Source organism: Polaromonas sp. (genome assembly GCF_036676035.1).
In the GTDB taxonomy this organism is placed as follows: Bacteria; Pseudomonadota; Gammaproteobacteria; order Burkholderiales; family Burkholderiaceae_C; genus Polaromonas.
In genome coordinates, this window is record NZ_JAKFDR010000016.1 from 1 (window position 1) to 52198 (window position 52198).

At 61.5% G+C, this 52198-nt stretch carries 42 protein-coding genes and 2 tRNA genes; 35 read left to right on the forward strand and 9 right to left on the reverse strand.

The annotated features are described in order from the left end of the window. Positions 1-5: 5 nt before the first annotated feature. On the reverse strand, positions 6-980 hold the full coding sequence (locus V6M61_RS03970) for an NADPH:quinone oxidoreductase family protein (protein WP_332775268.1): 975 nt from the start codon (positions 978-980) through the stop codon (positions 6-8). 141 nt (positions 981-1121) lie between these two features. On the opposite strand from V6M61_RS03970, the gene surE reads away from it, so the two are divergent. From surE to V6M61_RS03985, 3 genes are all read left to right on the forward strand, one after another. Continuing rightward, positions 1122-1910 (forward strand): 5'/3'-nucleotidase SurE, encoded by a 789-nt coding sequence (gene surE / locus V6M61_RS03975; RefSeq protein ID WP_332775269.1) that lies wholly within the window; start codon positions 1122-1124, stop codon positions 1908-1910. A gap of 10 nt (positions 1911-1920) precedes the next feature. Beyond that, positions 1921-2778: a protein-L-isoaspartate(D-aspartate) O-methyltransferase gene (locus V6M61_RS03980; protein WP_332775270.1), complete on the forward strand. Its 858-nt coding sequence runs from the start codon at positions 1921-1923 to the stop codon at positions 2776-2778. 126 nt (positions 2779-2904) lie between these two features. Continuing rightward, positions 2905-3741 (forward strand): peptidoglycan DD-metalloendopeptidase family protein, encoded by an 837-nt coding sequence (locus V6M61_RS03985; RefSeq protein ID WP_332775305.1) that lies wholly within the window; start codon positions 2905-2907, stop codon positions 3739-3741. 110 nt (positions 3742-3851) lie between these two features. Here the strand turns inward: V6M61_RS03985 and V6M61_RS03990 are convergent, their stop codons facing one another. After that, positions 3852-4622 (reverse strand): 3-hydroxybutyrate dehydrogenase, encoded by a 771-nt coding sequence (locus tag V6M61_RS03990; protein ID WP_332775271.1) that lies wholly within the window; start codon positions 4620-4622, stop codon positions 3852-3854. Positions 4623-4732: 110 nt separating this feature from the next. Here V6M61_RS03990 and V6M61_RS03995 point away from each other — a divergent pair, with 110 nt between their 5' ends. The 5 genes from V6M61_RS03995 (at position 4733) to rimO (ending at position 10539) form a co-directional block, all read left to right on the forward strand. After that, the gene (locus V6M61_RS03995) at positions 4733-5812 is read left to right on the forward strand and encodes an alpha/beta fold hydrolase (protein WP_332775272.1); all 1080 of its coding nucleotides are present in this window, start codon (positions 4733-4735) and stop codon (positions 5810-5812) included. Positions 5813-5851: 39 nt separating this feature from the next. Then, a complete protein-coding gene (locus V6M61_RS04000) occupies positions 5852-8116 on the forward strand; it encodes a RelA/SpoT family protein (RefSeq protein WP_332775273.1) in 2265 nt (754 codons plus the stop codon). A 106-nt stretch (positions 8117-8222) separates the two neighbouring features. Beyond that, positions 8223-8299 (forward strand) — tRNA-Val (locus V6M61_RS04005). 250 nt (positions 8300-8549) lie between these two features. Then, entirely contained in the window at positions 8550-9050 is a 501-nt protein-coding gene (phaR, locus tag V6M61_RS04010; RefSeq protein WP_332775306.1) for a polyhydroxyalkanoate synthesis repressor PhaR, read from the forward strand. 79 nt (positions 9051-9129) lie between these two features. Then, positions 9130-10539 carry a 30S ribosomal protein S12 methylthiotransferase RimO gene (gene rimO / locus V6M61_RS04015; protein ID WP_332775274.1) on the forward strand — a complete coding sequence of 470 codons (1410 nt, stop codon included), beginning with the start codon at positions 9130-9132 and terminating at the stop codon, positions 10537-10539. A 102-nt stretch (positions 10540-10641) separates the two neighbouring features. Here rimO and V6M61_RS04020 read toward each other — a convergent pair. Further along, positions 10642-10726 (reverse strand) — tRNA-Leu (locus V6M61_RS04020). Positions 10727-10787: 61 nt separating this feature from the next. Here V6M61_RS04020 and rnr point away from each other — a divergent pair. Then, on the forward strand, positions 10788-13091 hold the full coding sequence (rnr, locus tag V6M61_RS04025; RefSeq protein WP_442957725.1) for a ribonuclease R: 2304 nt from the start codon (positions 10788-10790) through the stop codon (positions 13089-13091). A 52-nt stretch (positions 13092-13143) separates the two neighbouring features. Beyond that, the gene (locus V6M61_RS04030) at positions 13144-13713 is read left to right on the forward strand and encodes a YggT family protein (RefSeq protein ID WP_332775275.1); all 570 of its coding nucleotides are present in this window, start codon (positions 13144-13146) and stop codon (positions 13711-13713) included. Positions 13714-13723: 10 nt separating this feature from the next. Here V6M61_RS04030 and V6M61_RS04035 read toward each other — a convergent pair whose 3' ends face one another. The 3 genes from V6M61_RS04035 to V6M61_RS04045 form a co-directional block, all read right to left on the reverse strand. Next, the gene (locus tag V6M61_RS04035) at positions 13724-15289 is read right to left on the reverse strand and encodes an NAD(P)H-hydrate dehydratase (RefSeq protein ID WP_332775276.1); all 1566 of its coding nucleotides are present in this window, start codon (positions 15287-15289) and stop codon (positions 13724-13726) included. A gap of 85 nt (positions 15290-15374) precedes the next feature. Beyond that, positions 15375-16637 carry a D-amino acid dehydrogenase gene (locus V6M61_RS04040; protein WP_332775277.1) on the reverse strand — a complete coding sequence of 421 codons (1263 nt, stop codon included), beginning with the start codon at positions 16635-16637 and terminating at the stop codon, positions 15375-15377. A gap of 111 nt (positions 16638-16748) precedes the next feature. Then, positions 16749-18110: an amidase gene (locus V6M61_RS04045; RefSeq protein ID WP_332775278.1), complete on the reverse strand. Its 1362-nt coding sequence runs from the start codon at positions 18108-18110 to the stop codon at positions 16749-16751. Between the two features lie 164 nt (positions 18111-18274). Here V6M61_RS04045 and rpsB point away from each other — a divergent pair, with 164 nt between their 5' ends. The 23 genes from rpsB (at position 18275) to V6M61_RS04160 (ending at position 43499) form a co-directional block, all read left to right on the forward strand. Then, a complete protein-coding gene (rpsB, locus tag V6M61_RS04050) occupies positions 18275-19024 on the forward strand; it encodes a 30S ribosomal protein S2 (protein ID WP_332775279.1) in 750 nt (249 codons plus the stop codon). A gap of 129 nt (positions 19025-19153) precedes the next feature. Further along, positions 19154-20068: a translation elongation factor Ts gene (gene tsf, locus V6M61_RS04055; protein ID WP_332775280.1), complete on the forward strand. Its 915-nt coding sequence runs from the start codon at positions 19154-19156 to the stop codon at positions 20066-20068. Between the two features lie 65 nt (positions 20069-20133). Then, positions 20134-20844 carry a UMP kinase gene (gene pyrH / locus V6M61_RS04060; protein WP_332775281.1) on the forward strand — a complete coding sequence of 237 codons (711 nt, stop codon included), beginning with the start codon at positions 20134-20136 and terminating at the stop codon, positions 20842-20844. Between the two features lie 61 nt (positions 20845-20905). Next, the gene (gene frr, locus V6M61_RS04065) at positions 20906-21466 is read left to right on the forward strand and encodes a ribosome recycling factor (protein WP_332775282.1); all 561 of its coding nucleotides are present in this window, start codon (positions 20906-20908) and stop codon (positions 21464-21466) included. Positions 21467-21780: 314 nt separating this feature from the next. Beyond that, positions 21781-22509 (forward strand): polyprenyl diphosphate synthase, encoded by a 729-nt coding sequence (gene uppS, locus V6M61_RS04070; protein ID WP_332775283.1) that lies wholly within the window; start codon positions 21781-21783, stop codon positions 22507-22509. Further along, entirely contained in the window at positions 22509-23384 is an 876-nt protein-coding gene (locus tag V6M61_RS04075) for a phosphatidate cytidylyltransferase (RefSeq protein WP_332775284.1), read from the forward strand. The genes uppS and V6M61_RS04075 overlap by 1 nt, the downstream gene beginning before the upstream one ends. 12 nt (positions 23385-23396) lie before the next feature. Then, positions 23397-24575, forward strand: a complete 1179-nt coding sequence (ispC, locus tag V6M61_RS04080; RefSeq protein ID WP_332775285.1) for a 1-deoxy-D-xylulose-5-phosphate reductoisomerase — start codon at positions 23397-23399, stop codon at positions 24573-24575. Between the two features lies 1 nt (position 24576). Next, positions 24577-25968 carry an RIP metalloprotease RseP gene (gene rseP, locus V6M61_RS04085; protein WP_332775286.1) on the forward strand — a complete coding sequence of 464 codons (1392 nt, stop codon included), beginning with the start codon at positions 24577-24579 and terminating at the stop codon, positions 25966-25968. A 25-nt stretch (positions 25969-25993) separates the two neighbouring features. Continuing rightward, on the forward strand, positions 25994-28297 hold the full coding sequence (gene bamA, locus V6M61_RS04090; RefSeq protein ID WP_332775287.1) for an outer membrane protein assembly factor BamA: 2304 nt from the start codon (positions 25994-25996) through the stop codon (positions 28295-28297). Further along, on the forward strand, positions 28297-28803 hold the full coding sequence (locus V6M61_RS04095; RefSeq protein ID WP_332775288.1) for an OmpH family outer membrane protein: 507 nt from the start codon (positions 28297-28299) through the stop codon (positions 28801-28803). Before bamA ends, V6M61_RS04095 begins: the two co-directional genes overlap by 1 nt. A gap of 42 nt (positions 28804-28845) precedes the next feature. Further along, a complete protein-coding gene (gene lpxD, locus V6M61_RS04100; RefSeq protein ID WP_332775289.1) occupies positions 28846-29901 on the forward strand; it encodes a UDP-3-O-(3-hydroxymyristoyl)glucosamine N-acyltransferase in 1056 nt (351 codons plus the stop codon). Beyond that, complete coding sequence (gene fabZ, locus V6M61_RS04105) at positions 29898-30338, forward strand: 3-hydroxyacyl-ACP dehydratase FabZ (RefSeq protein ID WP_332775290.1); 441 nt, start codon at positions 29898-29900, stop codon at positions 30336-30338. Before lpxD ends, fabZ begins: the two co-directional genes overlap by 4 nt. Before the next feature lie 20 nt (positions 30339-30358). Beyond that, entirely contained in the window at positions 30359-31153 is a 795-nt protein-coding gene (lpxA, locus tag V6M61_RS04110; protein WP_442957726.1) for an acyl-ACP--UDP-N-acetylglucosamine O-acyltransferase, read from the forward strand. Positions 31154-31172: 19 nt separating this feature from the next. Continuing rightward, complete coding sequence (gene lpxB, locus V6M61_RS04115; protein ID WP_332775309.1) at positions 31173-32303, forward strand: lipid-A-disaccharide synthase; 1131 nt, start codon at positions 31173-31175, stop codon at positions 32301-32303. Further along, positions 32275-32892, forward strand: a complete 618-nt coding sequence (gene rnhB / locus V6M61_RS04120) for a ribonuclease HII (protein WP_332775291.1) — start codon at positions 32275-32277, stop codon at positions 32890-32892. Before lpxB ends, rnhB begins: the two co-directional genes overlap by 29 nt. Further along, entirely contained in the window at positions 32889-33674 is a 786-nt protein-coding gene (locus tag V6M61_RS04125; RefSeq protein WP_332775292.1) for a TrmH family RNA methyltransferase, read from the forward strand. The genes rnhB and V6M61_RS04125 overlap by 4 nt, the downstream gene beginning before the upstream one ends. A gap of 273 nt (positions 33675-33947) precedes the next feature. Beyond that, positions 33948-35123 (forward strand): glutamine-hydrolyzing carbamoyl-phosphate synthase small subunit, encoded by a 1176-nt coding sequence (gene carA / locus V6M61_RS04130; RefSeq protein ID WP_332775293.1) that lies wholly within the window; start codon positions 33948-33950, stop codon positions 35121-35123. Further along, on the forward strand, positions 35123-38368 hold the full coding sequence (gene carB, locus V6M61_RS04135; RefSeq protein WP_332775294.1) for a carbamoyl-phosphate synthase large subunit: 3246 nt from the start codon (positions 35123-35125) through the stop codon (positions 38366-38368). Before carA ends, carB begins: the two co-directional genes overlap by 1 nt. A 279-nt stretch (positions 38369-38647) precedes the next feature. Beyond that, positions 38648-39124 carry a transcription elongation factor GreA gene (greA, locus tag V6M61_RS04140; RefSeq protein WP_332775295.1) on the forward strand — a complete coding sequence of 159 codons (477 nt, stop codon included), beginning with the start codon at positions 38648-38650 and terminating at the stop codon, positions 39122-39124. 136 nt (positions 39125-39260) lie between these two features. Continuing rightward, the gene (locus V6M61_RS04145) at positions 39261-39677 is read left to right on the forward strand and encodes a DUF4149 domain-containing protein (protein ID WP_332775296.1); all 417 of its coding nucleotides are present in this window, start codon (positions 39261-39263) and stop codon (positions 39675-39677) included. 446 nt (positions 39678-40123) lie between these two features. Next, the gene (locus V6M61_RS04150; protein WP_332775297.1) at positions 40124-42376 is read left to right on the forward strand and encodes an alpha,alpha-trehalose-phosphate synthase (UDP-forming); all 2253 of its coding nucleotides are present in this window, start codon (positions 40124-40126) and stop codon (positions 42374-42376) included. After that, a complete protein-coding gene (gene otsB, locus V6M61_RS04155; RefSeq protein ID WP_332775298.1) occupies positions 42373-43134 on the forward strand; it encodes a trehalose-phosphatase in 762 nt (253 codons plus the stop codon). Before V6M61_RS04150 ends, otsB begins: the two co-directional genes overlap by 4 nt. Before the next feature lie 53 nt (positions 43135-43187). Beyond that, on the forward strand, positions 43188-43499 hold the full coding sequence (locus V6M61_RS04160; protein WP_332775299.1) for a DUF4158 domain-containing protein: 312 nt from the start codon (positions 43188-43190) through the stop codon (positions 43497-43499). Between the two features lie 393 nt (positions 43500-43892). Here the strand turns inward: V6M61_RS04160 and folD are convergent, their stop codons facing one another. The 3 genes from folD to V6M61_RS04175 form a co-directional block, all read right to left on the reverse strand. Then, positions 43893-44750: a bifunctional methylenetetrahydrofolate dehydrogenase/methenyltetrahydrofolate cyclohydrolase FolD gene (folD, locus tag V6M61_RS04165; RefSeq protein ID WP_332775300.1), complete on the reverse strand. Its 858-nt coding sequence runs from the start codon at positions 44748-44750 to the stop codon at positions 43893-43895. A gap of 124 nt (positions 44751-44874) precedes the next feature. After that, positions 44875-45501: a response regulator transcription factor gene (locus V6M61_RS04170; RefSeq protein WP_332775301.1), complete on the reverse strand. Its 627-nt coding sequence runs from the start codon at positions 45499-45501 to the stop codon at positions 44875-44877. Positions 45502-45547: 46 nt separating this feature from the next. Then, on the reverse strand, positions 45548-48118 hold the full coding sequence (locus V6M61_RS04175) for a PAS domain S-box protein (RefSeq protein WP_332775302.1): 2571 nt from the start codon (positions 48116-48118) through the stop codon (positions 45548-45550). Positions 48119-48410: 292 nt separating this feature from the next. Here V6M61_RS04175 and aceE point away from each other — a divergent pair, with 292 nt between their 5' ends. Both aceE and V6M61_RS04185 read left to right on the forward strand, forming a co-directional pair. Then, positions 48411-51137, forward strand: a complete 2727-nt coding sequence (gene aceE / locus V6M61_RS04180) for a pyruvate dehydrogenase (acetyl-transferring), homodimeric type (RefSeq protein ID WP_332775303.1) — start codon at positions 48411-48413, stop codon at positions 51135-51137. 47 nt (positions 51138-51184) lie between these two features. Beyond that, on the forward strand, positions 51185-52198 hold a 1014-nt coding region (locus V6M61_RS04185), incomplete at its 3' end, for a biotin/lipoyl-containing protein (protein ID WP_332775304.1).

A 52198-nucleotide genomic window follows, 5' to 3' on the forward strand; every position in this document is an offset into this window, starting at 1 on the left:
TTGGCCTAGTTCACCATCACCAGCTTGCCCTTCACGCCCCGTGAACCCATGTGCGCGTAAGCCGCCTTGAGGTCTGCCATGGGCATGGTGCGGTCTATCACCGGCTTGATCTTGCCCTGGGCGTACCAGCTGGCCAGTTCGGCCATCATCGCGGCATTGGCCTGGGGCTCGCGTTTGGCGAAATCGCCCCAGAACACGCCGACGACCGACGCGCCCTTGAGCAGCATGAGGTTCAATGGCAGGGCGGGGATGGGCCCCGAGGCAAAGCCCACCACCAGGTAGCGGCCGCGCCAGGCAATCGAGCGGAAGGCCGGCTCGGCGAAGTCGCCGCCGACCGGGTCGTAAATCACGTCAGGCCCCTTGCCGTCGGTAAGGGTCTTGATCGCGTCGCGCAGGTTTTGGGTGCTGTAGTTGATGGTGGCATCCGCCCCAATGGAGGTGCACAGCGCGCATTTTTCGTCGGTCGATGCGGCGGCAATCACGCGGGCGCCGGCTGCCTTGGCAATCTGGATGGCGGCCGTGCCCACGCCCCCTGCGGCGCCCAGCACCAGCACGGTTTCCCCGGCTTTAAGTTGCGCCCGGTCTACCAGCGCGTGGTAGGAGGTGGCGTAAATCATGATGAAGGCGGCAGCGTCAACATGGGAAAAGCCTGCCGGCAAGGGCATGCACAAGGCCGCTGGGGCAATGGTGTGGGTGCCGAAGCCGCCGGTGCCCGACAGGCAGGCCACGTTTTGACCGACCTGCAGGTGCTTGACGCCTTCGCCGACCGCCTGCACCACGCCGGCGTATTCAGAGCCGGGTACAAAGGGCAGCGGTGGCTTGATCTGGTATTTGTTCTGGACAATCAGCAAGTCCGGAAAGTTCAGGCTGGCGGCCTTGATCTCGATGAGGACTTCACCGGCTTTGGGCTGGGGGGTGGGCAATGTCGTCCAGGTCAGGGCGTCAACGCCGGTGGGGTTTTCACAAAGCCAGGCTTGCATGGAGTGTCTCCGTAGGTATCGGCGGTCAGGGTCGTCGGTTGAGCAGAAAGCTGCTTGAGCCTGCATCATAGGCAAATTCAATCTGTTAATGGGGCTCCAAAGCCGCCGGCTTGTCACGGCGGTGACCGTAAAATCATCCGCATGAAAATACTCATCTGCAACGACGACGGCTACCAGGCTTGCGGCATCATTGCCCTTTACGAAGCGCTCAAGACCATCGCCGATGTCGAGGTGATTGCACCCGAGCAAAACAACAGCGCCAAATCCAATGCCTTGACGCTGCATTCACCCATGTATGTCCAGACGGCGGCCAACGGCTTTCGCTACATCAATGGCACGCCAGCCGACTGTGTGCACATTGCGCTCACCGGTCTGCTCGGCTACCGGCCCGACCTGGTGATCTCGGGCATCAACAACGGCGCCAACATGGGCGACGACACCATTTACTCCGGCACGGTCGGTGCGGCCATGGAGGGCTATCTGTTCGGCATTCCGTCGATTGCGTTCTCGCAGACTGAAAAAGGCTGGGCTTATATCGAGGTGGCGGCCAAGCGTGCGCGTGAACTGGTGCAGCACCTGATGCCCTCGCTGGAAGTGCTGGCCGAAGGTGCAGCGCCTGCTGCGGCACCCTGGCTGCTTAATGTGAATATTCCCAATTTGCCCGACGATCAGATTCAGGGGGTCAAAGTGGTGCGCCTGGGCCGCCGTCATGCGGCTGAGCGGGTCATCACCCAGACCAGCCCGCGCGGTGAAACCATGTACTGGATTGGCGGTGCAGGTCCGGCGAAGGATGAAGGCGAGGGCACGGATTTTCATGCCACCAACCAGAATTTTGTCTCCATCACGCCGCTGCAGGTTGATTTGACCGACCACGAAAGCTTGCCTTACTGGGCCCAGACGGCCGCCGGCCTGACTTCAGGCGCTGCCTGACACCTGTTGCATGAAGCCCCTCACGAAACCACCCCTCAAGCTGGTTGAAAAAGCGAAAGCGCCTGCCGCGCCAGCCAGCCGCCCCGCGTTTCCGGTTCGCTTGAAGCCTGATGCCGGTGCTCCTTCTGCTATTAAAAATATAGCTTCTACCTCAATAAAATCAAGCGCTGCAGGCCAATTTGATTTAAAAAAACCAGCTCAGACCTCATTGCCCAGTGGCGTGGGACTGGACTCCCACGCGGTGCGCACACGCATGGTGCACAAGCTGGCCCGGCAAGGGGTGTCCGACGCGCAGGTGCTGGCGGCCATGGGGCAGGTGGAGCGGCACCGGTTTGTGGACACGGCGCTGGTGAACCAGGCTTATGAAGACACCAGCCTGCCGATCGGGCTGGGCCAGACCATTTCCAAGCCCAATGTGGTGGCCCGCATGCTGGAGCTGCTGCGTCACGGCAAAACCGGCAGGCTCGGCCGGGTGCTGGAAATCGGGACCGGTTGCGGCTACCAGGCCGCGGTACTCAGCCAGCTGGCGACCGAGGTCTACAGCATTGAAAGGTTGCGTGGCCTGCACGACAGGGCGCGCGAAAACCTCAGAGCCTTGCGCCTGCCCAATGTGCATTTGCTGTTTGGCGACGGCATGCTGGGGTATGCCAAAGGCGCGCCTTATGCGGGCATCATTGCAGCGGCTGGCGGCGAAGCAATTCCTGCCGCCTGGATCGATCAGTTGGCGGTGGGTGGCCGTCTGGTTGCCCCCATGCAGACGTCCAGCGGCGCACAGGCGCTGGTGGTGCTTGACAAGACCCCCCAGGGCGTGACGCAGACGCTGCTCGAGGCCGTTCATTTTGTGCCTCTAAAATCGGGAACCAGCTAACGATCACAGTGATCAAGATTGAAGACGAAAGAACCAATGAATCAAACGACAGGGTCAAACATGGTGGAGTCTCAAATCACGGCACCGGCAGCCCGCACTGCCAGAACAGCATTTAACAAACTGGCCATGCCCTGCCTGCTGGCCGCCACCGTCCTGCTGGCCGTAGGCTGCACTTCACGCTCGCTCAATCGCGCGCCTGTGGAAGACCGCGGTACCGGCATATCGCGCAGCCTGCCCGGCGCGGTGGACTCCGGCGTTGCCAAGCAGCTGCCGGGCTTTGAAAATGCTGGCAAACCAGGCTACTACACCGTCAAGCCCGGCGACACCATGATCCGCATTGGCCTTGACCACGGCCAGAACTGGCGTGACATCGTGCGCTGGAACAACCTTGAAAATCCCAACGTGATTGAAGTGGGTCAGGTTCTGCGCGTCGTGCCGCCTGCCGCTGAAAGTCCGTTGGTCGTGGCAAGGCCTGTCAGCGCAGGCGCAGCCGATACCGGCACAGCCCTGCCTGCGCAGCAGGCGGCCAGCGCCGCCCGGCCCGCTACCGCGCCTGCCGGCGCCAGCCCTTCCTCGAACGGCAGCGAGGAAGAGCTCACCTGGTCCTGGCCTGCACAAGGCACGCTGCTCGCGGGCTTTGATGAGGCCAAGAACAAGGGCTTTGACATTGCAGGCAAGGCGGGTGATGCGATCGTGGCCTCCGCAGACGGGCGCGTGGTCTACGCAGGCGCCGGCCTGCGGGGCTATGGCAACCTGATCATTCTCAAACACAACAACACCTACCTGACGGCCTACGCCCATAACCAGACCCTGCTGGTCAAGGAAGACCAGTCGGTCAAGAAAGGCCAGAAGATTGCCGAAATGGGTAGCAGCGACAGCGAAGGCGGGCGCGTGAAGCTGCACTTCGAAATCCGTCGCCAGGGCAAGCCGGTCGATCCGGCCAAGTTTTTGCCGGCCCGCTAAGCCAGTCTCCACTCAAGAAAAAAAGAGTCTGGTTTTTCCAGACTCTTTTTTTGCTATCAAATAAATAGCTACCAACGAACATCTATCCCGGGCCAGGGGCCAAAATGGCTTTACTGTGCGGCCCAGCCGCCATCCATGTTCCAGGCCACGCCACGCACATTGTTGCCAGCGGGCGAGCAGAAGAACACGGCCAGCTCGCCCAGCTCCGCAGGGGTGGTGAACTGCATGGACGGCTCCTTTTCACCGAGCAGCTGTCGGGTGGCCGCCTCGTTGGAAATGCCGCCGCCGGCTACTTTGGCGTCGATCTGCTTTTGCACCAGCGGCGTGAGCACCCAGCCGGGGCAGATGGCGTTGCAGGTGACGCCGGTGGTGGCGTTTTCCAGCGCGGTGACCTTGGTCAGGCCGACGAGGCCGTGTTTGGCGGCAACGTAGGCTGATTTTTCGGCGGAGCCCACCAGGCCGTGAACCGACGCGAGATTGATGATGCGGCCCCAGTTGGCCGCCTGCATGGCCGGCAGGGCGAGGCGGGTCGCGTGAAAGGCGCTGGAGAGGTTGATGGCGAGGATGGCATCCCACTTGTCAACGGGAAAGTTTTCTATTTTGGCCACGTGCTGGATGCCGGCGTTGTTGACCAGGATGTCGACCCGGCCAAACTGGGCGGCGGCGAACTTCATCATGTCTTCGATCTCGGCGGGCCGGCTCATGTCGGCGCCGTGGTAGGCCACTTTGACGCCGAGCGCCGCGATCTCGGCCTTGGGACCCTGCACATCGCCAAATCCGTTGAGGACAATGTTGGCGCCCTGTGCGGCGAGTGACCTGGCGATACCCAGGCCGATACCACTGGTGGAGCCGGTGACGAGGGCAGTTTTACCTTTGAGCATGATTGTTTCTCCGGATGATTTACGATGCCATGAAGCGCTGTCAAAGCGGTGCATGGATTGCCCGCTTTGCCTTGTGCAATTATCAAGCCTCTGAACCGATCGCCTGCACCATGACTTCACCTACGCTGAACTACGTAAGCTGCCCTGACGCGTCGGGGGGGCACCGCATGGCCTACTGGCAGTGGGGCGACCCGTCGGGCTCGCATGTGGTGGTGTGCGTGCACGGCTTGTCGCGCCAGGGCCGGGATTTTGATGTGCTGGCGCGCGCGCTGTGCGAGCAGGGCGCCGACACCCCGGGCGGGCTTCGCGTGGTGTGCCCTGATGTGGTGGGGCGAGGGGAGAGTGACTGGCTGAAAGACCCGATGGGCTACCAGCTGCCCACTTATGCGGCTGACATGCTGGCGCTGCTGGCCCAACTGCATGCGCAGGCGCCTGTCAAAGTTCTGGACTGGGTGGGCACCAGCATGGGCGGCCTGATTGGCATGGTGCTGGCCGGGCAGCCCGGCTTGCCACTGCCGAGTGCCGCCGGGCCGTCCCAAGGCGCGAGCGCCCCCTTGGGGCTGACGTCCGCGGCTCCAAGCCTGCCTGCGCAGGCTTGGACGGACGGAAGAGCCGCTGCGTCTCGCAGCGGCACGTCCAGCGCAGCACACGAAGTGGCAAGCGTGGGGGCTTCAATTCTTCCGGTGCGCAAGCTGGTGCTCAACGATGTCGGGCCGGTCATTCAATGGAAGGCGATCCAGCGCATCGGGACTTATCTGGGGCAGACCGGGCGGTTCCGTTCGCTGCAGGAAGCAGCGGATGCGATGTGGGCGATTTCAACCGGGTTCGGGCCGCACACGCCCGAGCAATGGCTGGCCTTGTCGCGGCCCATGGTCAAACCGGTGGACGGTGCGGCCAGCGGCGATCTTCGTCTCCATTACGACCCAGCGATTGCCGTACCGTTTCGCGGCGCGACCGAAGCGTCCACGCAGCAGGGCGAGGCCATGCTGTGGCAGCTTTATGACGGCATCCGGGCGCAGACCTTGATCACGCGGGGCGCCCAGTCTGATTTGCTCAGCCCCCAGACGGCGCTGGCCATGACGCAGCGGGGTCCGCACGCCCGGCTGGTAACCTTTGAAGGTGTGGGCCACGCCCCCACCCTGATGGCTGCGGAGCAGGTGGCAACGCTGACCGACTTCCTGCTCCACTGAACTTTGTTGAACATCTGACTGAAAACTGACTGATTACGCATGAAAAGTACCCTGGCCGGCGCAGAAGGCTCGCCAACCGCTCCCGGCATCAATGCCACCATCGTGGCGGCCACCGCAGCCAGCCTGCCGGACCAGCCGCATGCGTTGGCCCGCGCCCGTGCGTTTGCCGAGCCGCTGATTGCCAGCGAAACACTGGACACCGGTGAGAACATACTGGCGCATGCCGATGCCGTGGCCGCCATTCTCAAATCGATTGGCGGCTCCGAGGCCATGCAGGCGGCCACTTATTTGGTGCACGCCTGCCAGCACCTGAACAAGCCCCAGGAAGTGATCGCCAAGGCCTTTGGCGCCAACTTTGCGGCACTGGCCATTGAAACCACCAAGCTGGTCAACGTGCAGCGGCAGGCCCGTGCGGCCAACGCCAAGGCGCAGCTGATTGAGGACCCGGCGGCCCAGACCGAGAACGTGCGCAAGATGCTGCTGGCGTTCTCGCGTGATCTGCGGGTGGTGATGCTGCGGCTGGCGTCACGCCTGCAAACCCTGCGGCACTATGCCAGCAGCAAGCAGCCGGCGTCGCTGGCTTTGGCGCATGAATCGCTGCATGTGTTTGCGCCGCTGGCCAACCGGCTGGGGATCTGGCCGATCAAGTGGGAAATGGAAGACCTGGCCTTCCGCTTTCTGGAGCCCGACACCTACAGGCAGACGGCGCGCCTGCTGGATGAAAAGCGGGTTGAACGCGAGGGCTTCATGGAGGGTTTGCGCTCCCAGCTGGAACGTGATTTGAACCAGAACGGCATTGCAGCGCTGGTGCAGGGCCGGCCCAAGCACATCTACAGCATCGTCAAGAAGATGCGCGGCAAGTCGCTGGACTTTGCGCAGGTGTTTGACATTCGCGCGCTGCGCGTCATTGCGGCGGATGTCAACGGCTGCTACGCCGCACTGGGCTTTGTGCATGCCCATTTCACGCCGGTGGAAGGGGAGTTTGATGACTACATCGCCAAGCCCAAGACCAACGGTTACCAGTCGCTGCACACCGTGGTGCGCGATGAAGCGGGGCGCGCGGTGGAAATCCAGATACGCACGCAGGCCATGCACGACCATGCCGAGCATGGCGTGGCGGCGCACTGGGCCTACAAGGAGGCCGGGGCCAAAGGCTACAGCGGCGTCTCGGCCAGCAGCGAGTACGACGCCAAAATTGCCGTACTGCGCCAGTTGCTCGCGTGGGAGCGGGATTTGTCCGTGCCGTTTGCGACCAAGGCGCGGGAGGGCAATCAGGGCCTGTTCGAAGACCGCATTTATGTGCTGACGCCGGAGGCGGCCATTGTGGAGTTGCCGCAGGGGGCCACGGCCATCGACTTTGCCTACAGTGTTCACACCAACCTCGGTCACCGCTGCCGCGGCGCGCGGATTGATGGCGCCATGGTGCCGTTGAACACGCCGCTGCAAAACGGGCAGACCGTGGAGGTGATCGCCGCCAAAGAGGGCGGGCCTTCACGGGACTGGTTGAATCCGGAGCTGGGGTTTTTGTCCAGTCACCGCGCCAAGTCCAAGGTGCGCGCCTGGTTCAATGCGCTGGCGATGGAGCAAACCGTGGCGCGGGGGCGCGAGGCCGTTGAAAAGCTGCTGCAGCGCGAAGGTAAAACCGCCATGAAGCTGGACGACCTGGCGGTTCAGCTCGGGTTCAAGACGGCCGAGGACCTGTTTGAAGTGGTGGGCAAGGACGAGCTGTCCCTGCGCACGATTGAAACCATGCTCAAGCCGCCCGAACCGGCGTTGTCGCAAGACAATTACGTGCTGGCGAAAAAAACGCGGCAGCAGGACAAGGCCAGTGACCGCGGCCGCAAAAGCGGCGTGCTGGTGGTGGGCATCGACTCCTTGCTGACCCAGCTGGCCAAGTGCTGCAAACCGGCGCCACCCGATGCCATTTTGGGCTTTGTGACCAAGGGCAAGGGCGTGAGCATTCACCGCAGTGACTGCAGCAACTTTCGCAACATGGCCAGCGGCAGCCCGGACCGCGTGATCGAGGTGCAATGGAGCGAGGCCAAGAGCAGCAGTGGCTCGGTGTACCCGGTGGATGTGGCCGTGGAAGCCGCCGACCGCCAGGGTTTGCTGCGTGATATTTCAGAGGTGTTTGCCAAGGAAAAAATGAACGTGATTGGCGTGCAAACCCAGTCGGTCAAGGACAACCGGGGTGGCACGGCCTGGATGACGTTTACCGTGGAGGTGGCGGAGTCGGGCCGGCTTAACCAGGTGCTGGGGGTGGTGGCTGAAGTGGCCGGTGTGCGCTCGGCGCGCAGGCGCTGATGGGCCGGTCTTCGAGTGAAAAGTTTGCGAGAAATGTGCGCAAAAATTTGGCCCAGGGCAAAACCCCGGTTTTGCCCTGCTACAATAATGGAATCGAACAGTCCTTAGGCGCGTAGCTCAGCTGGTTAGAGCACCACCTTGACATGGTGGGGGTCGTTGGTTCGAGTCCAATCGCGCCTACCAATTTCCCTTCGGCAGTCCCATTTTCCTGTCACCGTGTAGCAGCACAGGGTGGTCACACAGGGTAAACCAAGGGGATTGCAGTCACCCAGACTTCCTAGAATGTACCGACCCCCTGTGCATTAGCACCGGCAGTTATTCAGAGGAGTCAGCAACAGTGCAACAAAGAAAATCACGCAGCCCCAAAGCTGCTTCCAAGCCGTCAGACAGTTCATCTGCGGGCAGCGCCAAAAGCACCGGCGGCAAGGCGACGATGCCGCGCGTGATCAAAAAATACCCGAACCGGCGCCTGTACGACACCGATACGTCCACCTACATCACACTGGCCGAAGTCAAGCAGCTGGTGATGGACAGCGCGCATTTTGTCGTGCTGGATGCCAAAACCAACGAAGACCTGACACGCAGCATCCTGCTGCAAATCATTCTGGAAGAAGAGACCGGCGGTGCGCCGATGTTTACCGAGGCCGTGCTGGCCAACATCATCCGCTTCTATGGCAATGCCATGCAAAGCTTCATGGGCTCCTACCTGGAGAAAAACGTCCAGTCATTCATGGACCTGCAAGCCAAAATGAGCGAGCAGTCCAAAGGCATGACGCCCGAGATGTGGGCGCAGTTCCTCAATGCCCAGTCGCCCATGATGCAGGGCATGATGGGCAATTACGTGGAGCAGTCCAAAACCGTGTTCACGCAATTGCAGGAGCAGATGCAAAAGCAGAGCGAGCAGATGCTGTCGGCCTTTGGCCTGAAGCGGTAAGGCCCGGCTTGGGTGCCCGGTTCAGGCCTTGTCAAAGGGTTTTTCGCACGGGCAGGCCTGCTCTGAGACAATAGAGGCCATGAGCGAAGCCCTTTCCATCACCCCATCTTCCACCCTGAAACCAGCCCCGCGCGTCGGTTTTGTCAGCCTGGGCTGTCCCAAAGCCCTCACCGATTCAGAGTTGATCCTCACGCAACTGAGCGCCGAAGGCTATCAAACCTCCAAAACCTTCGAGGGCGCCGATCTGGTGATCGTCAACACCTGCGGCTTTATTGACGATGCCGTCAAGGAAAGCCTGGACACCATTGGCGAAGCCCTGGCCGAAAACGGCAAGGTGATCGTCACCGGGTGCCTGGGGGCCAAGGCCGGCGAGGGTGGCGGCAATCTGGTCCGACAAATGCACCCCAGCGTGCTGGCCGTGACGGGCCCACACGCCACCCAGGAGGTGATGGATGCGGTGCATCTGAACTTGCCCAAGCCGCACGATCCGTTTCTGGATCTGGTTCCGAACTCGTTTGGCGTTGCCGGCATCAAGCTCACGCCCAAGCACTATGCTTACCTGAAGATCAGCGAGGGCTGCAATCACCGCTGCACCTTCTGCATCATCCCGTCCATGCGGGGCGATCTGGTCTCGCGCCCCATCGGCGATGTGCTCAATGAAGCGCGGGCCCTGTTTGAGGGCGGCGTCAAGGAATTGCTGGTGATCAGCCAGGACACCTCGGCCTATGGCGTGGACGTGAAGTACCGCACCGGTTTTTGGGACGGCAAGCCCGTCAAGACCCGCATGCTGGAGCTGGTGCAGGCGCTCGGCGAGATTGCCGAACCCTACGGGGCTTGGGTGCGTTTGCACTATGTGTACCCCTACCCCAGCGTGGATGAGGTCCTGCCCCTGATGGCCACCGGCAAGGTGCTGCCTTACCTGGACGTGCCGCTGCAGCACAGCCACCCGGACGTGCTCAGGCGCATGAAGCGCCCGGCCAGCGGCGAGAAAAATCTGGAGCGCATTGCCCGCTGGCGCGAGATGTGTCCCGAAATCGTGATTCGAAGCACCTTCATTGCCGGGTTTCCAGGCGAGACTGAGGAAGAGTTCGAGCATCTGCTCGACTTCATGCGCGAGGCAAAGATTGATCGTGCCGGCTGTTTTGCCTACAGCCCGGTGGAAGGGGCCACAGCCAACACGCTTGCGGGCATGCTGGCGCAGGAGGTTCGCGAAGAGCGTCGTGCCCGCTTCATGGCGGTCGCGGAAGCGGTGTCCAGTGCCAAGCTGCAGCAGCGCATCGGCGCGACCATGCAGGTGCTGGTGGATTCAGCGCCTGCGCTGGGCCGCAAAGGCGGCACCGGCCGCTCTTATGCCGATGCCCCGGAGATTGATGGTGTGGTCAAACTGCTGCCGCCCGAGAAAATCAGCAAGACGCTGAAGGTCGGTGAATTTACCAAGGCGCGCATTGTCGGCACGCAAGGTCATGATCTTGTCGCCTTGCCGGTATAAAACCTTGTCATGGCAGGCCATCACGCCCCAAAAGGGCGGGCCACAAAGCAAAAAGGCCACTGAATTGGCAGTGGCCTTTACTTCACATAAACTGATTTATATTGGTGCCCAGGAGAGGACTCGAACCTCCACGATGTTACTCGCTAGTACCTGAAACTAGTGCGTCTACCAATTCCGCCACCTGGGCATTTCAGGGAAAGAGAGATTGTATCAAAACAAATAGCCAAATTTCAAATTCGACCTCCGGATTGCTTGCAGAATTTGAAGGAACCATCTCCGGCCACCGTGATGGCCATGGATTTGTACTGCGCGATGACGGTGAAGCAGACATTTATTTGCCCCCGAACGAGATGCGTGCGGTGCTGCATAAAGACCGCGTCAAGGCGCGCATCGTGCGGTACGACCGCAAGAGCCGGCCCGAGGGCCGCGTCACTGAAATCATCGAGCGCTCTTCCAATCCCATCATTGGCCGGCTGCTGCATGAAAGCGGTGTCTGGCTGGTCGCCCCCGAAGACAAACGCTATGGCCAGGATGTGCTGATTCCCAAAGGCGCCACCGGTACGGCCAAAACCGGCCAGGTCGTGGTGGTGGAACTCACCGAGCCGCCCGCCCTGTTTGGCCAGCCCGTGGGCCGTGTCAAGGAAGTGCTGGGCGAGATTGACGACCCGGGCATGGAAATCGAAATTGCGGTGCGCAAATACGGTGTGCCGCATGAATTCAGCGATGACGCGCTGGCGCTGGCCCGCTCCTTGCCTGATGCCGTGCGTCCGGCCGACAAAAAATACCGTGTTGACCTGACCGATGTGGCGCTGGTCACCATCGATGGCGAGGATGCACGCGACTTTGATGACGCCGTGTACTGCGAGCCGGCCAAAGTGGGCCGCGGCAAGGGCTGGCGCCTGCTGGTGGCCATTGCCGACGTGAGTCACTATGTGGAGACCGGCAGCGCCATTGACATCGACGCCTACGATCGCGCCACCAGCGTGTACTTTCCGCGCCGCGTGATTCCCATGCTGCCCGAGAAGCTGTCCAACGGGCTGTGTTCCCTGAACCCGAATGTCGAGCGCCTGTGCATGGTCTGCGACATGCTGGTCAATGCCAAAGGCGCGATTCACGCCTACCAGTTTTACCCGGCCGTCATGTTCAGCCACGCGCGCTTGACCTATACCGAGGTGGCTGCCGTTTTGGCCAACACGCGCGGCCCCGAGGCGGCACAGCGCAAGGCGCTGGTGCCGCACCTGCTCAATTTGCATGATGTGTACCAGGCCTTGCTCAAGGAGCGGGGCGAGCGCGGCGCGGTGGACTTTGAAACCACCGAGACGCAAATCGTCTGCGACGAGGTGGGGCGCATTGAGAAGATCGTGCCGCGCACGCGCAACAGCGCGCACCGCCTGATTGAAGAGGCCATGCTGGCTGCCAATGTCTGCTCGGCCGACTTCATCTCGCAAAACAAGTACACCGGGCTGTTCCGGGTGCACGAAGGCCCGACGCCCGAGAAAAAGGAAGTGCTGCGCAACTACCTCAAGGCGATGGGCATCGGCATGAGCATCAGCGAGGACCCGTCCCCCGGCGAGTTTCAGCAGATTGCCCTGGCCACCAAGGACCGGCCCGACGCGCAGCAGATTCATTCCATGCTGCTGCGCTCCATGCAGCAGGCCATCTACACGCCCATGAACAGTGGCCACTTTGGTCTGGCTTATGAGTCCTACACGCACTTCACCAGCCCGATCCGGCGTTACCCCGATCTGCTGGTGCACCGCGTGATCAAGGCCATTCTGGGCAAGACCAAGTACCAGCTGCCGGCCTTGCCCACACCGGGGGAAGCCCATGCCAAGCTGTCCAAGCGGCTGGCGAGCAAAGCCAGGGAGCCGGCGCAAAAGCCCAAGAAAGTCACGGCCGATCAGCTGGCCTGGCAGGCCGCCGGCCTGCACTGCAGTGCCAACGAGCGCCGCGCCGATGAAGCCAGTCGCGACGTCGAGGCCTGGCTCAAGTGCAAATACATGCGTGAGCATCTGGGCGAAGAGTTTGGCGGTGTCATCACGGCCGCCACCGGCTTTGGCATCTTTGTGACGCTCGACGCCATGTATGTCGAAGGGCTGGTGCACATCACCGAGCTCGGTGGCGAGTATTTCCGCTTTGACGAAGCACGGCAGGAGCTGCGTGGCGAGCGCACCGGGATTCGCTATGCGATCGGCACCCGGGTGCGGGTGCAGGTCAGCCGGGTCGACCTCGATGGCCGCAAGATCGACTTCCGCCTGGTGCGCGAGGGTGAAGAGTTGCTCAGTCGCGCCATGAAAGACAAGGCCGGCGGGCATGCCCTTGATCTGTCGCCCGAGGAGCGGGCTGTGCCCCGAAACGGCAGTGACAAACGCAACGGCAAGGGTAATGGCAAGGGGAGCGGCAAGCGCACGGCGCAGCGCACCGACGGCTCCGGTGGGCATGGCCACGGTACGGACCGGGCACCGAAGTCGCCGATTCAGGCCTTGAAAGCCGCGGTTAAAAAGTCTGTCGGCAGCGCCGGGCGCAAGCAGGGCAAAAAGCCCCGCCGCTGACGTCTGTTTTTACAATCAGGCTTCAAACCCATGTTGACCCAATGCTGACCCCATGCTGATTCAAATCCTGCGTTTTCTGCTCGAAACCCTGTTTTTCCTGCTGATCGGGGCGGCGCTGTTGCGTGCCTACATGAACTGGGTGCGCGTCAACATGAGCGCGCAACCCGGCCATTTCGTCATGGCCTTGACCGACTGGCTGGTCAAGCCCCTGCGGCGCACCCTGCCCAAACCGCTGGCGCAGTCGCGGCTGGATTGGGCCAGTGTGCTGGCCGCCGTACTGTCGGCGCTGGCCTATGCCTTGTTGTGGGGCGTGCTTTTCGGCGTCTTGCTGGGCGCCGGTTATGACTGGTCCAGCCTGGGGCCGGCTTCCTGGCTGGCACTGCTGGGCTTCGCCCTGAAGATGCTGGTCCGCGTCGCGCTGCAAACCACCATGCTGGTGGTGCTGGGTTATGTGCTGGTGTCGTGGCTGCAACCCGGCTCGCCGGTGCACAGCCTGCTGGCCAGGCTGTCGGAGCCGCTGCTGGGCCCGTTGCGGCGCATCGTGCCCGTGGTGGGCGGTGTTGACCTGTCGGCGCTGGTCCTGCTGCTGCTGCTGCAGGTCGGATTGATCGTTCTGGCGTAGCGCCGGGCCGTCAGTTGGCGAAAGTCGCCAGTGCGCTGGCTGTCAAGGGCGGGTGATGTTCATGTCCGGGCCAATCATCGGCCCGTTTCCCATGGGTAAACACGGCGCTGCAAGCCGCGTCGAAGGCGTTTTCACCGCTGGCCAAGAGTGCCCCCATCATGCCTGCCAGCACATCGCCCGTGCCCGCCGTGGCCAGGCGTGCATTGCCGGTCGGGTTGATGGCGGGGACCCGAGCCGGTGCGGCGATGACCGTGCCCGACCCCTTGAGCGCCACCACGCACTGAAACTGCTCGGCCAGTTGCTGCGCCGCCGTGAGCCGGCTGGCTTGCACCTGGGCGCTGGTGCTGCCCAGCAGCCGGGCTGCTTCCAGCGGATGCGGCGTCAAAATGGTGCTGTAGCCCCGGCGCTTGCGGGCCTTGAGCTGGGTTTGCAACTGCGTGTCCGCGGCAATTGCATTGAGTGCATCAGCATCGAGCACCGCCCGTGTGGCGCTGGATAAAACCCTGGCCAGGACGGTTTTGACCGAGGCCCCACCACCGCAGCCGCACACCACGACCTGTTGTTTGAGGTCGAGCACGTCGGGGCTGCGAAACATCAACTCCGGCTGCTGCGTGTCCAGCGTCAAAGCCGGCTGGCCCAACAGGGCGACGAACACCCGGCCCGCACCGGCATGCAGCGCGGCACGGGCTGCCAGCAGCGCTGCGCCGGCCATGCTCGCGGTGGCGGTGGATTCACCGCCCACAACCGCCACGTCGCCAAAGCTGCCTTTGTGGCTGGCGTGAGGCGCGTGAACCCGTGCGGGTGGCAGAGCGCGGTCGGCGCCCAGCAGCAGGGCGCCGGGCGGCACGCTTTGCGGTGCGGGTACGCCGAGATCGTCAAACCAGACTTGCCCCGCCAGGTCGCGGCCATGGGCGGTGAACAGGCCCGGCTTGAGGGTCAAGAGACTCAAGGTAAAACGGCTTCTGGCTCTTGTCGAATGTACATCAGTAGCTATCAAATTTGTAGCTGATTGGGGTTCGCTCTGGGGGATGCCGGAAAACCCGGTGTCGGCATCCAGGCCGGTGGGCACATCTACCGCCAGCACCGGTTGGCCGCTGCGGTGCATCAGCTGCAGCCACTGCGCTATCAAGCCGGCGTTGACCGGCGCCGGTGCCGCCAGGCTTGCGGCCTTGGCGCCAATGCCGAGCAGGGCATCAATGCAAAAGTCAAAATCCTGCGGCGGCTCGGTGGCGATCGTCACACCAGCGGCCAGTGCGCGCTTCATGGCCGCTTGCGCATCGCCGGGCCGTTTTTTCGGGTCGTGGTGCGGGCCCGTCCAGGTGACGACCACCGCCTTGCCCCATTGGCGCAGATGCAGGGCGGCTTCGAAGCCATCGCCGCCATTGTTGCCGGGCCCGCAGGCGATCCAGATGCGCCGGGCGTGGGGTGCCAAAGCCAGCGTCAAACGTGCCACGGCCAGGCCGGCGCGCTGCATCAGGGCATGCGGCGGCAGGCCGGCCGCTGCCTGCTGCTCGATCTGGCGGGTCGCGGCCACACTGTAAAGCGGCCGACTGAGTGCGCTGGTGATGGCTTGCATGGGGTGATTGTGCGGTTTTTTGGCTGGTTTGGGGGCCGTAAAAAAGCCCGGCATGCCGGGCTTTTTAGAGGAGGGATGCTGAGATTCATCGGGCCAGGCGGCTCACATCCAGCCCGTCCATGTCAATGTCGGCGGCGCGGCCCTGCATCGCATCGGCCAGGGCCCGCGCGCTGCCGCAGCTAAGTGCCCAGCCGCTAGAGCCGTGGCCCAGGTTCAGCCACAAGCCGGCAATGCCGCTGGCGCCGATGATGGGCGGGCCGTCAGGCAGCATGGGGCGGGCGCCTTTCCACTCCTGCACGCTGGCGCCGGTGCTGGCGAGTTGCGCTGCGCCCGGAAACCAGTCGTGCAGCACTTTGTAGAGCGTCTGGATGGAGGATGCGCGCTTGGCGGCAAGTGAGCCGCCAATCTCGGCGCTGCCGGCCACGCGAACGCGGTTGCCCAGGCGCGAGATGGCGACCTTGTAGCGCTCGTCCATCAGGGCGCTGCGGGGCGCATTGAGCGGCTCCCGGATGGGTGCGCTGATCGAGTAGCCGTACACCGCGGCCATGGGAATCTTCAGTCCCAGCGGCCTGAGCAACCGGGCCGAGGCCAGGCCGGCGCACATGACCAGGGCGTCAAAGTGGCGGGGCGCGGTTTCGCCTGCTATCAAAATACTAGCTGTCTGCGCACGTTCCACCTGGGCTACCGTCGTATTGAACTCAAACTTGACACCCAGTCGCTGGGCTTCGTTCTTGAGCAGCAGGGCAAACTGGCGGCAGTTGGCAACCTCATCGTTGGGCAAATGCACCGCCCCCATGAAGGGCGTGTCCGGGTTGAGGGCCGGCTCGATCTTGCGGGTCTCGTCGGCATTGATTTCCCTGAACGCAACGCCGGCGTCGCGCAGCACCTGCAGACCGGGCTGCACCAGCCGGCTGTCTTTTTCAGAGCGCAGCAGCACCATGTAGCCCGGGCTGCGGTCGTAGTCGAGCTGCAGCGTCTCGGTGATCTGGTGCAGGCGCTCGCGGCTGTAAAAGGCCAGGCGCTGCATTCTGGCGCGGTTGGCCAGGTAGGTCTCGAGTTTGCAGGCGCGAAACCATTTCCACATCCAGGCCAGGTCACCCGCCGACAGCGGCAGTCCAAGCTTGACCGGCGCGTGGCGGCTCAAGAGATGGCTGATGACCTTGCCGGGCATGCCCGGCGCGGCCCAGGGGGTGACGTAACCGGGCGCCACCACGCCCGCGTTGGCGAAACTGGTTTCTTCTGCCGCAGCGCCGCGGCGCTCGAAGACGGTGACCTCGTGACCGTCTACCGCCAGCTCGTAAGCCGTGGTGATGCCGATGATGCCGGCGCCAATGACCGCGATTTTCATAAGGCGGCACCCGATGCGCCTGCGTCAAGGGGCAGGCGGACAATTGAAATGATCATGAATGTTTTTAGTCAAACAGGCCGCTGACCGGCGTTGGTATTGCGCCAGCAGCTATTATTTTAATAGTGAATTTTTCAATGCAGCCTCAACCTGAAACGCCAGGTCCAGCAACCCGTCATCGTGCAGGGCGGCGTGCCATAGCATCAGGCCGACGGGCAATTGATCGGGCGCATGGCAGGGCAGCGAAATCGCGCAGCCATCGAGCATGTTGACCACCGAGGTGTTGCGCAGCAACAGCGCATTGACGCGGAAGAACTCCGCGTCATCCGTCGCCACGCTGGCAATCGGTGGCGCCACGATGGGCACGGTGGGCGAAACCACGGCATCAAAGCCTTGCAGCCGCTGCTCCATGCGGGCGATCCAGTGCCGCCGTGCCGCCAGCAAATCAATGTAGTCGGCCGCGCTCATGCTGGCGCCACGCAAGATGCGCTGGGCCACGCGAGGGTCGTACTCGGCCTCGCGCTGCGTGATCAGCGGGCGGTGCCAGGCATAGCTTTCTGCCGCTGAAAACCCGCCGGTGGCCTGCATGGCGGCCAGGTCCTGGAGCTCGTCCAGCGCAATGTCCTCGATCTGCGCGCCGGCGTCCCGCAGCCTTCTCAGGCTGCTTTCGAAGGCGCGGGCCACGGTGCTGCTGAGTCCGTCCTGCATCTGGGTGCGCGCCACGGCCAGGCGGCAGGCTGACAGCGGCTTGCGGGCCAGGTGCACGCTGCGCGCGGCCAGTACTTCATGGGCGGTTATTGCATCGCGTACCGAGCGGGTCAGGGCGCACACCGTGTCCAGCGTGGTGGACAGCGGTATGGCGCCTGCCGTGGGCACCAGCCTGGCCGTGTTCTTGAAGCCCACAAGGCCGCACAGTGCCGCCGGAATGCGGATCGAGCCGCCGGTGTCGGAGCCCAGGCCCAGCCAGGCGGCGCCGGTGGCCACTGACACCGCTGCGCCAGAAGAGGAGCCGCCGGGAATGCGTGCTGTCCCGGGGTCAGCCGGGTTGGCCGGCGTGCCGTAGTGCGGGTTGGTGCCCACGCCGGAAAAGGCAAACTCCACCATGTTGGTGCGGCCGGCCAGCACGGCGCCGGCGCTTCGCAGCCGGGCCACGGCGGGGCAGTCCGCCTGCGCGGCCGGTGCCCTGGACAGGACCCGGGAGCCGGCGGCGGTGGTTTGCCCGGCAACGTCAAACAGGTCCTTGATGGACACCGGCAAACCAGCCAAAACCCCTGAGTGGCCATTGATGCCGGATGGGGCTCCGTTTGGAGCGGTTTTGCCCGGTAAAGGCGGGTTTTCTGGCGAGTTCTGGATAAAAGCGTGGCGGCAGGCATCGCTTTGGCGGATGGCCGCCGCGCGTTCCAGCACCTCGCCAACGCTGGTCTGGCCGGTCTGCAAGGCCTGGCGAACAGCGTGGAAGTCGTCAAAGTTGCTCATGGGCGGGTTTTCAGGAGGATGGCGGGTGCTATAATCGACAGGCTTTGTGAATGACAGCCCTGTTGTTGGCAAGGCAAATCGCAAATCAGCCATTCAAGGTGTCGCCCGGAAATAGTTTCGGGAGATAAGCGCTGATTTTAGACACAACCTTTGGAGTTATTGATATGTCGACAAGCATGCGTGAAATGCTGGAAGCCGGTGTCCACTTTGGTCACCAGACGCGCTTCTGGAATCCCAAGATGGCCCCCTATATCTTCGGCCATCGCAACCGTATTCACATCATCAACCTGGAAAAATCGCTTCCGATGTTCCAGGATGCGATCAAGTTCGCCAAGCAGCTGTCCGCCAACCGCGGCACCATCCTGATGGTCGGCACCAAGCGCCAGGCCCGCGAAATTGTCGCGACCGAAGCCAAGCGCGCCGGCGTGCCCTATGTTGACCAGCGCTGGCTGGGCGGCATGCTGACCAACTTCAAGACGGTCAAGACCTCCATCAAGCGCCTCAAGGACATGAAGGCCCAGCAGGAAGCCGGTCTTGAGTCCATCAGCAAAAAAGAACAGCTGACCTTCAAACGCGAAATCGAAAAGCTTGAAAAAGACATCGGCGGCATTCAGGACATGGCTGCTTTGCCAGACGCCATTTTTGTGATCGACGTGGGCTTCCACAAGATCGCCGTGGCCGAAGCCAAAAAACTGGGCATCCCCCTGATTGGCGTGGTTGACTCCAACCACTCCCCCATCGGTATCGATTACGTCATTCCCGGCAACGACGACTCGTCCAAGGCCGTGGCCCTGTATGCCCGCGGAATTGCCGACGCAATTCTGGAAGGCCGCGCCAATGCCGTCAGTGACGTCGTCAAGGCGGTCTCGGCTGAGAGTTCAGACGAATTTGTGGAAGTGAAAAACGGCGCTTAAAGCTTGTCGGCCTTGCGCCAGACGCGGAAAAGGGGCTCGCGTAGCCCCTTTTTTACAACCCGAAGCAGCTTTCAGCTTCATTGCTGAATGCATTGAATCGAAGTCAACACGACAAACGGAGAATTGAAAATGGCAATTACTGCAAGCATGGTCGCCGAACTGCGCGCCAAAACCGATGCCCCCATGATGGAGTGCAAAAAAGCACTGACCGAAGCCGAGGGCAATTTCGAAAAAGCCGAAGAAATCCTGCGCGTCAAGCTGGGCAACAAGGCCGGCAAGGCCGCTTCGCGCATCACGGCTGAAGGCGTGGTGGCTGTGCACCGCGAAGGCGATGTGGGCGCGCTGGTTGAAATCAACTGCGAAACCGACTTCGTCACGAAAAACGACAGCTTCCTGGCTTTGTGCAAGGCTGTGGCCGAAGGCATTGTCAAAAACAACCCGGCTGATGTGGAGGCCATCGGCGCCATGCCTTACACGCTCGACGGCTTTGGCCCCACGATCGAAGATGTGCGCAAAGGCCTGATTGGAAAAATCGGCGAAAACATGAGCGTGCGCCGCTTCAAGCGCTTCACCGGCAGCAAGCTGGCGTCTTACCTGCATGGCACCCGTATTGGCGTGGTCGTGGAGTTCGAAGGTGACGAGGCCGCCGCCAAAGACGTGGCCATGCATGTGGCTGCCATGAAGCCCGTGTCGCTGTCCAGCGCCGACGTGCCGGCCGAGCTGGTTGCCAAAGAGCGTTCTGTCGCTGCGGCCAAGGCTGCCGAAGATGCGGCCAAGGCGCAAGCTGAAGGCAAGCCGGTGCAGTCCGCGGAAATTGTGGCCAAGCGCATTGAGGGCGGTGTTCAGAAGTACCTCAAGGAAGTCAGCCTGTTCAACCAGACCTTCGTCAAGAACGACAAGCAGACGGTGGAGCAGATGCTCAAAGCCACCGCCACCACGGTCAAGTCGTTCACCCTGTACGTGGTGGGCGAGGGCATTGAGAAAAAGGTCGACGACTTCGCTGCGGAAGTCGCTGCCCAGGTGGCTGCTGCCAAGGCAGCCTGATCGCTGCGCCTGCACTGCCGGAAGGCCGCTAAACTAAGACCAACCCAATCACAGAAAGCTTCCACATGCCAGCCTACAAGCGGATCTTGTTAAAACTGTCAGGTGAGGCCTTGATGGGGGATGATGCCTTTGGCATCAACCGTGCCACCATCGTGCGCATGGTTGAGGAGATCGCCGACGTCACCCGCATGGGTGTGGAGGTGGCCGTGGTGATTGGCGGCGGCAACATCTTTCGCGGTGTGGCCGGCGGCTCCGTCGGCATGGACCGCGCGACGGCCGACTACATGGGCATGCTGGCGACGGTGATGAATGCACTGGCGCTGGGCGACACCATGGACAAGGCGGGGCTGACCCCGCGTGTCATGTCGGCCATCGGTATCGAGCGCGTGGTGGAGCCCTATGTCCGGCCCAAGGCGCTGCAGTACCTGGAGGAAGGCAAAGTGGTGATCTTTGCGGCCGGCACGGGCAACCCGTTTTTCACGACGGATACCGCGGCGGCCCTGCGGGGTGCTGAAATCGGTGCTGAAATTGTTCTCAAGGCGACCAAGGTAGACGGTGTGTACACTGCTGATCCGAAAAAGGACCCGACGGCCACCCGCTACACCAACATCACCTTTGATGAGGCGATGAACAAAAATCTCGAAGTCATGGATGCCACCGCATTTGCGCTGTGCCGTGACCAGAAATTGCCCATCAAGATATTTGGCATTTTCAAACACGGCGCACTCAAGCGTGTGGTGCAGGGCGAAGACGAGGGGACCCTGGTTCACGTTTGAACCAGGCCATGATTCGCGCTTTCTTGCACTTTTTTGCACATAAAAACCCGGAGATTCGACCATGAGCATTGTTGAGATCAAGCAGCTTGCAGAACAAAAAATGCAGCAGTCCGTGGATTCGTTCAAAAACAGCCTGACGAAAATCCGCACCGGCCGCGCCAATCCCGGGTTGCTCGACACCGTGCAGGTTGACTACTATGGCTCCATGGTGCCCATCAGCCAGGTGGCCAATGTGTCCCTGCTGGATGCGCGCACCATCAGCGTCTCGCCCTGGGAGAAGGGCATGGGCGCCAAAATCGAAAAAGCCATTCGCGATTCCGACCTCGGGCTCAACCCCGCGGCGCAGGGTGATCTGATCCGCGTCCCCATGCCGGCGATGACCGAAGAGCGCCGCAAGGAACTCACCAAGGTGGTCCGGGCCGAAGGCGAGCACGCCAAGGTGGCCATTCGCAACCTGCGCCGGGACGCCAATGACGGCGTCAAGAAGCTGGTCAAGGAGAAGCTGGCTTCTGAAGATGACGAGCGTCGCTCGCAGGACGACATCCAGAAATTCACCGACCGGTTCATTGCTGAAGTTGACAAGCTGGTCGCTGGCAAGGAACAGGACATCATGGCGGTGTAAGAAGTGCCCCCACGCTTGCCACTTCGTGAGCCTTCGGCGTTGCGCTGCCCCTTTCACCACGAAGAGGGGCTGTGCTTGCTTGGGGCGGCCCGGCGCGGCGCACTGCGGCCCTCACGTTTGCCACTTCGTGTGCCTTCGGCGATGCGCTGCCCCTTTCACCACGAAGAGGGGCTGTGCTTGCTTGGGGCGGCTCTGCGCTGCGCACGGGCCTCTCCGCTTGCCGCTTCGCGTACTGGGCTGCGGACGTCAGCCCCTCGGGGGCTAATTTTCCTTGGGGCGGCCCGGCGGCGCTCAAAACATCTTTGACCTACACCATGAGCCAGGCCCCTCACCATATCGCCATCGTGATGGACGGCAATGGCCGCTGGGCGAGCAAGCGGTTTTTACCGCGTGTGGCCGGTCACAAGCAAGGCGTTGCGTCCCTGAGTCGCTGCGTCAAGGCCTGTCTTGAGCGCGGCATTGCGGTGCTGACCGTGTTTGCCTTTTCCTCCGAAAACTGGAACCGCCCTGCCGAAGAGGTCTCCGGCCTGATGGAGTTGCTGGCCCTTTCCCTGTCCAAGGAAGTGCCCAGCCTCAAAGCCAACGGGGTGCGCCTGCATTTTGTGGGCGACCGGCAGCGGCTGTCGGAGAAGGTGCAGGCCGGGCTGGCGCAGGCCGAGCTGGCCACGGCGGACAACCAGCGCCTGGTCCTCAACGTCTGTTTCAACTACGGGGGGCGTTGGGATATTGCCCAAGCCGCACAGAAACTGGCGGCAAGTGGGCAGCCCATCACGGAGCTGTCGCTGGACCGGGCCATGGCGCTGGCCCATGTGCCCGATCCCGATCTGCTGATCCGCACGGGTGGCGAGCTGCGCATCAGCAACTTCTTGCTGTGGCAGGCGGCTTACTCGGAGCTTCATTTTTCCGACAAGCTCTGGCCGGAGTTTGACGAGGCGGCGCTGGATGAGGCCATTGCCGTCTATCGCACCCGTGAGCGCCGCTTTGGCCAAACCACTGCGCAAGTTGCCGGTGACGGCAAATCTCAAAACGTGAAGGCCGCCTGATGCTCAAGCAACGCGTTTTGACGGCCATCGTGCTGCTGGCCATTTTGTTGCCGGCCCTTTTTTACAACACGCCGATTCCTTTTACTGCGGTCGCACTGATCCTGATCGCGGCGGGCGCATGGGAGTGGGGGCGTTTGAACGCTTATGGACAAGCCGCCTCGCTGCTGCTCGCAGGTGTCTGTGTTGCCCTGTGTGCACTGTCCTGGTATGGCGGACTGCTTGAAAAGCCGCTGCCCATGCTGTGGGCGGTCGCCGGGGCGGCCTGGGTTCTGGCGGGCGCCTGGCTGTTGCGCGCAGGCGTGAAGGGCTGGCCCGGCATTCCCAAAGCGGTTCGCCTGACAGGTGGCGTGCTGGCGCTCTGGCTGGCCTGGCTGGCCGTTGCCCAGGCCCGGGTGATGGGCATCAACTTCCTGTTGTCGGTGCTGCTGCTCGTCTGGGTGGCCGATATTTTTGCCTACTTTGCGGGCAAGGCTTTGGGTGGGCGTTTCAGCAAAGGGAAGCTGGCCCCTTCCATCAGTCCCGGCAAGAGCTGGGAAGGCGTCTGGGGCGGCATGGTGGGTGTGCTGGCGCTGTCGATAAGCTGGGTCGCCTGGGATGCTGCTTCTGCCGGTACCGTCAGCGCCGGGACTGGCATTCTGAATGGGCAGAGTCTTTACGCCCGTTTGCTGGCGCAGCATGGCATGCTGGTGATGCTGATTGCGGTGCTCTTTCTGGCGGCGATGAGCGTGGTGGGTGATCTGGTGGAGTCGCTGATCAAACGCAGCGTCGGGGTGAAGGATTCAAGCGGCCTGCTGCCCGGTCATGGCGGCGTTCTTGACCGCGTGGATGCCTTGCTGCCTGTCCTGCCGCTGGCGCTGATGTTGGCAACGGTTTAGTTTTTATCTTTTATGAAACAGCGCGTCACTGTCCTCGGTTCAACCGGCTCCATCGGCGTCAATACGCTGGATGTGATGGCCCGCCATCCCGATCGTTTCGAGGTGTTTGCGCTCAGCGCCGCCACGCAGGTCGATACCCTGCTGGCGCAATGCGTCAGGTTCCAGCCACGTTATGCGGTCATGGTGAGCGAATCGCATGCCCGCCTTCTGGCGGAAAAAATCAAGGCAAATCAATTGGCCGTCGAGGTGCTGTGGGCACCGGATGCTCTTGAAATGATAGCGTCTCACGAGCAGGTCGATACCGTGATGGCCGCCATTGTGGGCGCGGCGGGTCTGGCCCCCTGCATGGCTGCAGCCAGAACGGGCAAGCGGCTTTTGCTGGCCAACAAGGAGGCACTGGTCGTCGGGGGCGATGTCTTCATGCAGGCCGTGCAGCAGGGCGGCGCGCAATTGCTGCCGATTGACAGCGAGCACTCCGCCGTTTTCCAGTCCTTGCCTGAAGACCCGGCCACGTGGGCGCAACGTGTCGAGAAGATCATCCTGACAGCGTCGGGCGGACCGTTTCGCACCCGGGACCTGGCCAGCTTGCGGCAGGTCACGCCGGACGAAGCCTGCGCCCATCCGAACTGGGTCATGGGCCGGAAAATTTCGGTCGATTCGGCCACCATGATGAACAAGGCGCTGGAGGTCATCGAGGCGAAATACCTGTTTGGCCTGGCACCGGGCCAGATTGAGGTGGTCATCCATCCCCAGAGCATCATTCACTCCATGGTGCAGTACCGTGATGCCTCGGTGGTGGCGCAACTGGGCACGCCCGACATGCGCGTTCCCATTGCCTACGGTCTGGCCTGGCCTGACCGAATCGCCTCCGGGGCCAAGGCGCTGGATTTCAGGGCGCTGGCGACCATGACCTTTGAAGTCCCTGATTACCAGCGCTTTCCCGGCTTGGCGCTGGCCTGGGAGGTGCTGGGCGCCCCCATGGGCACGACTGCCGTGCTCAATGCAGCCAACGAGGTGGCGGTGGCGGCCTTTCTTGAAAAACGGATACGGTTTGATCAGATTCATGATGTAAACCGTGCAACTTTGGACACGGTTACGGCCTCAGAAGTAGGTGGTATTGGTGATTTGCTCGCGCTGGATGCCCAGGCAAGGGATGCAGCCGGCCGAATCACCCGACATCTGGATGCCTGACATGTTGACACTGCTTGCTTTCGTCGTTGCCCTGGGGCTGTTGATCGCCGTTCACGAATACGGCCACTACCGGGTGGCCGTGGCCTGTGGCATCAAGGTGCTCAAGTTTTCCATCGGATTCGGAAAACCCGTCTATAGCTGGCGGCTTAAAAACCGTCCGACTGAATTCGTCATCGGCATGCTGCCACTGGGCGGCTACGTCAAGATGCTGGACGAGAGGGAAGCGCCGGTGGAGCCGTCAGAGCGTCATCTGGCGTTTAACAACCAGTCCCTGAAATCACGTGCAGCGGTGGTGGCGGCAGGGCCGGCGGCCAATCTGCTGCTGGCCATCGTCCTGTATGCGATCGTCAACTGGAGCGGTTTGGAGGAGCCCAAGGCCATTTTGGCCAGCCCGGTTCCAGGCTCGGTGGCCGAACAGGCCGGGCTGCGCGGGCAGGAACTGGTGCAGCAGGCTGGCTTTGACGGCGAAGACCTGCAGCCTGTTCGCTCGTTTGAAGATTTGCGCTGGAAACTGACCCAGGGAGCGCTGGATGGCCGTGACCTTCATCTGGTGGTGAGTAAAGCAGACGCCAGGACCGGTGCAACGGATGGCGCTACGCGAACCGTGCTGCTTGAGCTTGGCAAGCTGGACGCTGTAGAGGCCGATGCGCAGCTGTTTCGCAAGGTCGGTATTCTCGGGCCGTGGACCCAGCCCGTGATGGGCAACATTGTGGCCGGAAGCCCGGCGGAAAAAGCGGGCTTGCGCAGCGGAGACATCGTGCAACGGGTTGGCCGGCTCGATATCGTGGACGGGCAGCAGTTGCGTGAAGTGATTCGCAGCTCTGCCGGTTCGTCAAGTGCTTCGCTGGCAGCAACAGCCCAGACCTGGCAAGTGCTGCGGGCCGGACAGTCCCTGACCCTGCAGGTCACGCCAGAGCTCAGGCAGGAGGGCGCTTTGTCTGTGGGCAAGATAGGCGCTTATGTGGGCGCGCCTCCCCAACTCGTCACGGTGCGTTACGGCCCGCTCGATGGCTTGTGGCAGGGCGCGGTGCGCACCTGGGAGGTTTCCCTGCTGACGCTCAAGATGATGGGGAAAATGGCGCTGGGGCAGGCTTCGCTCAAAAACCTCAGCGGCCCCCTGACGATTGCAGAGTACGCGGGGAAATCAGCCAGCATGGGCTGGACGACCTATCTGCTGTTTCTGGCCCTGATCAGTGTCAGTCTCGGGGTGCTCAATTTACTGCCTTTGCCGGTCTTGGACGGGGGGCACCTGATGTATTATCTTTGGGAGGCAGTCACGGGCCGGAGCGTGTCTGAGGCCTGGATGGACAAACTGCAGCGCGGTGGTGTTGCAATCTTGCTGGCCATGATGGCTATTGCCCTGTTTAACGATATCAGCCGGCTTTTGGGCTAACACCTTACCCCCCCCCCTACATTTCATGCAAAAACAATTGAATCGATTCAAGGTCCGTACCCTATCTGTGATAACTGCCAGTTTTTTGATAGCCAATACGGCCTGGGCGGTGGAGCCTTTCACGGTGCGCGATATCCGGGTTGAAGGTTTACAGCGCGTCGAGCCCGGAACCATTTTTGCCTCTCTGCCTTTTCGGGTCGGTGAAACTTATAACGATGACAAGGGCTCAAGCGCCATCCGGGCATTGTTTGGCTTGGGGCTGTTCAAGGATGTGCGCCTTGAAGTCAGCGGCGATGTGCTGGTTGTGATTGTTGAAGAGCGCCCGACGGTTGCCGACGTGGATTTTGTCGGTACCAAGGAGTTTGAAAAGGATGTGCTGAAAAAAGCGCTGCGCGACATAGGACTGACGGAAGGACGGCCGTTTGACAAGGCGCTGGCCGACAAGGCCGAGCAGGAGCTCAAGCGCCAGTACATCAACCGCAGCCTCTATGGCGCGGAGGTCGTGACCACGGCAACGCCGATTGAGCGCAATCGCGTGAACCTGACCTTCAGTGTGGTGGAAGGCGATGTCGCCAAAATCAAGGAGATACGGGTAGTCGGCAACAAGGCATTCAGCGAATCGACCTTGCGTGACCAGTTTGATCTGGACACCGGTGGCTGGATGAGCTGGTACACCAAGTCTGACCGTTATTCGCGCGCCAAGCTGAACGCGGATATTGAAACCCTGCGTTCGTACTATCTGTCCCGCGGTTACCTGGAGTTCAAGGTCGATTCGACGCAGGTTGCCATTTCTCCGGACAAGCAGGATATTACGGTCACCATCAATGTCACGGAAGGTGAGCGTTTTGTCGTCTCCGGTGTCAAGCTGGAAGGCAACTATCTTGATCGGGAAGAGGAGTTCAAATCGCTCGTCACCATCAAGCCGGGAGAGGCCTACAACGCCGACAAGGTTGCCGAAACCACCAAGGCTTTTACGGATTATTTTGGGACTTTCGGATTCGCCTTTGCCAGGGTCAATGTCCGGCCGGAGATTGACCGGGTCAATAACCGGGTGGCTTTTGTCCTGCAGGCGGACCCTTCCCGTCGGGCTTATGTCCGGCGCATCAACCTGGCCGGCAACAATCGCACGCGCGATGAGGTGATTCGCCGTGAGTTCAGGCAGTTTGAGTCTTCCTGGTATGACGGAGACAAAATCCGTTTATCCCGTGATCGGGTAGACCGCTTGGGCTTCTTTACCGAGGTGGATGTTGACACCCAGGAGGTCGCCGGGGCCAATGATCAGGTCGACCTGAATGTCAACGTGGTTGAAAAACCCACCGGCAACCTGCAGTTGGGCGCTGGTTTTTCCAGCGGCGACAAGTTTTCCCTGATGGCCGGTATCAAACAGGAAAACGTTTTTGGCTCGGGCCATTATCTCGGTGTCGACGTCAATACCAGCAAATCAAATCGCCAGGTGGTCTTGAGCACGGTGGACCCTTATTTCACGGCGGACGGTATTTCCCGCACGATCGATGTGTACGAGCGGACCAACAAACCCCAGACCGGCCAGGGCGGCGACTACAGCCTGAAAACCAGAGGCGCCAGCATCCGTTTTGGCGTGCCATTTACCGAGATGGATACCGTTTACTTCGGCACCGGTGTGGAGTCCCTGAAGATTGTGCCGGGCACCAACTTGCCGGCAAGCTACCTGTCCTACGCCAACCAGTTTGGCTATAAAAGCACGTCAGTGCCATTGACGTTGGGCTGGACCCGGGATAACCGGGACAGCGCACTGGTGCCTACCACCGGGCTTTACCAGCGTGTCTACGGTGACTGGGGTGTCGGCGGCGATGCCAAATTCGTGCGTGCCAATTATCAAATCCAATATTACATTCCACTCAGCAAGCAATACACAATCGCCCTGAATGGCGAGTTCGGCTGGGGCAAGGGCATGGGCGGACGGCCGTTTCCCCTGTTCAAGAACTCATACTCAGGGGGCTTGGGCTCTGTGCGCGGTTTCGAGCAGGGTTCGCTAGGTCCCAAGGATGGCACTGATGCCATCGGGGGGCCTAAAAAGCTGACCTTGAATGCGGAATTCATTGTCCCATTTCCAGGCGTGGGCAATGACAAGACCCTGCGGATGTTTGGCTTTTTTGATGCAGGCAATGTGTTTGCGGAAAAATCGCCCTACCGCTTCAGTGGCCCGGATGGCCTGCGCGCCTCGGCCGGGGTGGGCTTTAGCTGGGTTTCACCGATGGGTCCGTTGCGGCTTGCTTTTGCAAAACCTGTGCGAAAATTCCCGGGCGATAAAACGCAGATACTGCAATTCCAAATCGGTACATCTTTCTAATGAAGAAACTCTCACGTCAATTCTTATTGGGCTCCCTGGTGGCCCTGGCAGGTTTTGCCGCCACCGCGCAGGAGTTCAAGGTGGGTGTCGTCAATCTGGACAGGATTTTCCGCGAGGCCAATACCGCCAAGGCTGCCCAGACCAAGCTGGAGCAGGAATTCAGCAAGCGCGAAAAAGAAATCACCGATCTGGCCAACCAGCTGAAAACGCTGTCTGACAAGTTTGAGCGTGAAGCGCCTACCTTGTCTGAAGGCCAGCGCAATGCGCGCCAAAAGCAGTTGCTGGATCAGGATCGTGAATTTCAGCGCAAGCGCCGTGAGTTCCAGGAGGACCTGAACGCACGCAAGAACGAGGAATTGCAGCTGGTCATTGAGCGTGCCAATAAAGTGGTCAAGGCACTTGCCGAATCCGAAAAATACGACCTGATTCTGCAAGAGTCGGTGTATGTGAACCCCAGGCATGACATCACGGACAAAGTCATCAAATCGCTGAACGCTTCCAAGTAACCGGCGTACGTAACCAACAACACATCCAAGGGTAGGCACAGTGTGACGCTCAGGCTCGCAGCCATCGTTGAATCACTGGCTGGCGAGTTTGAGGCCCGGCTTGTGGGTGACCCTGATATCCTGATTGAGCGCCTGTCGCCGATCGAGTCGGCACGCCCCCAGGACCTGGCCTTCCTGAGCCATGCCAAATACCTGAACAAACTGGCACAGTCCGCTGCGGCTTGCGTGATCGTGGCGCCTGCTGTTCAAGAGGTCGCCATCAAGCGGGGCGCCTGCATCGTGGTGGATGACCCCTATTACTATTTTGCCCGCGTGACGCAGCTCTGGAAGCAGCACCATGCCCCGGTGGCCGTGCCGCAGGTTCATCCTGCGGCCCTGATTGACCCGACCGCCCAAGTGGCCAAGGATGCGTCCATTGCCGCATTTGCCTGCATTGGCGCCGGGGCCGTCATTGGTTCCGGGGCCCGGGTTGCCGAGCATTGTGTGATTGGCCCCAACGCGGCTGTCGGTGCGAACAGCCGCCTGTCAGCCCGGGTGACGGTGGCGGAAGGCTGCACCGTCGGCGAGCGCTGCATCATCCACCCAGGGGCGGTGATTGGTGCTGACGGGTTTGGCTTTGCTTCGCATGAAGACCGGTGGGAAAAGATTGAGCAATTGGGCGCTGTTCGTATTGGCAATGACGTGGAAATTGGCGCCAATACCTGCATTGACCGGGGGGCGCTGCAAGACACCGTCGTCGAAGATGGCGTCAAGCTCGACAACCTGATCCAGATTGGGCATAACGTTCGCATTGGCAAGCACACGGCCATGGCGGGTTGTGTTGGTGTAGCCGGCAGCACCAACATCGGCGCCCATTGCACGGTCGGTGGCGGGGCGGTGATTCTGGGGCACTTGAGCCTGGCTGATCATGTGCACATTTCGGCTGCTTCGGTGGTGACGAGGTCGATTTGGAAGCCGGGGCATTACACCGGGCTGTTTCCCATCGACGACAATGGCACGTGGGAGAAAAATGCAGCCACGCTCAAACAGCTTTACGGCCTGCGTGAAAGGCTCAAGCAGGCCGAAAAAATTCTCGGAAAAATTCAAGAAAAATCATGATGGACATTCACCAGATTCTCAAACAGTTGCCGCACCGCTACCCCTTTTTGCTGGTAGACCGCGTGCTGGCGGTTGACAAGGGCAAAAGCATCCGGGCCCTGAAAAACGTCACGATCAACGAGCCGTTTTTCACCGGGCATTTCCCGCACCGTCCTGTGATGCCAGGGGTGCTGATGCTCGAAGCCATGGCCCAGGCGGCGGCTTTGCTGGCCTTTGACACGCTGGGCGTGACGCCTGACGATAAAACGGTTTACTACTTCGCCGGCATTGATGGCGCGCGCTTCAAACGACCCGTCGAGCCCGGCGACCAGCTCATCATGGACGTGACGCTGGACCGGATGAAGGCCGGTATTTTCAAATTCAAGGGCGTGACGCGGGTAGGTGCGGACGTGGCGTGCGAGGCCGAGCTGATGTGCACCATGCGCACCATCGCTTGAGCATGACGCAAGAGTCTTCCGTGACTGGCATTCACGCCACCGCCATTGTTGATCCCGCCGCCCAGCTCGACAGCTCGGTGAGCGTGGGGCCTTACACCGTCATCGGCCCGCATGTGAAGGTGGGCGCGGGCACGACGATTGGTGCGCATTGCGTGATCGAAGGCCACACCACAATTGGCCGCGACAACCGAATTTTCCAGTTCAACTCGCTGGGCGCCATTCCGCAGGACAAGAAATATGCAGGCGAGCCCTGCGAGCTGGTGATTGGTGAGCGCAATACCATTCGCGAGTTCTGCACCTTCAACATCGGCTCGCCCGGCGACGCCGGCGTGACGCGCGTGGGCGATGACAACTGGATCATGGCCTATGTGCACCTGGCGCATGACTGCCAGGTGGGCAACCACACGATCTTTGCCAACAACACGCAGCTGGCCGGCCATGTGCATGTGGGTGACTGGGTGATCCTGGGCGGGTTTACCGTGGTGCACCAGTTTGTCCGGCTGGGGGCGCACAGCATGACAGCGATGTGCTCGCTGCTGTTTGCCGATCTGCCGCCCTTCGTGATGTGCCAGGGCCAGCCGGCGCAAGCGCGGTCCATGAATTTTGAAGGCTTGCGCCGCCGTGGTTTTTCGGCCGACCGCATCTCGGCCGTCAAGGCCATGCACAAGGCCCTGTACCGTGACGATCTGACGCTGGAGCAGGCGTGTGCTCGCATTGCCGGCCTCGGCGACAAGACACCCGAGGCTGCGCCTGACGTGCGGATGATGCTGTCCTTCCTCGAGCAGGTGTCGCCGCAGCGCGGCATTGTCCGCTGACGCCATGACCAGAGTCAGCATGGTCGCTGGCGAGGCTTCCGGCGATCTGCTGGCGGGTTTGCTGCTGGAGGGGCTGAAATCGCGCTGGCCCGGGCTGCAGGCCGGCGGCATCGGCGGCCCCCAGATGGCGCGCCACGGCTTTCAGGCCTGGTGGCCGCATGACAAGCTGGCCGTGCGCGGTTATGTCGAAGTCCTGCGCCATTACCGTGAAATCGTCGCGATCCGCGAACAGCTCAAAGCCCGGTTGCTGCAGCAGCGGCCTGATGTGTTCATCGGCGTCGATGCACCGGATTTCAACCTCGACCTCGAAGCCGCCCTCAAAGCCCAGGGCATCAAGACCGTGCACTTCGTCTGTCCCTCGATCTGGGCCTGGCGCGCCGAGCGGGTGGAGAAAATCCGGCGCAGCGTGGACCACGTGCTGTGCATTTTTCCGTTTGAGCCGGCCTTGCTGGCGCAGCACGGCATTGCCGCGACCTACGTGGGGCATCCGCTGGCCAATGTCATCCCCATGCACCCCGACAAGGCCGCCGCCAGAAAGCAGCTGGGCCTGCACGAGCAGGACGAGGTGGTCGCCATTCTCCCCGGCAGCCGGGCATCCGAAATCCAGTACCTGGCTCAACGGTTTTTTGAGGCCGCAGCCCTTGTAAAGCTTGCGCGACCAGCTATCAAATTTGTAGTGCCCGCCATGCCCGCCTTGAAGCTGCGGATTGAGCAGGCAGCCCGGGCTGCGGGTGTGCTGGCTGATCTGCAGATCGTCGAGGGCCAGTCCCATGCCGTGCTGGCGGCCTGTGATGCGACGCTGATCGCCAGCGGCACCGCCACCCTGGAAGCGGCGCTGTTCAAGCGCCCCATGGTGATTGCCTACAACATGAACTGGCTGTCGTGGCAGATCATGCGCCGCAAGAAGCTGCAGCCCTGGGTGGGTTTGCCCAACATTCTTTGCAACGGGTCTGTCGTGCCCGAGTTGCTGCAGGATGACGCAAGGCCAAAGGCCCTGGCGGATGCCGTGCTTCAATGGCTGGATGCCAAAACGTCCGCACCTGAGAAAATAGCGGCCGTTGAACAACGATTTACAGCGCTGCACGCCGAGTTGCAGCGCGATACCTCCCGATTAGCCAGTGATGCGATCCAGAAAATTCTTGAGGGCTGAACAAGTCGCCCTGTCATGGGACACGCCCGGCCTGATGGCCGGCGTGGACGAAGCCGGCCGCGGCCCGCTGGCCGGGCCGGTGGTTGCGGCCGCCGTCATCCTGGACGACCTGAATCCCATCAAGGGACTGGCGGACTCCAAAAAGCTCACAGCACTCAAGCGAGAAAAGCTTTACGACGAAATTCGCGCCAAAGCGCTGTGCTGCTCGATTGCCGAAGCCAGCGTGGAAGAAATTGACCGCCTCAACATCCTGCAGGCCACCATGCTGGCCATGAAACGGGCGGTTGAAGGCCTGCGCCTGAAACCTGCCAAAGTGCTGGTGGACGGCAACCGCATTCCTGCGCTGGACGTCCTGGCCGAAGCGATTGTCAAGGGCGATGCGCTGGTGCCGGCGATTTCTGCCGCGTCGATTCTGGCCAAGGTGCACCGCGACCGCTGGTGCGAGCAATTTCACCTCGAATACCCGCAATACGGTTTTGCCGGGCACAAAGGCTATGGAACGGCCGCCCACCTGGCGGCCCTGCAGGCGCATGGCGCCTGCCCGCAGCATCGCAAGAGCTTTGGCCCCGTGGCCGGGGTGTTGCGGTGAGTGCCGGGTTTCCCGTGCCGGTCACGCACATTTCTTCGCGTGACAATGCGCTGGTCAAGGACTTGCGCAAGCTCTCGCAGGACAACACGGCGTACCGCAAGCAGCAGCGGGTCTGGCTGGAAGGCGATCACTTGTGCCGCGCAGCCCTGGCGCGGGGCCTGAAGCCGGTTCTGGCCGTATTTTCCGAGTCATTTTGGCCTCAAGCCCCCGTAAATTGTGTGCAGGCCGCTATCAAAAACATAGTGATTTCCGATGCGCTCCTGCATGACATCAGTGGATTGGAGTCCCCGGCGCACATGGGCTTTGTGATCGATTTGCCGCCTGCCGGCGACCTGCTGCCAGCCGCAGCCTCCGTCATTCTGGATCGCGTGCAGGATGCCGGCAACGTGGGCTCCATCCTGCGCAGTGCGGCGGCCTTTGGCTTTGGCCAGATCATCGCGCTCAAGGGCACGGCGGCGCTCTGGTCGCCCAAGGTGCTGCGCGCCGGCATGGGCGCCCACTTTGCCCTGCGGCTGGTGGAGGGCGTTGAGCCGGATGCGCTGGCGGCGCTGAGCGTGCCCATCATCGTGACCAGCTCCCACCACGGCAGCCTCCTGCACCAGCAAAAACTGCCCATGCCCAGCGCCTGGGCCATGGGGCATGAAGGGCAGGGCGTGAGCGATGACCTGATGGCCAGAGCCAGCCTGAAAGTACGCATAGACCAGCCCGGTGGCGAGGAATCGCTGAATGTGGCCGCTGCTGCCGCCATTTGCCTGTATGCGAGCGCAATCGCTCAACGTTGAGTCAAACACCCGTCGTGCATCGCGGATCACAAGTAGCGAAAAGGGCGGAGCAATTTTCCGACGGGCCGCCCCTAGGAAAATTAGCCCCCTCGGGGGGCAGCGCAGTACGCGAAGCGACAAGCGTGGGGGCACGCTATAATCAAGGGCTTTTCAAAAACAGCTTCGCCCGAGCACACATCAAGCCAAAACCCTCACAAAAGCAGCAATCCGAAGTCTTTTAGAAGACTTTTTTTGTGCACGCTTGGGCGAACCGTAACCAACCCGGAGAACCCAGTGCTTTTGTCTCTACAGGGAAATACCCCTCACGCCATCCTGGCGCTCGCAGACGGCACGGTCTTTATTGGCGATTCGATCGGAGCCGCAGGCTCTACGATTGGCGAGGTGGTGTTCAACACCGCCATGACCGGCTATCAGGAAATCCTGACAGACCCCAGCTACTGCCAGCAGATCGTGACGCTCACGTACCCGCACATCGGCAACTACGGCGTCAATGCCGAAGACGTCGAAGCCGATAAAGTCCATGCCGCCGGCCTCATCATCAAGGACCTGCCGCTGCTGGCTTCCAATTTCCGCTCAGCCGTGAGCTTGTCCGATTACCTGGTCAAGGCCAATACGGTCGCGATTGCCGGCATCGACACGCGTCAGCTGACCCGTCACCTGCGGACCCAGGGCGCGCAAAACGGCTGCATTCTGGCGCTGGCTGCAGGCGTTGCCGTGACGCAGGCCGCGATCGACGAGGCGCTGGCAGCCGCGCGTTCCGCCCCCAGCATGACCGGTCTGGATCTGGCCAAGGTGGTGAGCGCCCAATCGCCGTATGCGTGGAGCGAGACCGAGTGGAAGCTCGGCTCCGGTTACGGCGCGCAGAGCGCCCCCAAATTTCACGTTGTCGCCTACGACTTCGGCGTCAAGAAAAACATCCTGCGCATGATTGCCGAGCGCGGCTGCCGCATCACAGTGGTGCCGGCGCAGACACCGGCCGCAGATGTCCTCAAGCTCAAGCCGGATGGCGTCTTTCTGGCCAACGGCCCGGGCGATCCGGAGCCCTGCGATTACGCTATTCGCGCGACGCGTGAACTGATTGAGACCGGCGTCCCCACGTTCGGCATCTGCCTGGGCCACCAGATCATGGCGCTGGCCAGCGGGGCCAAGACCTTCAAGATGAAGTTCGGTCACCACGGTGCCAACCATCCGGTCAAAGACCTCGACAACGGCCGCGTCAGCATCACCAGCCAGAACCACGGTTTTGCGGTGGACGAGAAGACCCTGCCCGCCAATCTGCGCGCGACGCACATCAGCCTGTTCGACGGCACGCTGCAGGGCCTGGCCCGCACCGACAAGCCGGCGTTCTGCTTCCAGGGGCATCCGGAAGCCTCGCCGGGCCCGCACGACATTTCGTATTTGTTTGACCGTTTCACCGCCCTCATGGAACAGCACGGAGGGAAAAAATAATGCCCAAGCGCACAGATATAAAAAGCGTTCTCATCATCGGCGCCGGCCCCATCATCATCGGCCAGGCCTGCGAGTTCGACTACTCCGGCGTGCAGGCCTGCAAGGCGCTGCGCGAGGAGGGCTACAAGGTCATCCTGATCAACAGCAACCCCGCGACGATCATGACCGACCCGGCCACGGCCGACGTGACCTACATCGAGCCCATCACCTGGCAGACGGTCGAGAAGATCATCGCCAAGGAAAGGCCCGATGCGATTTTGCCCACCATGGGCGGCCAGACTGCGCTGAACTGCGCGCTGGACCTCTGGCACCACGGCGTGCTCGACAAGTACAAGGTCGAGCTGATTGGCGCCACGCCCGAGGCCATCGACAAGGCCGAGGACCGCCTCAAGTTCAAGGACGCGATGACCAAGATCGGCCTGGGCTCGGCGCGTTCGGGCATCGCCCATTCGCTGGAAGAAGCTTGGGGCGTGCAAAAGACCGTGGGCTTTCCGGTCGTGATCCGCCCCAGCTTCACGCTGGGCGGCACGGGCGGCGGCATTGCCTACAACCCCGAAGAGTTTGAAACCATCTGCAAGCGCGGCCTCGAGGCTTCGCCGACCAGCGAGCTGCTGATTGAAGAATCCCTGCTCGGCTGGAAAGAGTACGAGATGGAAGTGGTGCGCGACAAGGCCGACAACTGCATCATCATCTGCTCGATCGAGAACCTGGACCCGATGGGTGTGCACACCGGGGACTCCATCACCGTGGCGCCGGCCCAGACGCTGACCGACAAGGAGTACCAGATCCTGCGCAACGCCAGTCTGGCCGTGTTGCGCGAGATCGGTGTGGACACCGGCGGCTCCAACGTCCAGTTCTCGATCAACCCGAAAGACGGCCGCATGGTGGTGATCGAGATGAACCCGCGGGTGTCGCGCTCATCCGCGCTGGCGTCCAAGGCCACGGGTTTCCCTATCGCCAAGGTTGCCGCCAAACTGGCGGTGGGCTACACGCTCGACGAGCTGCGCAACGAGATTACCGGTGGCGCCACGCCGGCGAGCTTCGAGCCCAGCATCGATTACGTGGTCACCAAGATTCCGCGTTTCGCCTTCGAGAAATTCCCGCAGGCCGATTCACGCCTGACTACGCAGATGAAGTCGGTCGGTGAAGTGATGGCCATGGGCCGCACCTTCCAGGAATCGTTCCAGAAAGCCCTGCGTGGCCTGGAGGTCGGCGTGGATGGCATGAACGAAAAAACCCAGGACCGTGAAGTGCTCGAGAAGGAGCTGGGCGAGCCCGGCCCCGAGCGCATCTGGTACGTGGGCGATGCGTTTGCGCAAGGCATGAGCGTCGACGAAGTATTTGCGCTGACCAAGATCGACCCGTGGTTCCTGGTGCAGATCGAGCAGATCGTCAAAATCGAGCTGGAGCTTGAAACCACATCGCTGGACGCCATCGATGCGGCGACGCTGCGCAAGCTCAAGCAAAAAGGCTTTTCCGACCGCCGCCTGGCACGCCAGCTCAAGACGACGGATACCGCCATTCGCGAGAAGCGCCGTGCACTGGGTGTGCGCCCGGTTTACAAGCGCGTCGATACCTGCGCGGCCGAGTTCTCAACCAACACGGCCTACATGTACTCGACCTACGAAGCCGAGGGCAGCGAATGCGAAGCCGCACCCACGACCAACAAAAAGATCATGGTGCTGGGCGGTGGCCCGAACCGCATCGGCCAGGGCATCGAGTTCGACTACTGCTGCGTGCATGCCGCACTGGCCCTGCGCGAAGACGGCTACGAGACCATCATGGTCAACTGCAACCCCGAGACCGTGTCGACCGACTACGACACCAGCGACCGCCTGTACTTCGAGCCGTTGACGCTGGAAGACGTGCTGGAGATCGTGGACAAGGAAAAGCCGCTGGGCGTGATCGTGCAGTACGGCGGCCAGACACCGCTCAAGCTCGCGCTCGACCTCGAAGCCAACGGCGTGCCCATCATCGGCACCTCGCCCGACATGATCGACGCGGCCGAAGACCGTGAGCGCTTCCAGAAACTGCTGCACGAACTCAAGCTGCGCCAGCCGCCCAATGCCACCGCCCGCACCGAGCCCGAAGCGCTCGAAAAAGCGGCTGCCCTGGGCTATCCGCTGGTCGTGCGCCCCAGCTATGTGCTGGGCGGCCGCGCCATGGAAATCGTGCACGAGCAGCGCGACCTGGAGCGCTACATGCGCGAAGCCGTCAAGGTCAGCCATGACTCGCCCGTGCTGCTGGACCGCTTTTTGAACGATGCGATTGAATGCGACGTGGATTGCCTGCGCGATGCAGGCGAAGGGGGCTCAGAAGGCCGCACCTTCATCGGCGGCGTGATGGAGCACATCGAGCAAGCCGGCGTGCACAGTGGCGACTCTGCCTGCTCGCTGCCGCCTTACAGCCTGAGTGCTGAAACCATTGCGGAGATCAAACGCCAGACCGCCGCCATGGCCAAGGCGCTCAACGTGGTCGGCCTGATGAATGTGCAGTTCGCCATACAGCATGTGGACGGCAAGGACGTGATTTACGTGCTGGAAGTCAACCCGCGCGCATCGCGCACGGTGCCCTTTGTCAGCAAGGCCACGGGCATCCAGCTGGCCAAGGTGGCGGCGCGCTGCATGGTCGGCCAGTCGCTGGCCTCGCAAGGCATCAAGGATGAAGTCACGCCGCCTTATTTCAGCGTGAAAGAAGCGGTGTTTCCCTTCGTCAAATTCCCCGGTGTGGACACCATCCTCGGCCCTGAGATGAAGTCCACCGGCGAAGTGATGGGGGTGGGCAAAACCTTTGGCGAGGCTTTTGTGAAGTCGCAACTGGGTGCAGGCACCAAGCTGCCCACTTCCGGCAAGGCGTTCCTGACCGTCAAGAACAACGACAAGCCGCGCGCCGTGGACGTGGCGCGCGAACTCGCAGCCATGGGCTTCGAGATCGTGGCGACCAAAGGCACTTCGGCCGCCATCAGTGCAGCCGGGATCGCTTGCGTCACCGTGAACAAGGTCACGGAAGGTCGCCCCCATGTGGTGGACATGATCAAGAACAACGAGATTGCGCTGGTCATCAACACCGTGGAAGAGCGCCGCAATGCAATTGCCGACTCGCGCGCCATTCGCACCTCGGCCCTGCTGGCACGCGTGACGACCTTCACCACCATCGCCGGCGCCGAAGCGGCGGTGGAGGGCATGAAACATCTGGACAGCCTGGATGTTTATTCAGTTCAGGAGTTGCATGCCCAGCTGGGCTAGGAGCCTGTCGGGCTTGGGGCGTCGAAAGCGAAAATCGGCCCCAGCGAGGACAGTTTTTGCCGGCTTTGCAGGCCCATAGCCCCGCTATGGGTCAAAACGGCGGTGAAAAATGGACCGCTGCGGCCGATTTGCAGCCGACGCTTCCCAAGCCCGACAGGCTCCTAGGGCGTGCCAACCCGGTTGGCAGGCCGCCCAATTGCATTAAACTTATTCCCGTTAAAAAACACACGCCGCCGCCAGGTGAACTGGTGGCGGCTTCGCTTTTGCAGGAGCAAAACCATGGCAACCATACCCATTACCAAGCGCGGCGCAGAAATGCTCAAGGCCGAGTTGCACCAGCTCAAGACAGTGGACCGTCCCTGGGTCATCAACTCGATTTCCGAAGCCCGTGCGCAGGGCGACTTGAGCGAAAACGCCGAGTACGACGCCGCCAAAGACCGCCAGGGCTTTATTGAAGGCCGGATTCAGGAGATTGAAGGCAAGCTGTCGGCCGCCCAGATCATCGACCCGGCGGCGCTCGATGCCGGTGGCCGGGTGGTGTTCGGCTCGACCGTGCAGCTCGAAGACGAAACCACCGGCGACAGCGTGAAATACCAGATCGTCGGCGAAGACGAGGCTGACCTCAGGCTGGGCCGGATCAACATCAGCTCGCCAATTGCCCGTGCCCTGATCGGCAAGGAAGAGGGCGACACCGCTGAAGTGCAGGCGCCCGGCGGTGTCAAGCGTTACGAGGTCGTGACTGTCAGCTACGTCTAGACATGCCCCCACGGTCGTTCACTTCGTGTAACTTCCTGCCCCCCGAGGGGGCCGTCGCTTGCTCGGGGCGGCCCTTCGCTGCGCGTGGTTCCTCTATGCGTGCCACCTTCCCGTTCGTCCTGGCCTGTTTGTGCCAATGAAGCCCCGCCTCAGCATTCTGCTGGCGGCCCTCTGGTGGGGCAGCCTCACCGGGCTGGGCTTTGTGGTGGTGCCCATGCTGTTCATGCATCTGGGCAGTCCGGCGGCCGCCGGTGCCATGGCGGCCAAGCTTTTCACGGCGCAGACCTGGCTTTCTACCGCCTGCGCCATGCTGCTCCTGCTGGTATTCAATAAAAAAGACGATCCAGCCCTTGCGCCGTATGCGCGGGCAGCTATTGTTTTTGTAGTGGCTGGCTTGCTGCTGGCGCTGCTGGTGGAGTTTGGCGTGGCGCCCCGGATCGTCAGCGCGCGTGCCGATGGCGGCCACCTCAGGCTCTGGCACGGGCTGGGCAGCGCCATGTACCTGGGGCAATGGCTGTGTGCCGGTTTTACGCTCTGGCGTTTGACCCGGTAGACAGATACGCTCATGCCCGCGGCGCGGAGCACCTTGGGTTTGACGCAAGATCAGGTCCTTCATTATCGGGCGGAATGAAAGAGGCTCGTCAGGCCGTGTTCGTTATCGCACTTACTCAGCAGTCCGCAACGAAGGCGACGCCACCCATGCTGTCATTCTGAGCAACGCGAAGAATCTTGCCAGCAGACCGAGATCCTTCGCTGCGCTCAGGATGACAAAGTATGTCGTACTACTTTCGGACTACTGAGTAAGATTGACCATGCTTGCTACTTCTTGTGAAAGTTTTCGAATGCAATCGATAAGTATTTGTCACTCCATAAACAGACTTTTAATTGCTAGTAATGATCGGGAAAATAGCGGCGCGGCTTCAATGATGAATCGATCGGGGCAGTCGGCCTGCTGTTGGCGACACTGCTTTTCCTTCTGTAAATGGAGATAAGCAATCCATGATGCGCTCTATGAGATTATCGCTACGCTTCCTGATCCCCTTGATACTCGCGCTGTCGGCACTGGCTTATCTGGTGGTGCCTCTGGTCGACAATCTGACGCTGCGCTGGTTCGTGCGCGATCTGGATATCCGCTCGGAGTTACTGGGACGGACCTTTTCCGAGCCACTTTCCGAAATGATTCAACAGAATGCGCGCGCCAAGATCAACGGACTGTTCGCGCAGGCAATTCAGGACGAACGCCTTTTTGCGCTGGCATTTTGTGATGCTTTCGGCCAGATGCGTTACAAAACAAGCACGCTGCCGGCGTCGCTGCATTGCAAACTTCCCGTCGATAGCGATGGGGAAATGCGGTCCTTGGTCCATACGCCGGACGGGCCACTGCATCTCGCCAAACGCGTGATGGAATTCAGCGGGCAGCGGCTCGGGGAGCTGATTCTGGTGCACGACATGAGTTTTGTTGACCGGCGCAGTGCAGACACGCGCAAATACGTGATCGCGCTCTTCGGTTTACTTGCCGGCGTGATCTCGCTGATCACGGTGTTCGTCGCGCATCTGAGCTGGCGCGGCTGGATCGCGGGAGTGCGCGCGATGTTGCGCGGTGACGGTATCGTACGCCCGTTTACTCAATACGGATCTGACGTGCAACCGCTGGTCGGCGATTTCCATGCCTTGCTTCGCGCACTCGGCGATGAGCAACGGCTGCGCGACGGCAGCACGCTCGACTGGACGCCCGACACCTTGCGTCAACTGCTGCATGAGAACCTGTCGGGCGACGAAATATTGGTGGTGTCCAATAGAGAACCCTACATGCATGCCGATACGCCACGTGGGGTCGAGGTGCAGCGTCCGGCCAGCGGGCTGATTACGGCGGTGGAACCGGTGATGCGCGCCTGCTCGGGAACCTGGATCGCACACGGCAGCGGTTCGGCTGACCGCCGCACGGTGAATCGAATGGATCACGTGGCCGTGCCGCCCAATGATCCGACCTATACGCTGCGCCGCATCTGGCTTACGAAGGAAGAGGAAAAGGGATATTACGAAGGTTTCGCCAACGAAGGTTTATGGCCGCTGTGCCTGATTGCCCATGTGCGACCGATTTTCCGCAGCAGTGACTGGGAACAGTATTTGAAAGTCAATCAGCGCTTTGCCGACGCTGTGGTGGAAGAAGCGCGCACCGACAACCCGGTCGTCCTGGTGCAGGATTATCATTTCGCGCTGCTGCCTAAACTGATCAAGGAACGCTTGCCGAAAGCGACCATTATCACGTTCTGGCATATCCCCTGGCCGAATCCCGAATCCTTCGGCATCTGTCCCTGGCGCGATCAAATTCTGGAAGGCCTGCTCGGCAGCACCATTCTCGGTTTTCAGACGCGTTATCACTGCAATAATTTTCTCGAAACGGTGGACCGCTTTCTGGAGACGCGCATTGAACGCGAGCATTCCACCGTCTCTTATGGCGGGCAAATTACCCGGGTCGAGCATTATCCGATTTCTATCCATTGGCCGGCTGACGAGTCGCATCAATGGCTGCCAGTCGAACAATGCCGCGACAAAATACGGAGCACCTTGGGGATGACGAACGATCATTTCTTGCTGCTCGGCGTGGATCGCCTGGATTACACCAAGGGGATTGTCGAGCGATTCCAGGCAATCGAATTGCTGCTTGAGCGGCGGCCTGAGTTGATCGGAAAGATTACGCTGGTGCAGATCGCGGCGCCAACGCGATCCGCGCTTGATGCGTATCAGGCTTTTGAAGCCAAGGTTCGGACAGCCGCACTGCGTATCAATGAACGCTTTGCAAGCGGCGCCTACCAGCCGATTTGCCTGAAGCTGGAGCATCACGATGCGCAATCGCTGATCGAATATTATCGGGCCAGCGACGCTTGTCTGATCACCAGTCTGCACGACGGCATGAATCTGGTGGCCAAGGAATTCGTCGCTGCACGCGACGATGAACGTGGCGTATTGATTCTGAGCCAGTTCACCGGCGCAGCACGGGAATTGCACGAAGCGCTGATCGTCAATCCCTACCACATTGAGCAGATCGCCGAGGCAATTCATTGTGCGTTGCGGATGCCTGCGGTCGAACAGCGGGAACGGATGCGCAGCATGCGTGCGCTGGTCCGAGATTTCAATATTTACCGGTGGGCTGGACGGATGCTGCTGGACGCATCAAGGCAGCGGCAACACGAGCGCATCGCCAGCCGGATTAATTCCGACACCAGATTTTCCTTGCGGAAGGTTGCATGAAGTATTTGCTTTCTGCGGCAGGAAAAGAAGCGCTAACGGCCATGATCGGCAGAGGCTGTCTGTTCGCGTTCGACTTCGACGGCACGCTCTCGCCAACTGTGGTTTTGCCGGAACGTGCGCGCATGCCGACCAGTATTGGCCAGGGATTTCAAGCACTGTGCGACACGGCCCCGGTCGCCATCATCACCGGCCGCAGCGTCGACGACATCACGCTGCGTCTGCCCGCATCCCCCAAGTACCTTGTCGGCAACCACGGCGCCGAGGGAATCCCCGGCCACGACGGAAATTTTCTCGGATATCGCGCAATTTGCGAGGGCTGGATGCACCAGATCATGCATGTTCTGCAGTTGGAACGGATTGATCCGGGGCTCATGATTGAGCACAAGGTTTATTCGATTTGCATGCATTATCGCCTTGCGCATGATCGAACCCGGACCGCGCGCGAAGTCGAGGCAGCAGTGCAGCAACTCGATCCGGCGCCGCTCATCATTGGCGGTAAGTGCGGCATCAACCTGCTGCCGCCAAGTGCGCCGAACAAGCGGCTGGCGCTGGAGCGCTTATTGGCGCTGGAGGGGCAGCGCGCCGCATTCTATGTCGGTGACGATGAAACCGATGAAATCGTTTTTCGCCATGCGCCGTCAAACTGGGTTACGGCCAGGATAGGACGCGTAAAAGACAGTGGAGCACAATTTTTTTTGCATCACCAGTGCGAAATGGCCGAATGTCTGCAACTGCTCACCAAGATGACAAGAAAATGAAGCAGCCTCAACCAGACTTACTACCGTCGTAGGGCTTGCGTAGACTCGCCTGCATGAACATTGATTCACGCCGCCTATCGATCCTCTCCGCAAAGGAAGTCGAGGCCCTGTACAGCCTGCCGCGTTTCGTCGACGGCGATCGACGCCTGTATTTCGATTTGAGCGCTGTCGAGCGCGAAGCGGTGACGGTCATCCATACGGTATCGGTCGCGGTGCATTTGGTCTTGCAGTTGGGATACTTCAAAGCCAAGCGTCAGTTTTTCGCTTATGAGCCGGATACGGTTATCGACGACCTGCGTTACATCGTAACGCTGTATTTTCCTGGCCGTGATGTCGCAACGATCAAAGCGCCATCCAGACCGTAAGCGTTCCGCGAACCACACCCTTGCGCCGTCGATGACGGCGTGGTGAAGGTGGTTCTACGCGGCGAGGTCGGCCGGCACCGTGGTGGGCGTGGCGGTGTCCTTGGTCGGGCGCCAGTTGTGCGGCAGCAGTTGCGCCAAGTCGCGATCCTTCAGCGTGGGCAGACGCTCGAACACGTCCTTCAGGTAGGCCCAGTGTGATTGGGGTCAGGTCTTGCATTGCAACATTTTCCGCTGCAAGATAACAAGCCATGGCCCGCCCCCTACGCGTCGAATTCCCTCATGCCCTGTACCACGTCACCTCACACGGCGACCGGCGCGAGGATATTTACCATGCTGACGCTGACCGCCAAGCGTGGTTACGCATGGGGGTCACAGGACTCAAGCAATTAAACGCTAGCTTCTCTCAGCAGCTTCCAGTGTGTTGACCAGCAGCATGGTGATGGTCATGGGGCCTACGCCACCGGGGACCGGGGTGATGTAGCCCGCAACTTTCTTCACACCTGCAAAATCCACATCGCCGCACAGCTTGCCTTCGTCGTTGCGGTTCATGCCCACGTCAATCACCACGGCGCCGGGCTTGACCATGTCGGCGGTCAGCACGTTGCGCTTGCCGACCGCCGCCACGATCACGTCGGCCTGCAGCGTGTGCGCCTTGAGGTTTTGCGTGCCGCTGTGGCACACCGTGACGGTTGCATTTTTCTGCAGCAGCATCAGTGCCATCGGCTTGCCGACGATGTTGCTGCGGCCAATGACCACGGCATGCTTGCCGCGCAGGTCGTAGCCCTTGCCGCCATTGAGGCTTTCCAGCATCTTCATGCAGCCATAAGGCGTGCAGGGCCAGAAACCGGGCTCGCCCACCAGCAGGGCGCCGGCGCTGGCCACATGAAAGCCGTCGACGTCCTTGGCGGGTGAAATGGCTTCAATCACCTTGTGGGCGTCTATGTGCGCCGGCAGCGGCAACTGCACCAGAATGCCGTGAATGGCCGGGTCATGGTTGAGGGCGTCCACGCGCGCCAGCAGGACGTCCTCGCTCAGCGTGGCCGGGTATTGCTCGAGCACCGAGTGCAGGCCGCTGTCCAGGCAGGCCTTGACCTTGTTGCGCACATACACCTGGCTGGCCGGGTTCTCGCCGACCAGCACCACGGCCAGGCCGGGTACGATGCCGCGGGCGCGCAGTGCGGCAGCCCGTTGCGCCACGTCGCCACGCAATTGTCTGGACAGGGCATTGCCATCGATGAGTTGTGCGGTCATATCTTCAGTTTTCCAAGTAAAAACGCCCGCCAGTCCTTGAACCACGGGCGAAAGCTGCTATAAAAATAAGAGCGGCTTGCAGTACTAATGTTTGAACGGATGGCGGTTGATCGGTGCAAAAGCCTCAGGTCTTGGGGGCGTTTGAGCCCAGGGCAATCTTGAGCAGGTCGGCCACGGTGTTGGCGTTGAGCTTTTCCATGATGTTGGCGCGGTGCGCTTCCACCGTCTTGATGCTGATGCCCAGGTCGTCGGCGATCTGCTTGTTCAGGCGGCCGGCCACAATGCGCTCGAGCACTTGCGCCTCGCGCGAGGTGAGCTTGGCCAGCAGGGCGTCACGGCTGGCGGACTGCTGGTAATCGCTGAAGGCTTCCTTGGCCTGGTCGAGCATGCGCTCCACCAGATTGACCAGGGCCTCTTCCTGGAAAGGCTTCTGGATGAAATCCATCGCGCCTTTTTTCATGGTGTTCACGGCCATGGGCACGTCGCCGTGGCCGGTGATGAACACGATGGGCAGCGGCGACTTGCGCTCCACCAGGCGGTCCTGCAGTTCAAGGCCGGTCATGCCGCCCATGCGGATGTCCACAATCAGGCAGGCCACCTCGCGGGAGTCATAGCGGCTCAGAAAGGTTTCGGCCGAGTCGTAGCAGCGGACGCGGTAATCCTTGCCTTCGAGCAGCCACTGCAGGGAGTCGCGCACACCTTCGTCATCATCAACGACGTAAACAGTGCCTTTTTTGGGAATCAAGCTCATGCCAAACCTTTAAGTAGACGTTTTGTGAATCTTGTCACTTCACTTGTCAATGTATGCCAGTGTCCTTGGCGGTCACCGGATCGGCGGCCACGGTGGCTGGCAAAACCAGAGGTGTTACAGGGAGCCAGAAGGTAAACCGGCATCCCACCACTTCGTTCCCATTGTAGAGGTTCTCGGCCTGCATCCGGCCCTGGTGGGACTCCACGATACTGCGGCAGAGTTTGAGGCCGATGCCCATGCCTTCGGCCTTGGTGGAGTAGAAGGCTTCGTACAGGCGGTTCATGACTTCGGGCGACAGGCCGCGCCCGGTGTCCAGCACCGAGAACTCCACCACACCCTGGTCGTCGATGTGCTTGGGGATCACGCGCAGTTCGACGCTGCGCCGCGCGGTGGGGCGCTTGGCCTGCTCGATGGATTCGGCGGCGTTTTTCATCAGGTTGATCAGCACCTGCTCGATCAGGATCGGGTCGACCATGATTTTGGGCAGGCGCGCCGCGATGTAGTGGCTGCGCCGCACATGATGGCGCCGCAGCTCGATATCGGCCAGCTCCATGGCGTTGCTTACCATGGTGGGCACGTCCGACAAGGTGCGGTTGGGCTCGCTGCGTTTGACGAAGGAGCGGATGCGCTGGATGATCTGCCCGGCCCGGTGCGCCTGCTTGGCGGTTTTCTCCAGCGCGACCAGCAGGTCCTCGTTGCTGATTTGCCGGCCCTTGATGCGCGAGACCATGCCGTTGCAGTAGTTGTTGATGGCCGTCAGCGGCTGGTTCAACTCGTGCGCCACGCTCGAGGCCATCTCGCCCATGGTGATCAGGCGGCTGGCCGCCTGGGCGCGCTCAGCCTGCTGTGCGGCCTGCTCTTCGGCATGCCGGCGCGGCGTGATGTCGGTGGCAATCACCATCTGCGCCAGGCGGCCATCGACCCAGGTCAGGTAGCGCGAGCGCACTTCCAGCCAGCGCGACAGCTCGGGCACAAAGATTTCGGCATTTTCGGTCTGGGCGGTCGTCAGCGTGTCGGTCGGAAAACCGGCCAGGCCGTCCACCGCGTCCAGCGCATCATCCGTCGGCGCCGTGGCAGGCACGCCGGCCTGCGCAATCAGGTTGATGTGGCCGGAGACCTCGCCCTCAAACCAGGAGCGGTAGAGCTTGTTGGCAAACAGCAGTTCTTCGCTGCCCAGCGGCGCCACTGAAATGGCCGCGTCCAGCCCCTCCAGCACCGTGGTGAAGCGCTCATAAGAAGCCGACAATTCTTCCCGTACCCGTTTGGGTTCGGTGATGTCCGTCATGGAGGTCATCCAGCCGGTCTGCTGGCCGCGCGGGTCAATCAGCGGCGATACATACATGCGGGCGTCAAAAACCTGGCCACTCTTGCGCTTGACACGGACCTCGAAACCACCAGGTGGGGTGCGGCCATGCAGCTCGTCGTCCAGCCGTGCCGCCAGCGTCTCAATTTCCTGCTCGGGCCAGTGCGGGAAAGGCGCGGTGCGGCCCACCAGCTCACTTTCGCAAAAACCGGTCATCTGGCAAAAAGCCGGGTTGACGTAGGTGATGCGGCCCTGCAGGTCGAGGGCGCGCATGCCGGTGAGCATGGAGTTTTCCATGGCCCGGCGGAAATTGGTTTCGGAAATCAGCGCCTGCTGGGCCTGCACGCGGCGGCGGGTGTGGCGCCAGGTGCCGAGCAGCATCCACACGGTCAGGGCGCTCAGGGCGCTGACCAGCCAGAAAAAGCCACTGCCCACCACGCCCAGCGAAGCGCGGTAGCCTTGCGCATGGATCAGCAGTCCGTTGCCCACCGGCGAGACCGGCACTTCGTATTCAGCGGCATTGTCCGTCCAGGGCAGCAGCCTGACGGCCGGGTTTCGTGCGGGCGGCAGATTGCCGGCCAGCACATTGTTCTGGTCGTCCACCAGCACCACCGCGTAGCGGGAGGTGACCTCGGTGGGCACGCCAAAGCGCAGCAGGCCGTCAATCGAGTATTCGCCCATGATCACGCCGCTGAATTTCCCCTGGTGATCCAGTGGCACCTGCAACTGCAAGGTGGGGGCGCTGTGGCCGCTGCTGTCTTTGGTGGTCAGCGGGCGCGAGTAGACCGGCTGGCGCAAATCCCGCGCCAGGCCATAAGTGCCGTCGGTTTCCCCCGGCCTGAGCAGGTCGCCGGCGCCGCGCAACTGGCCGGCATTGGCGCTGGGAGACACATAGGCGACCTTGACCCGGCGCTTTGCGTCGACCCAGCTCACGGCCAGCAGCTCGGGGTACTGGTTGACCAGCGACTCGGCCTGCAGGATGAACTCTGCCGCATCGATTTCCTTGTTGGAAACATCGCGGCCAATGCGCATCAGTTGCTCCTGCCGCTCCAGCAGGCGCAGGCGAAGCCTTTGCTGCGCGTACTCCACGTCGCGCTTGACGGCTTGCTGCTCGCGGTCAATTTCCTCGATGCGCAGATAGCCGAAAGCAGCAATCACGGCGGCCAGAAACAGCATCACGGCCAGCAAAGGCCCCAGCGTGATGAAACGGTCTTGCCGCGAAGGCGATTGCTTGCGCCACCAGCGACGCCACCAGAGCAGGGGGGCGGAACTGGCTGAAAGAAGGGGAGTAGAAAGAGGAGCTTGCAAAGACATGGCTTGACATGGAAGTTTAAGTGAGATGCCTTGCCGCCTGCGGGTTTGGCCTCTGATCCTTTAGGGGCAAGCGCCGGTGCCTTCGACCTTGAATCAAGGTCATGATTGCTTTTAAAATTTCTTAATATGAAATCAACTGGCGCAATTTGAAATTTTTGGAAAATTATGAGAAACTAGAGACTTCAATCTAAATAGCGTTTACAACCCCATTTGGATGTGAGCTTAGTGGGTGGCCCTGCCGGGGGCTGCTCCCAAGTCAAACCCGTGTTATCAAATAAACAGGAGACAAGACATGGCCGCCAATCCAATCGAAGCAGGTGCCGACAACCTAGGTGCAGCTGCCAACGATGCGCTAGACCAAGACAAGCAGGAAACCCGGGAGTGGATGGATGCGCTGTCGGCGGTCATCGAAAGCGAAGGCCCTGAGCGCGCCCACTTCCTGCTGGAGCAGCTCCTCGAACATGCCCGCCAAAAGAGCATTGACATGCCTTTTTCTGCCAATACCGGCTATGTCAATACCATCGAGACCGATCGGGAGGAGCGTTCTCCCGGCAACCTTGAAATTGAAGAACGCCTGCGTGCCTACATGCGCTGGAACGCCATGGCCATGGTCGTCAAGGCCAACCGCCTGCACCCGGCGGACGGTGGTGATCTGGGCGGGCACATTGGCTCCTTTGCCTCGCTGGCCAGCCTGTTTGGCGCCGGCTTCAACCATTTCTGGCACGCCGAAAGCGAAAACCATGGCGGCGACTGCCTCTACATCCAGGGCCATGTCTCGCCCGGTGTCTATGCGCGCGCCTACCTGGAAGGCCGCCTGAGCGAAGAGCAACTGCTCAATTTCCGCCAGGAAGTCGATGGCAAGGGCCTGTCCAGCTACCCGCATCCCAAGCTGATGCCCGAGTTCTGGCAGTTTCCCACGGTGTCCATGGGTTTGGGCCCTTTGATGGCGATTTACCAGGCCCGCTTCCTCAAATACCTGCACGCCCGCGGCATTGCCAACACCGAAAACCGCAAGGTCTGGGTGTTCTGCGGCGACGGCGAGATGGATGAAGTCGAGTCCATGGGTGCGATCGGTCTGGCCGCGCGTGAAAAGCTCGACAACCTGGTGTTCGTCATCAACTGCAACCTGCAGCGGCTGGACGGCCCGGTGCGCGGCAACGGCAAGATCATCCAGGAGCTCGAAGGCGAGTTCCGCGGGGCGGGCTGGAACGTGATCAAGCTGATCTGGGGCAGCAACTGGGATCCGCTGCTGGCCCGCGACAAGGACGGCGCCCTGCGCAAGGTCATGATGGACACGCTGGACGGCGACTACCAAGCCATGAAAGCCAACGACGGCGCCTACGTGCGCAAGCACTTCTTCGGCCAGAACCCCAAGACGCTGGAGATGGTCGCCCATATGAGTGATGACGACATCTGGAACCTGCGCCGCGGCGGCCACGACTCGCAAAAAGTCTATGCCGCGTTCCACTCGGCCGTCAATCACAAGGGCCAGCCCTCCGTCCTGCTGATCAAGACCGTCAAGGGCTTTGGCATGGGCAAGATCGGTGAAGGCAAGATGACCGTGCACCAGACCAAGAAGCTGACCGACGAGGACATCAAGGCCTTCCGCGACCGCTTCAACATCCCGATTCCGGACAGTGAACTGCCCAAGCTGCCGTTCTACAAGCCGGCTGACGACACGCCGGAAATGAAGTACCTGCACGAGCGGCGCAAGGCCCTCGGGGGCTACCTGCCGCACCGCCGCGTCAAGGCCGACGAGAGCTTCACCGTGCCTGCGCTCGAAACCTTCAAGGCCGTGCTCGAGCCGACCGCCGAAGGCCGTGAAATCTCCACCACGCAAGCCTATGTGCGCTTCCTCACGCAGTTGCTGCGCGACCAGGCGCTGGGCCCGCGCGTCGTGCCCATCCTGGTCGACGAAGCCCGCACCTTCGGCATGGAAGGCCTGTTCCGCCAGGTGGGCATTTACAACCCCGATGGCCAGAAATACTCCCCGGTCGACAAGGACCAGGTGATGTACTACAAGGAAGACGAGAAGGGCCAGATCCTGCAGGAGGGCATCAACGAGGCCGGCGGCATGAGCAGCTGGATCGCCGCGGCCACCTCCTACAGCACCAACAACCGCATCATGGTGCCGTTCTACGTGTACTACTCGATGTTCGGTTTCCAGCGCATTGGCGACCTGGCCTGGGCGGCCGGTGACATGCAGGCACGCGGCTTCCTGCTCGGCGGCACGTCGGGGCGCACCACGCTCAACGGCGAAGGCCTGCAGCACGAAGACGGCCACAGCCACATCATGGCCGGCACCATTCCCAACTGCATCAGCTACGACCCGACCTTCGCGCATGAAGTCGGCGTCATCCTGCACCACGGCTTGAAGCGCATGGTGGAAAAGCAGGACAACGTGTATTTCTACATCACGCTGCTCAATGAAAACTACCCGATGCCAGGCCTCAAGGCCGGCACCGAAGAGCAGATCATCAAGGGCATGTACCTGTGCAAGGAAGGCGCGAAGCTCACGCCGCGCGTTCAGCTCCTGGGCTCCGGCACCATCCTGCGCGAGTCGATCGCTGCCCAGGAACTGCTGGAAAAAGAGTGGGGCGTGGCCGCCAACGTCTGGAGCTGCCCGAGCTTCAATGAACTGACCCGCGACGGCCAGGACGCCGAGCGCTACAACCTGCTGCACCCGACCGATAAGCAGCGCGTGTCGTTCGTGGGGCAGCAGCTGGAAAAGCACGCCGGCCCGGTCATTGCATCGACCGACTACATGAAGGCTTACGCCGAGCAGATTCGCCCCTTCATTCCCAAAGGCCGTACCTACAAGGTGCTGGGCACCGACGGCTTTGGCCGCAGTGACTTCCGCAGCAAGCTGCGCGAGCATTTCGAGGTGAACCGCCACTACATCGTGGTGGCCGCGCTGAAGGCGCTCAGTGAAGAAGGCACGGTTGCGGTCGCCAAAGTTGCCGAAGCCATTCAGAAATACGGCATCAATGCCGACAAGATCAATCCCCTTTACGCGTAAGCTGCACGCGTGACAGACACCGCAACTGGGCAACTGGAGACAAGAACATGGCATTGGTAGATATCAAGGTTCCGGATATTGGCGATCTCGACGAGGTGGCGGTGATTGAGCTGCTGGTCAAGCCTGGCGACAGCGTCAAGGCCGAGCAGTCGCTGATCACGGTGGAGTCCGACAAGGCGTCCATGGAGATCCCCGCCAGCCAGGCGGGCGTGGTCAAGGCGCTGAAAGTCAAGCTCGGTGACAAGGTCAGACAGGGCTCGGTGGTGCTGGTGCTGGAGGCTGAAGGCCCCGGTGCTGCGCCGGCCGCCAGCCAGCCCGCCGCCCCCGCTTCAGCATCAAAACCGGCCTCAGCCCCCGTTGAACCGGCACAGACTGCTAGTAATTTGGTAGCAACTTCGGCAGGTTCAGGCCCGGTCGAAGTGCGCGTGCCGGACATTGGCGACTTCAAGAACGTGGCCGTGATCGAGGTGCTGGTCAAGGTTGGCGACACCGTCAAGCTGGAGCAGTCGCTTGTGACCGTGGAGTCGGACAAAGCCTCCATGGAAATCCCGTCTTCCGTGGCCGGTGTGGTCAAGGAGCTCAAGGTCAAGCTGGGCGACAAGATCAATATTGGTGATTTGCTGGCCGTGCTGGAAGGCGTGGGTGCCCCAGTTGCCGCAGCGCCGGCTCCAGCGGCCGCGCCCGTGGCAGCCAGCCCCGCTGCGACTGCGGCACTTGCCATTGCCGCCAGTGCACCGGCTGAGCGAGCCACGGCGAGCTTGCCTTCCCATGAACCGACGGTGGCGCCCACCGGCGCATTGCCGCACGCTTCCCCATCCGTGCGCAAGTTCGCCCGCGAGCTTGGCGTGCCCCTGGCCGAGGTCAAGGGCGGCGGCCCGAAAGGCCGCATCACGCTGGAGGATGTCCAGGGCTTTACCAAATCGGTGATGGCGGGAGACATCCGCACGCAGGCACAGGCTGCCAAGGCGCCGGCGGCTTCGGGTGGGGGCGAGGCGCTGGGCCTGCTGCCCTGGCCGAAAGTTGACTTCACCAAGTTTGGCGCGGTCGAACGCAAGGACATG

Excerpts from the sequence above, each read along its gene's own strand:
- V6M61_RS03970 (WP_332775268.1), bottom strand. The coding sequence starts at position 980 with ATGCAAGCCTGGCTTTGTGAAAACCCCACCGGCGTTGACGCCCTGACC.
- surE (WP_332775269.1), top strand. The coding sequence starts at position 1,122 with ATGAAAATACTCATCTGCAACGACGACGGCTACCAGGCTTGCGGCATC.
- V6M61_RS03980 (WP_332775270.1), top strand. The coding sequence starts at position 1,921 with ATGAAGCCCCTCACGAAACCACCCCTCAAGCTGGTTGAAAAAGCGAAA.
- V6M61_RS03985 (WP_332775305.1), top strand. The coding sequence starts at position 2,905 with ATGCCCTGCCTGCTGGCCGCCACCGTCCTGCTGGCCGTAGGCTGCACT.
- V6M61_RS03990 (WP_332775271.1), bottom strand. The coding sequence starts at position 4,622 with ATGCTCAAAGGTAAAACTGCCCTCGTCACCGGCTCCACCAGTGGTATC.
- V6M61_RS03995 (WP_332775272.1), top strand. The coding sequence starts at position 4,733 with ATGACTTCACCTACGCTGAACTACGTAAGCTGCCCTGACGCGTCGGGG.
- V6M61_RS04000 (WP_332775273.1), top strand. The coding sequence starts at position 5,852 with ATGAAAAGTACCCTGGCCGGCGCAGAAGGCTCGCCAACCGCTCCCGGC.
- phaR (WP_332775306.1), top strand. The coding sequence starts at position 8,550 with ATGCCGCGCGTGATCAAAAAATACCCGAACCGGCGCCTGTACGACACC.
- rimO (WP_332775274.1), top strand. The coding sequence starts at position 9,130 with ATGAGCGAAGCCCTTTCCATCACCCCATCTTCCACCCTGAAACCAGCC.
- V6M61_RS04030 (WP_332775275.1), top strand. The coding sequence starts at position 13,144 with ATGCTGATTCAAATCCTGCGTTTTCTGCTCGAAACCCTGTTTTTCCTG.
- V6M61_RS04035 (WP_332775276.1), bottom strand. The coding sequence starts at position 15,289 with ATGCAAGCCATCACCAGCGCACTCAGTCGGCCGCTTTACAGTGTGGCC.
- V6M61_RS04040 (WP_332775277.1), bottom strand. The coding sequence starts at position 16,637 with ATGAAAATCGCGGTCATTGGCGCCGGCATCATCGGCATCACCACGGCT.
- V6M61_RS04045 (WP_332775278.1), bottom strand. The coding sequence starts at position 18,110 with ATGAGCAACTTTGACGACTTCCACGCTGTTCGCCAGGCCTTGCAGACC.
- rpsB (WP_332775279.1), top strand. The coding sequence starts at position 18,275 with ATGTCGACAAGCATGCGTGAAATGCTGGAAGCCGGTGTCCACTTTGGT.
- tsf (WP_332775280.1), top strand. The coding sequence starts at position 19,154 with ATGGCAATTACTGCAAGCATGGTCGCCGAACTGCGCGCCAAAACCGAT.
- pyrH (WP_332775281.1), top strand. The coding sequence starts at position 20,134 with ATGCCAGCCTACAAGCGGATCTTGTTAAAACTGTCAGGTGAGGCCTTG.
- frr (WP_332775282.1), top strand. The coding sequence starts at position 20,906 with ATGAGCATTGTTGAGATCAAGCAGCTTGCAGAACAAAAAATGCAGCAG.
- uppS (WP_332775283.1), top strand. The coding sequence starts at position 21,781 with ATGAGCCAGGCCCCTCACCATATCGCCATCGTGATGGACGGCAATGGC.
- V6M61_RS04075 (WP_332775284.1), top strand. The coding sequence starts at position 22,509 with ATGCTCAAGCAACGCGTTTTGACGGCCATCGTGCTGCTGGCCATTTTG.
- ispC (WP_332775285.1), top strand. The coding sequence starts at position 23,397 with ATGAAACAGCGCGTCACTGTCCTCGGTTCAACCGGCTCCATCGGCGTC.
- rseP (WP_332775286.1), top strand. The coding sequence starts at position 24,577 with ATGTTGACACTGCTTGCTTTCGTCGTTGCCCTGGGGCTGTTGATCGCC.
- bamA (WP_332775287.1), top strand. The coding sequence starts at position 25,994 with ATGCAAAAACAATTGAATCGATTCAAGGTCCGTACCCTATCTGTGATA.
- V6M61_RS04095 (WP_332775288.1), top strand. The coding sequence starts at position 28,297 with ATGAAGAAACTCTCACGTCAATTCTTATTGGGCTCCCTGGTGGCCCTG.
- fabZ (WP_332775290.1), top strand. The coding sequence starts at position 29,898 with ATGATGGACATTCACCAGATTCTCAAACAGTTGCCGCACCGCTACCCC.
- lpxB (WP_332775309.1), top strand. The coding sequence starts at position 31,173 with ATGGTCGCTGGCGAGGCTTCCGGCGATCTGCTGGCGGGTTTGCTGCTG.
- rnhB (WP_332775291.1), top strand. The coding sequence starts at position 32,275 with ATGCGATCCAGAAAATTCTTGAGGGCTGAACAAGTCGCCCTGTCATGG.
- carB (WP_332775294.1), top strand. The coding sequence starts at position 35,123 with ATGCCCAAGCGCACAGATATAAAAAGCGTTCTCATCATCGGCGCCGGC.
- greA (WP_332775295.1), top strand. The coding sequence starts at position 38,648 with ATGGCAACCATACCCATTACCAAGCGCGGCGCAGAAATGCTCAAGGCC.
- V6M61_RS04145 (WP_332775296.1), top strand. The coding sequence starts at position 39,261 with ATGAAGCCCCGCCTCAGCATTCTGCTGGCGGCCCTCTGGTGGGGCAGC.
- V6M61_RS04150 (WP_332775297.1), top strand. The coding sequence starts at position 40,124 with ATGATGCGCTCTATGAGATTATCGCTACGCTTCCTGATCCCCTTGATA.
- otsB (WP_332775298.1), top strand. The coding sequence starts at position 42,373 with ATGAAGTATTTGCTTTCTGCGGCAGGAAAAGAAGCGCTAACGGCCATG.
- V6M61_RS04160 (WP_332775299.1), top strand. The coding sequence starts at position 43,188 with ATGAACATTGATTCACGCCGCCTATCGATCCTCTCCGCAAAGGAAGTC.
- folD (WP_332775300.1), bottom strand. The coding sequence starts at position 44,750 with ATGACCGCACAACTCATCGATGGCAATGCCCTGTCCAGACAATTGCGT.
- V6M61_RS04170 (WP_332775301.1), bottom strand. The coding sequence starts at position 45,501 with ATGAGCTTGATTCCCAAAAAAGGCACTGTTTACGTCGTTGATGATGAC.
- V6M61_RS04175 (WP_332775302.1), bottom strand. The coding sequence starts at position 48,118 with ATGTCTTTGCAAGCTCCTCTTTCTACTCCCCTTCTTTCAGCCAGTTCC.
- aceE (WP_332775303.1), top strand. The coding sequence starts at position 48,411 with ATGGCCGCCAATCCAATCGAAGCAGGTGCCGACAACCTAGGTGCAGCT.